The organism is Agromyces sp. NPDC127015 (assembly GCF_042725165.1).
Taxonomy (GTDB): domain Bacteria; phylum Actinomycetota; class Actinomycetes; order Actinomycetales; family Microbacteriaceae; genus Agromyces; species Agromyces chromiiresistens.
Window position 1 is genome coordinate 1 of record NZ_JBHXDI010000007.1, and the last position, 47,576, is coordinate 47,576.

Here is a 47,576-nt window from a genome sequence, read left to right on the forward strand (position 1 = left end):
GAAACAGACAACTCAACTGGCGGAGCCGAAAAGATTAATAGTACCTCGCCGTTCGGCGAAGCCCCCTCGCGTTCGGTCATCTCGTCGCTCAGTAGTCGTAGTCGTAGTCGTACGACGGGACCGTCGAGAAGAACACACCCCAGAGCACGAACGACAGCAGCGCGATCGCGATGCCGACGAAGCCGAGGATGATGCCGGTGAGCCACATGCCCTTGGCCTGCGGCTCCTTGCTCTTGCCGAGGAAACCGAGCACCACGGCGGCGCCCGGGATGAACAGCTGGAGCACGCCGCCGATGAAGGGCAGGAACACGACGGCGAAGCCGACGAGTCCCACGATGCCGGCGATCAGCGAGATGAGGCTGAGCACAGGCGTCTTCTTGGCGGGCGCGGCGCCGTACGCGGGCGCCGCATACGCGGGCGCACCGCCTGCGGGTCCGCCGTAGCCGGGCTGCGGTGCCGGGGCACCGTACGCGTTCGGCGGGGGCGGAGGCGGAGGCGTCGTCGCGCCGTAGGCGGGCGGCGCCGTCGTCTCGCCTGCACCGTACACGGGCGGTGCCGGGGGTGCCGGCGGCTCGGGAGCCGCCGGCGGTTCGGGCGCCGCGGGGGGCTCGGGTGCGCTCGGCACCTCGGGCCCCGACGCGGCGGCGTCGACCGGCACGACCGGCTCGGGCTCGCCGGGGATACCTGGCTCCGCCGGGGCGGGCAGGTCGGGCTCGGGAACGTTCGGCACCTCGGGCTCCACCGGCGCACCGGGGACCTCGGGGGTCTCGGGCACCTCGTCAGGATTCTTCGGGTCGGTCATTTCTTCCCCCATTCGGTGAGCCGAGTCAGGCGGCTCAGTAGCTGTCGATGGTCGAGCTGACGGTCGCGAGGTAGGCGAACGCGATGATCGAGACGATGATCGCGACGATGAAGAGCGCGACGCCGACGAAACCGAGGATGATGCCGGTCAGCCACATGCCCTTCGACTGCGGCTCCTTCTTCTTGGCGATGAAGCCGAGGACGATCGCGGCGACCGAGAGCAGGATGCCGAAGTAGAACCACGCGCCGATCACGCCGATGATGCCGGCGACGAGCGAGAGGATGCTGAGCACCTTCGACGGCGCAGCGGGCGCGGCGTACGCGGGCGCCGCCGGTGCGGCGGGCGCGCCGTAGGCCGGCGCGGCCGGTGCTGCGGGAGCTGCCGGAGCGGGCGGAACAGGCTGGGCGGCGGGCTGGCCTGCGGGCTGCTCGGGAAGGTTCGGGTCGGTCACTGTGGTTTCCCCTCGATGCTGTGTGTGATGCGCTCATGCCGGTTCGGCAGGCGCTCCGGGCGCGACGGATGTCGACGACCCGGGTCGTTTCGCCCCCACACTATCGCGCAAGCCCCCTCGCGCACAGGATTCTTGCGTCAGTCGACCTGGATCTCGGTCACGGGCAGCGTCGAGTCGGCTCCGAAGCCGAGTCCCGACGGCGAATGGCCGGCCATCACGAGCTGCGCGCCGAGCGCCGCGATCATCGCGCCGTTGTCGGTGCAGAGCGACAGCGGCGGGATGCGCAGCGCGATGCCCGAGGCATCCGCCCGCTCGCTCGCGACCTCGCGGAGCCTCGCGTTCGCGATGACGCCGCCGCCGAGCAGCAGCCGCGGCACGCCGAGCTCGGTGCAGGCGTCGATCGCCTTCGAGACGAGCACGTCGACGACCGCTTCGCGGAAGCTCGCCGCGACGTCGGCCATCGGCACGGCCTCGCCGGCGGCCTCGCGTTGCTCGACCCAGCGGGCGACCGCGGTCTTCAGACCGGAGAAGCTGAAGTCCCAGCGATGCGCGACGAGGTCCTTCGGTCGCGTCAGCCCGCGCGGGAAGCGAATCGCGTCGGGGTCGCCGCCCATGGCCGCCCGGTCGATCTCGGGGCCGCCCGGGTAGGGCAGTCCGAGCACGCGGGCGACCTTGTCGAACGCCTCCCCCGCGGCGTCGTCGATGGTCTCGCCGAGCAGCTCCACATCGGAGACGAGGTCGCGTACGAGGAGCAGCGACGTGTGCCCGCCGGAGACGAGGAGCGCCACCGTCGGCGTCTCGAGCGGATCTGCGGAATCGAGCAGGTCGGCGCCGACGTGCCCCACGAGGTGGTTGACGGCGTAGATCGGCAGGCCCTTCGAGATGGCGAGGGCCTTCGCCGCGCCGACCCCGACCATGAGCGCGCCGGCGAGGCCGGGACCGCTCGTCACGGCCACGGCGTCGAGGTCGTCGAGGTCGACGGATGCCTCGGCGAGCGCCGCCCTGATGGTGGGGCCGAGCGCCTCGAGGTGGGCGCGTGCGGCGACCTCCGGCACGACGCCGCCGTAGCGGGCGTGCTCCTCCATCGATGAGGCGATGACGTTCGCGAGCAGGGCGTCGCCCCGAACGATGCCGACCCCGGTCTCGTCGCACGACGTCTCGATGCCGAGGACGAGCGGTTCGCGGGTGTTCATCGGGCGCCTCCGGCAGGTCTGGCGGGTCGAGCACCTTCGGGGGCGTCGCTCGCGGGGCGCGTCACCGCCGGCGGCACGTCGAGCCGCATGAGCACGGCGTCGACGCCGTTGCGGTAGTACCGCGGGCGGACGCCGATCTGCACGAAGCCGAGCGAGTCGTAGAGGGCGCGCGCGACGGGGTTGTCGGCACGGACCTCGAGGAAGAGCTGTGCGATGCCGCGTCGGCGCGATTCCGTGATGAGCGCGTGCATGAGCCCGCGGCCGAGGCCCACGCCCCGCGCGGCCGGGTCGACCGCGATCGTCTGGATGTCGCCCTGATCGCCGCCCCGCGGTGCGAGCAGGCCGGCGTAGCCGAGCAGCGGCGGCCACGAGGCATCCACGTCGTCGTCGGAGTGGTCGCCGCCGGAGCGCTCGCCGTCGCCTGCGGCACGGTTCGCGACCTCGTCGTCGACCGCGACGAGGTAGTACCCGTGCGGGCTCTCGATCTCGCGCAGCATGGCCTCCTCGGGCCAGGCGTCGTCGGTGAACGTCGCCCGTTCGAGCTGCATGATCGCCTCGAGGTCGGTGGTCCGTGCCCGTCGCATGAAGACGCTCACCTCAGCACCCGCTTTCCGGCGGAGGGGGTCACGTCGGGGGCGCGCAGGTAGAGCGGGGCGTCGCCGGTGAGCGGCAGCCGTCGTGCCGCGAACGCGAGTTCGGCGAGCGCGCCGACGGCGGCGGCCGACACGACCGCCGCCTCGAACCGGAGGCCCCGCGGCTCGGGCAGTGCGTCGCGCGGCACGAGCCCCGGCCCGCTGCGGCGCACGGGCAGCCCGTCGGCGTCGAGGCCGTCGTATTCGGAGATCGCGTATTCGCGCCGCCTCGCGTCGGTGACGACCTGGAGCGGGCCCTCGTCGCCGGCGGTGTAGCGGCTCCAGGCGATCGCGTCGTGGCTCGGCACGGGCACGAACGGCCGGTCGATGCCGAGCGCGAAGGCGTGCGCCGCGGCGATGCCGACGCGCAGGCCCGTGAACGGTCCCGGCCCCATGCCGCCGGCGACGCCCGAGAGCCGTGCGGGTTCGACCCCCGCCTCGGCGAGCGCGTCGCGGATGAAGCCCCCGATCACCTCGGCGTGGCGCATGGTGTCGTCGGTGCCGACCTCCGCCAGCGTTCGCAGCTCGTTGGTCGCACGGTCTCGATCGACCACCGCGACACTCGTGCCGGTCGACGTGTCGATCGCAAGCAGCATGCCTCAAGCCTAATTCGGGAGACGGGCGAGGAGGGGCCCGGTGAGGGTGACGGTGCGCGGCTCGTCGCCGTCGAGGTCGGATGCCTCGGGCTCGGCGTCGACCGGCGGCTTCGCGCCGATCGGGCGCTCGATGACGACCTCGAGCCACGCGTCGCCGGCTTCCTCGACGAGTCCGGCGCCCCACTCGACGACCACGACCGATCGGTCGAAGTCGAGGTCGAGGTCCTCGACGAGCTCGGCGCTGCCGAGGCGGTAGGCGTCGACGTGCACGAGCGGCGGGCCGTCGACGAGGCTCGGGTGAGTGCGGGCGAGCACGAAGGTCGGGCTCTGCACCGGGCCGCGTACGCCGAGGCCCTCGCCGATGCCGCGCGTGAGGGTGGTCTTGCCCGCGCCGAGCGGCCCCGTGAGCACGACGAGGTCGCCGGCGCGCAGCGCGGCGCCGAGGCGACGGCCGAGCTCCTCCATGGCGTCCGCGTCGGCGATCTCGATCGTGCGGCTCACAGGTCTTCGGCCTCGGGCCAGGGCACCGTGCGCGGGCCGCCCGTGTAGCGGCGCGGCACGCGCGGGCCGATGCGGGTGACGATCTCGTAGCCGATGGTGCCGGCCGCGGCGCCCCACTCGTCCGCGGTCGGCGCGCCGGTCGCCGGGTCGCCGAAGACGACGACCTCGTCGCCCACCGCGACGGGTGCGTCGCCGGCGTCGACGATGAACTGGTCCATCGCGATGCGGCCGACCACGGGGCGGCGACGGCCGCCGATGAGCACCTCGGCGCCCTGCCCCGACGCCTGCCGGGGAATGCCGTCGGCGTAGCCGAGCGGCACGAGCGCGAGGGTGGTCTCGGCGTCGGCGTGCCAGATGTGGGCGTAGGAGGCCCCCGTGCCGGCGGCGACGCGGCGCACGGCCGCGACCTTCGCACGGAGGGTCATCGCCGGGGTGAGCCCGAGGTCGGCCGACGTCGTGCCGTCGCCGAAGGGGGTGAGCCCGTAGAGGCCGATGCCGATCCGCACGGCGTCGTAGCGGGAGGCCGGGTCGCGCAGCGCCTGCTCGCTCGACGCGATATGGCGCAGCCGGCCGGTGAGTCCCGCGGCCTCGGCCACGGCGAGCGCGCGCCCGAAGGCCGCGAGCTGGTCGGCGTCCACCTCGCGCGACGTGTTCGCGAAGTGGCTGAAGACGCCGGCCACACCGAGGCGCCCGGCCTGTTCGAGTTCGGCCGCACGGGCGACGACGACGGGCCACTCCGCCTCGGGCACCCCGTTGCGGCTGAGGCCGGTGTCGATCTTGAGGTGCACGTGCGCCGCAGCCTCGGGGGCGGCGGCGGCCACCCGCTCGAGCTGGGCGAGACTCGAGACGCCGATCTCGATGTCGGCCCGGATCGCCGAGGCGAAGTCGGCGTCGGGGTCGTGCAGCCATGCGACGATCGGCGCGTCGATGCCGGCGTCGCGGAGTTCGAAGGCCTCCTCGAGGTCGGCGACGCCCAGCCGCGTCGCTCCGCCCGCGAGCGCGGCGCGGGCCGCCTCGACGGCGCCGTGCCCGTACGCGTCGGCCTTCACGACGGCCACGATCTCGGCGGGTGCGACGCGTTCGGCGATCACGCGGACGTTGGCCGTGATCGCGTCGAGGTCGACCCGGGCCTCGCGGAACGGGTGCGACGCGCGAGACGCGTGCGCCCCGCCGGCGGCACGGGCCGAGGCATCCTGCTCGCTCATCGGCCGCTCACCGCCTCGAGCACGACGAACGCACTCGCGATGCCGGCATCGTGGCTCATCGACAGGTGCACGCGGTCGATGCCGAGTGCGGCGACGTGCGCGGCGAGCGCGCCCGAGAGCTCGAAGTCGGGGTTGCCCTCGACGTCCTGGACGATGCGCATGTCGTGCCAGCGGATGACCGCGTGACCGCCGAGTGCCTTGATGAGCGCCTCCTTCGCGGCGAAGCGGGCCGCGAGCGATCGCGGCGGCCGACTGCGTTCGCTCTCGGCGAACAGGCGCTCGACGAGCGCGGGGGTCCGGGCGATCGAGCGCTCGAAGCGCTCGATGTCGACCACGTCGATGCCGATGCCGGCGATCACTCGGCCCCCGCGCCCTGCGTCACTCGACCGTCACCGACTTGGCGAGGTTGCGCGGCTGGTCGACGTCGAGGCCCTTCGCCTGCGAGAGCTCCATGGCGAAGATCTGCAGCGGGACGACGGCGAGGAGCGGCTCGAAGAGCGGCGCGGCCAGCGGGATGCGCAGCACCTCGTCGGCGAACGGCAGCACCGCGGCGTCGCCGGCCTCGGCGATCGCGATGACGCGGGCGCCGCGGGCGCGGATCTCCTGGATGTTCGAGACGACCTTCGGGTGCAGGTTCGCGGAGCCGCGCGGGCTCGGCACGACCACGAAGACGGGCTGGCCGGGCTCGATGAGCGCGATCGGGCCGTGCTTGAGCTCGCCCGCGGCGAAGCCCTCTGCGTGGATGTACGCGAGCTCCTTGAGCTTCAGCGCGCCCTCGAGGGCGATCGGGTAGCCGACGTGGCGCCCGAGGAAGAGCACCGAACGGGTGTCGGCCATCCAGTGCGCGAGCTGCGTGACCTTCTCGGCCTCGCCGAGCACCTGCTCGAGCTTCTCGGGCACCGCCGAGAGCTCGGCGAGCTGCTCCGCGATGGCCTCGGCGTCGAGCGTTCCGCGCACGCGGGCGAGGTGGAGGCCGAACAGGTAGAGCGCCGCGATCTGGGCGACGAAGGCCTTCGTCGACGCGACCGCGACCTCGGGTCCGGCGTGCGTGTAGACGACCGCGTCGGACTCGCGCGGGATCGTCGCGCCCTGCGTGTTGCAGATCGAGATCGTGCGGGCGCCCTGCTCACGGGCGTACTTGACCGCCATGAGCGTGTCCATGGTCTCGCCCGACTGGCTGATCGAGACCACGAGCGTGTCGGCGTCGAGCACCGGCTCGCGATAGCGGAACTCGTGGCTCAACTCGATCTCGACGGGAATGCGCGCCCACTGCTCGATCGCGTACTTCGCGACCATGCCGGCGTACGACGCGGTGCCGCACGCGATGACGGTGATGCGACGGATGCCGCGGAGCTCGTCGTCGTCGAACGACTCGAGCTCGGGGATCACGACGGCACCGTCGACGATGCGGCCGCGGAGGGTGTTGGCGACCGCCTCGGGCTGCTCCGACACCTCCTTGCGCATGAACGACGACCAGCCGCCCTTCTCGGCCGCCGAGGCGTCCCAGGCGACCTCGAAGGCCTCGACCTCGACCGGCTCCCCGTCGAAGTCGGTCACGACGACCTCGTCGGCGGTGATCGCGACGATCTGGTCCTGGCCGATCGCGACGGCGCGCTTCGTGAACTCGACGAACGCGGCGACGTCGGAGCCGAGGAAGTTCTCGCCCTCGCCGAGACCGATCACGAGCGGCGAGTTGCGGCGGGCGCCCACGACGACGCCGGGCTCGGCGCGGTGCACGGCGAGCAGCGTGAACGCGCCCTCGAGACGCGAGACCGTGTTGCGGAACGCCGTGCGCAGGTCGCCGGCCGCGCGGTACTCGCGGCCGAGGAGCACGGCCGCGACCTCGGTGTCGGTCTCGGACTCGAACGCGTAGCCCTCGGCGAGCAGTTCGTCCTTCAGGTCGGCGAAGTTCTCGATGATGCCGTTGTGGATGAGCGCGAGCCGCCCTTCATCGCCGAGGTGCGGGTGCGCGTTGCGGTCGGTCGGTCCGCCGTGCGTCGCCCAGCGCGTGTGCCCGATGCCCGTGCCGCCGTGGTGCAGCGGGTTGCGCTCGAGCTCGTCGGCGAGGACCTTGAGCTTGCCGGCCCGCTTCGCGGTCTCGATGGCACCGTCGTCGTCGACGACCGCCACCCCCGCCGAGTCGTAGCCACGGTATTCGAGGCGGCGCAGGCCACCCATGAGGACGTCGAGGCTGTTGCGCTCTCCGACGTATCCGACGATTCCACACATGGGGGCGATTCTACTGGCGCGCGGCTGCATGAATTCCCGGAGGGGTGGGCGGGGAGTCCTCGCTCGGGCGCGCATTACACTGGCACGGTGCCGGATCCGCAGAGTTCGTCGTCGCATGCTGCGCAGATCTCGCCGTTCATCGAGCTCGATCGGTCCGACTGGGCGGCGCTCGCACCGTCGATGCCGTCGCCTCTGCACGAGACCGAGCTCGTGAAGCTCAGGGGCCTCGGCGAGCCGCTCGACCCGACCGAGGTGGCCGAGGTCTACCTGCCGCTCAGCCGGCTGCTGAACCTCTACGTCGGCGGCACGAAGTCGCTGCACAAGGTCACGAGCGAGTTCCTGCGCGAACGCGCCGAGCCGACGCCGTTCGTGATCGGCGTCGCCGGATCGGTCGCCGTCGGGAAGTCGACGATCGCGCGCCTCCTGCGCGAGCTCCTCGCGCGCTGGGAGCACACGCCCCGCGTCGAGCTCGTCACGACCGACGGGTTCCTCTTCCCCAACGCCGAACTCGAACGACGCGGGCTCATGGCCCGGAAGGGCTTCCCCGAGTCGTACGACCGGCGCGCGCTGCTGCGCTTCGTGAGCGAGGTGAAGGCCGGCGCCGCCGAGGTGCGGGCGCCCTTCTACTCCCACCTGGCCTACGACATCGTGCCCGACGCGCAGGTCACCGTGCGCCGCCCCGACGTGCTCATCGTCGAGGGGCTGAACGTGCTGCAGCCGCCCGGCCCCGGGCACCGGCTCGCGGTCAGCGACCTGTTCGACTTCACGATCTACGTCGATGCGCGCACGAGCGACATCGCGCGCTGGTACGAGGAGCGCTTCCTGAAGCTCCAGCGCGGGGCGTTCGCGAACCCGCGCTCGTACTTCCACCGCTTCGCGTCGCTGACCGAGGAGGAGGCGCGCCACCGAGCGCGCGAGATCTGGCATTCGATCAACGAGCCGAACCTGCTGCAGAACATCAGGCCGACGCGCTCGCGCGCCTCGCTCGTGCTGCGCAAGAGCGCCGACCACACCGTGTCGAGCGTGCTCCTGCGCAAGCTCTGAGGGCGCAGACGCGAATCGCCCGCTCCCGTGCGGGAAGCGGGCGATTCTGCGGTGCGTACGGCGCTACAGCGCGAGCTCCGACTTCACGACCTCGGCCAGGGCGGCCGCGTGCCGCTCGGCGATCGACTGCTCGGACGCCTCGACCATGACCCGCACCATCGGCTCGGTGCCCGACGGGCGCAGCAGCACGCGACCCGAGTCGCCGAGCTCGGCCTCTGCGGCCTCGACCGCCGCGGCGACGCCGTCGTTCGCGCCGAGCGCGTGGTGGTCGACCCCGCGCACGTTCACGAGCACCTGCGGGTAGACCGTCATCACCGACGCGAGCTCGGCGAGCGACTTGCCCGTGCGCGCCATCTCGGCCACCAGGTGGAGGCCGGTCAGCACGCCGTCGCCGGTCGTCGCGTACTCGCTCATGATGACGTGGCCCGACTGCTCGCCGCCGAGGGAGAGCCCGTGCGCCGCGAGCGCCTCGAGCACGTACCGGTCACCGACCTTCGTCTCGACGATGCGGATGCCGTGCTCGGCCATCGCACGCTTGAGCCCGAGGTTCGACATGACCGTGACGACGAGCGTGTCGTCGGTGAGCTTGCCGCGCTCCTTCATCGAGAGCGCGAGGATCGCCATGATGCGGTCGCCGTCGACGATCTCACCTGCGGCGTCGACGGCCAGGCAGCGGTCGGCGTCGCCGTCGTGCGCGATGCCGACGTCGGCGCCGTGCGCGAGCACGGCGGCCTGCAGCTTGTCGAGATGCGTCGAACCGACGCCGTCGTTGATGTTGATGCCGTCGGGGTCGGCGCCGATGACGATGACTTCGGCGCCGGCGTCCTTGAACGTCTCGGGAGAGACGCCCGCCGCTGCGCCGTGGGCGCAGTCGAGCACGACCTTGATGCCGTCCAGCCGGTTCGGCAGCGTGCCGAGCAGGTGCACGACGTAGCGGTCCTCTGCGTCGGCGAAGCGGCGGATGCGACCGACGCCGTCACCGACCGGCGCGAGCTTCTGCTTGCCGAGGTACGACTCGATGCGGTCCTCGACCTCGTCGGGCAGCTTCGTGCCGCCGTAGGAGAAGAACTTGATGCCGTTGTCGGGCGCCGGGTTGTGCGACGCCGAGATCATGACGCCGAAGTCGGCCTTGATCGAGTCGATGAGGAAGGCCGTCGCCGGCGTCGGGATGACCCCGGCGTCGAGCACGTCGACGCCGGAGCTCGCGAGGCCGGCCGCGACCGCTGCGGTGAGGAACTCACCGGAGACGCGGGGATCGCGCGCGACGACGGCGACGGGACGCCTGCCCGCCGCACGGTTCTCGTCGGCGTGGCGCCCCTGCGTGAGGACGGCGGCAGCCGCCTGGGAGAGGCCCAGGGCCAGGTCAGCCGTGAGTTCACGGTTGGCCAGGCCCCGGACCCCGTCGGTTCCGAAAAGCCGAGGCATGCGGAAAGGCTCGCCGAAGACTTAGCGCTTCGAGAACTGGGGAGCCTTGCGGGCCTTCTTGAGACCGGCCTTCTTGCGCTCGATGACGCGGGCGTCGCGCGTGAGGAAGCCGGCCTTCTTGAGGGTCGGACGGTTGTTCTCGCGGTCGATCTCGTTGAGCGCACGCGCGATCGCGAGGCGCAGCGCGCCGGCCTGGCCCGAGGGGCCGCCGCCGGTGATGCGGGCGATCACGTCGTACGAGCCCGCGAGCTCGAGCACGGTGAACGGGTCGGTGATGAGCTGCTGGTGGAGCTTGTTCGGGAAGTAGTCCGCGAACTCGCGGCCGTTCACCGTGATGGTGCCGGCGCCCGGGACGACGCGCACGCGGGCGATGGCCTGCTTGCGGCGGCCGACGGCCGCGCCCGAGACGTTGAGGACGGGGCGGGGGGCCGCCGGAGCAGCCGCCGGGGCGCTCTCGGTCGTGTAGCTCTCAGGAGCCTGGTCGATCTGGTCTGCGATCTTCGCCATGGTGGTTGTGAATCCTTAGTTCGAGAAGGTCGAGTGCGCCGGGCTTACTGGGCGACCTGGGTGAGGGTGTACGGCTTCGGCTGCTGAGCCGCGTGCGGGTGCTCCGGGCCGGCGTAGACCTTCAGCTTCTTGAGCTGCTGGCGGCCGAGCGAGTTCTTCGGGAGCATGCCGCGGATCGCCTTCTCGACGGCGCGGACGGGGTTCTTCTCGAGGAGCTCGGCGTAGCCGACGGCCTTGAGGCCGCCCGGGTAGCCCGAGTGGCGGTACGCCTTCTTCTGCTCGAGCTTCTGGCCCGTGAGGGCCACCTTCTCGGCGTTGACGATGATGACGAAGTCACCGGTGTCGACGTGGTTGGCGAAGATCGGCTTGTGCTTGCCGCGCAGCAGGGCTGCGGAGTGGCTCGCGAGACGACCGAGCACGATGTCGGTCGCGTCGATGACGACCCAGTCGCGCTGGATCTCGTTCGACTTCGGGGTGTAGGTGCGCGTCACGGAAGTGCTGCTTTCTGATCGAGTGAGGGGTTCGTGAATCCCACTCCGTGGGGTGTTCGGGCGCGATGCGCGCGAACGCCTCGGTGGAGGGCTCAACATCGGGTACCGCCGCAGAGTGCGGCACCAAAGGGAGAGCTTACCAGCTTCGGCCCGCGTTGCAGAATCCGCGCCTCATTCGACGAGGCCCGGGATGCCGCTCACGTGCAGTTCCCGGCGCGCCCGCGTCTGCGCGGCCCGGGCCTCGAGTTCGTGGTCGCCGGGGTAGCCGACCTCGGTGAGCACCAACCCCTTCGCCGGCATCACCTTGAAGGCGCTCGTGCGCTCGGCCGCGGCGAGCAGCCGCTCGGGGTCGTCGTCGGTGAGCTTGCCCTCCCCCACCGCGACGCACGCGCCGACGAGCGCCCGCACCATCGAATGGCAGAACGCGTCGGCCTGCAGCGTGGCGACGAGCACGCCGCCTTCCCCACGGCTCCAGCCGTAGGCCTGCAGCGTGCGGATCGTCGTCGCCTCCTCGCGCGGCTTGCAGAACGCGGCGAAGTCGTGGAGACCGAGCAGTCGCGTCGCCGCCCGGTCCATCGCGTCGACGTCGAGCGTGCGCGGATACCAGACGGTGCGGTTGCGCGTCAGCGGGTCGCGCAGCGTCGCGCCGTCGGCGATGCGGTACTCGTAGCGTCGCCAGACGGCCGAGAAGCGCGCGTCGAACCCGGCAGGCGCGGTCTCGGCATGCGTGATGACGACGTCGGCGTCGGCGGAGCCGAGGATGCCGGTCAGCCGGCGGAGCAGCACCGCCGCCGGGTCGTCGGCGACGCCGCTCGACGCCTCCCCTCGCCGGGGCCGCGTGACGGCGGAGAGCGCCCCCGCGGGCACATCGAGGTGCGCGACCTGGCCGAGCGCATGCACGCCCGCGTCGGTGCGCCCCGCGACCGTCAGCCGGGGCAGCACCCGCTCGCGGCGGAAGAGCGTCGCGAGCGCGGCCTCGAGCGTGCCCTGCACCGTGCGCAGCCGGGGTTGCGCCGCCCAGCCCTTGAAGTCGGTGCCGTCGTACGCGATGCCGAGCCGGATGCGCACCCTCTCGTCCGCGCTGCCGGTCACGGCGATCGGGGATGCCTCGGCCGAGCCGCCGGCCGGCGTCCGGCCGGCCTCGGACAGCACTCCGTTCGCCGGGGCGGGCGCCGTGCCCGCGGCATCCGCCTCGCTCGTGACCATACCGCCAGCCTAGGCGCGCGCCGCGGCGGCGACCGCGTCGACCTCGTCGGCGCGGGGGCGCGGCGCGCGCGGCCCGGGCCCTCCGACGATGAGGGCGATCACCGCGAGCGTCACCAGCGACCAGCCCAGCAGGCCGTGCACCAGCGGCACGTAGCCCATCGTCAGGAACACGCCCACGCCGGCGACCACGCAGAGCGCCCAGGTCACCACCATCACGAGGGGCGTCCGTCGTTCGACCGGCGCCGGCCAGTGCGCCTCGAGCTTCGGCACGACGAGGCAGCATCCGGCGATCACGATGGCGATCGCGAGGATCCACAACGGCCGCGTCGCCCACCACGTCGGCGACAGCACGGGCGGGAAGGGCAGGCCGATCGTGAGCTGGGCGGCCGTGACGACGGCCATCGCGAAGGTGTGCCAGAGATAGATGACCATGCCGTACACGCCGAACACGAAGACGAGCCCGAGCACGGCCCGGTGTCCGACGAACCGCCTGATCGCCGGCTGGAGCAGGGCGAACAGGCAGACCTGGCCGAGCGCGAGGGCGAGGATCGCGACGCTCGGCGGGTTGAGATTGTCGAGCATGTCGTGCGAGTAGCCGAACCCGGCGACGAGTACGCCGATGAACCCGTAGGCACCGATCGCGAGGCCCGCGAGCAGCCACGGCGACCGACGGGCGAACCAGCCGTCGCGCAGCCCGAAGCCGAGCTGCTGCGCGAACAGCCAGACGAAGACCCAGTTGAGTGCGCCGAGCGGCAGGCCCGCGCCGCGGGTCGACGCATCGACGACCGCCGCGGCACCGGCGAGGCCGAGGTACGTCGGCCATGGCGCGTGCCGGTGCAGCCACGACATCACCGGCACCAGCGCGGTGCAGATGAGGTAGACGGGGATGAACCAGAGCGGCTCGGCGAGCCGCAGGGCGAAGCCCTGCACGAACCCGGGGTCGGCGCCGGATGCGAGCATGAGCGCGAGCACGAGGCCGACGGCCGCGGTCACCGAGACGACGGGCTGCGCGAGGCGCACCGCCCGCACCCTGATGTAGTGCGCGACGGTCTCGCCGTGCCCTCGCAGGCGACGCCACTGCGTGATCGACGCGAACCCGCCGCAGATGAAGAACACCGGCATGATCATGAGCGGCCAGGTCGCCCAGGCGAGCGGCTCGAAGCCGTCGAGCGCGTTGAACGCGCGAAGCGGGTCACCGCCGATGCCCATCTGCATGGCGTGCAGGACGACGACGACGGGGAGGCACATCGCACGGGCGAAGTCGATCGAGAGGTCGCGGTCCTCGGGGATCCGCACCGGTGCGCGCACGCCGTTCCTTCCGTCTCGACGGCGGCCGCGCGTTCGGCGGCCCGGCCCTCGGCGAGCCGGTCCATCCGCTCGCGACGACGATTGTGGCACAGATGCGAACGGGCCCCTGTGCGCAATGCACAGGGGCCCGTCGTCGGTGCTGGGCGAGGCTACTTGGCCTCGGCCGCCTCGGTCTCCTCGGCGGGAGCCTCGGCCGACTCCTCCGACGCCTCGGCGCCGGCGGCCTCGTCGACCGCGGCCTCGGCCTCGGTCACGACCTCGTCGGCAGCGGTCTCGTCAGCGGCGGGCGCCTCGTCGACGACCGGCGCGGCGGCGGCCGGCTTGGCGGCGCGCTGCTTCTTCACGACCGGCTCGAGCACGAGTTCGATGACCGCCATGGGCGCGTTGTCGCCCTTGCGGTTGCCGATCTTCGTGATGCGGGTGTAGCCGCCCTCACGGTCGGCGACCTGCGGCGCGATGACCGCGAACAGCTCGTGCACGACGGCCTTGTCGCCGATCACGGCGAGCACGCGACGGCGGGCGTGCAGGTCGCCGCGCTTCGCGAAGGTGACGAGGCGCTCGGCGAGCGGGCGGAGCCGCTTGGCCTTGGTCTCGGTGGTGGTGATGCTCTTGTGCGTGAAGAGCGCAGCCGCGAGGTTCGCGAGCATCAGTCGCTCGTGCGCGGGTCCGCCTCCGAGGCGGGGGCCCTTGGTGGGCTTCGGCATGGTTCGTTATCTCCAGGTAGTGAGGGGGTCGGGCAGGCGCTGCGGCCTAGTTCTCGTCGTCGAAGCCCGTGTAGAAGTGGGCGCCGTCGAAGCCGGGAACCGAGTCCTTCAGCGACAGGCCCATCTCGGTGAGCTTGTCCTTGACCTCGTCGACCGACTTCTGACCGAAGTTGCGGATGTTCATGAGCTGCGACTCGCTGAGGGCGACGAGCTCCGACACCGTGTTGATGCCCTCGCGCTTCAGGCAGTTGTAGCTGCGCACCGACAGGTCGAGGTCCTCGATCGGGATCGAGAGCTCGCTCGAGAGCACGGCGTCGACCGGCGCGGGGCCGATCTCGATGCCCTCGGCCGCGGTGTTCAGCTCGCGCGCGAGGCCGAACAGCTCGGTGAGGGTGCGGCCGGCCGAGGCGATGGCGTCGCGCGGCGAGATCGCCGGCTTCGTCTCGACGTCGACCACGAGGCGGTCGAAGTCGGTGCGCTCGCCGGCACGGGTGGCCTCGACGCGGTAGGTGACCTTGAGCACCGGCGAGTAGATCGAGTCGACCGGGATCTGGCCGGCCTCCGAGTACTCGTTGCGGTTCTGCGAAGCCGAGACGTAGCCGCGGCCGCGCTCGATCGTGAGCTCGAGCTCGAACTTCGCCGAGTCGTTGAGCGTCGCGATGACGAGCTCGGGGTTGTGCACCTCGACGCCGGCCGGAGCCGAGATGTCGGCGGCGGTGACCTCACCGGCACCCTGCTTGCGCAGGTACGCGGTGATGGGCTCGTCGTGCTCGCTGGAGACGACCAGGTTCTTGATGTTGAGGATGATCTCGGTGACGTCCTCCTTCACCCCGGGCACCGTCGAGAACTCGTGCAGCACGCCGTCGATGCGGATGCTCGTCACGGCCGCGCCGGGGATCGAGGAGAGGAGGGTACGGCGAAGCGAGTTGCCGAGGGTGTAACCGAAGCCCGGCTCGAGGGGCTCGATCACGAAACGCGAACGGAACTCCGAGATGTTCTCTTCGGTGAGCGTCGGGCGCTGTGCGATCAGCACTGTTGATTCCTTTCGGCAGGGTGTCCGCTATATGACACCTGCGAGGTCGAGGATCTTGAGTTGTGAGAGAACGGATGCCGCGTGGTCGGCCGGAACGCGCGTTCCGGCCGACCTCGCGGCGTGGAGGAGTTAGACGCGGCGGCGCTTCGGCGGGCGGCAGCCGTTGTGCGCCTGCGGCGTCACGTCGTTGATGCTGCCGACCTCGAGGCCCGCGGCCTGGAGCGAGCGGATCGCGGTCTCACGGCCCGAGCCGGGGCCCTTGACGAACACGTCGACCTTCTTCATGCCGTGCTCCTGCGCCTGGCGCGCGGCCGACTCGGCGGCGAGCTGCGCGGCGAACGGGGTCGACTTGCGCGAGCCCTTGAAGCCGACGCCGCCGGAGGAGGCCCAGCTGATCACGGCACCGTTGGTGTCGGTGATCGAGACGATCGTGTTGTTGAACGTCGACTTGATGTGGGCCTGGCCCACGGCGATGTTCTTCTTTTCCTTCTTGCGCGGCTTGCGAGTAGCCGCCTTGGGTGCTGCCATGTGTGAAATCTCCTAGATCTGGCGACGAGCGGTTACTTGCGGCCGGGCTTCTTCTTGCCGGCGACGGTGCGCTTCGGGCCCTTGCGGGTGCGAGCGTTGGTCTTGGTGCGCTGACCGCGGACCGGGAGGCCCCGGCGGTGGCGCAGACCCTCGTACGAGCCGATCTCGACCTTGCGGCGGATGTCGGCGGCCACCTCGCGGCGGAGGTCGCCCTCGACCTTGAAGTTGCCCTCGATGTAGTCGCGGAGGGCGACGAGCTGGTCGTCGGTGAGGTCCTTCACGCGGATGTTGCCGTCGATGCCGGTCTCCGCGAGGGTCGTCAGCGCGCGAGTGCGGCCGACGCCGTAGATGTACGTCAGTGCGATCTCCACGCGCTTCTCGCGCGGGATGTCGACTCCTGCCAGACGTGCCATGTTGTGGCTTCTCCTGTTTTCGAAGTGGAGGTGTGGAGCACTGCCGGTGCCCGGGCCTCCGTCCCGAGGTGTCCCCCGCACGGAGCGGGTTCTGGCAGTGCCGATTCGGTGTTCAGTTGTGTGCTCCGGGGCGCGCACGCGGGCACGCCCCGGCGTCTCGCGACTAGCCCTGGCGCTGCTTGTGGCGCGGGTTCTCGCAGATGACCATCACGCGGCCGTGGCGGCGGATGACCTTGCACTTGTCGCAGATGCGCTTGACGCTGGGGTTGACCTTCACAGTGGTTCCTCTTGGATCGCTGTCCTCGTACCCGCGGGGTGCCGCGGGCCGTTACTTTCCGGCAGCCCTTACTTGTAGCGGTAGACGATGCGGCCGCGCGTCAGGTCGTACGGGCTCAGCTCCACGATCACGCGGTCCTCGGGGAGGATGCGGATGTAGTGCTGGCGCATCTTTCCTGAGATGTGCGCGAGGACCTTGTGCCCGTTGGTCAGTTCCACCCGGAACATCGCGTTCGGGAGTGCCTCGATGACCGAGCCTTCGATCTCGATGACGCCGTCTTTCTTGGCCATAGCCTCACTATCGCTTGGAGTTGGGGATGCTGGTCGTGCGATGATGCTGCACACGAGGCCCCGGGCGACCGCGTTCCGGCCGCAGGGCCGGTCGTCGGGCACGCCGAGGCAGGCGGGCAGAACACCAAGGGTCAACTTTAGGACATTTCCGCCGGTTTCGCCAGTCGAGGCGCACCCGACGGGCCGGGACCCGGCCAGAACGACCTCGGATGCCGCGGCAGCGGCTCAATCGCGCGTGTACGCCGCCTCGTCGGCGGCTGCGGCCCGGGCGGCCCGGGCGTCCTCCGCGACGAGTGCGGCGCGCGCGATCCGCCGCGCGTCGGAGGCGGTCACCCGCGCGAGGCCCGCCCGTACGCCGGCGAGCGCCGAGGCCGACATCGACAGGCTCGTGGCCCCGAGGCCGACGAGCACGACGGCGAGGAGCGGATCTGCGGCGGCCTCGCCGCACACGCCGATCGGTCGGCCGAGCGCGGCACCGGCCTCGCCGACCTCGCCGATGAGCCGGAGCACCGCCGGGTGCCACGGGTCCTGCAGTTCGGCGGCACCCGCGAGCTCGCGGTCGGCGGCCATCGTGTACTGGGTCAGGTCATTGGTGCCGATCGAGGCGAAGTCGACGGCGGCGAGCACGTGCCGCGCGGCGAGCGCCGCCGCCGGCACCTCGATCATCACACCCGCCGACGGCAGCCCGGCCTCGCGGACGAGGTCTGCGAAGTACCTCGCCTCCTCGGCCGTCGCGACCATCGGCGCCATCACCCTGAGGTCGACCGTGTGCCCGGCGGCCGCTGCGCCGAGGGCCGCGAGCTGGTCGCGCAGCACGGGCTCCGCCTGTCGCAGCGCGCGGATTCCGCGCACCCCGAGCGCCGGATTGGCCTCGTGCCGGATGCCGAGGAAGGCCAACGGCTTGTCGGCGCCGGCGTCGAGCACCCGCACGACGACGCGTTGCCCCTCGAACGCGGCGAAGAGCGCCTCGTACGCCGCCTGCTGCGCGACTCGCGACGGCGCACGCTCGGCGTCGAGGAAGAGGAACTCGGTACGGAAGAGGCCCACCCCCTCCGCTCCCAGCCGGAGGGCCTCCGCCGCGCCCGACGGGTCGCCGAGGTTCGCCTGCAGCAGCACGGCCGTGCCGTCGGCGAGGCGCCCGGGGCCGACGGGGGCGTCGGCCTCTTCGGCGAGCCGCGCGCGCCGTTCGGAGGCCGCCTCGAGCGCGACCGCGTCGGGCTCGCGCGTGACCCGTCCGGCATCGGCGTCGACGACGACCGTCTCGCCGTCGACGAGCCCGGCGGCGCCGGCGGCACCCACCACGGCGACGAGCCCCTTCTCCCGCGCGAGGATCGCCGTGTGCGAGGTCGGGCCGCCCTCGACGGTCACGATGGCGAGCACCCGGTCGAGATCGAGCGTGGCGGTGTCGGCGGGCGCGAGATCATGGGCGACGAGCACGAACGGATGCCCGGGGTCGGGTACGCCGGGCGCCGGAACATCGTGCAGCTCCGCGATCACGCGCTGCGCGAGGTCTTCGAGGTCGTTCGCCCGTTCCGCGAGATAGCCCCCCATGCCCGCGAGCAGGTCGCGATAGCCCGCGAACGCGTCGAAGACGGCGCGTTCGGCCGTGATCCCGGCGGCGAGGCGCTCGGTGACGCTCGCGTGCACGGCCGGGTCCTCCAGGATGAGCGCCTGCGCCTCGAGCACGTCGTGGGCGGCGCCGGTCGTATCCGCTGAGCGACGACGGAGCTCGGCGGCGACCGCCGCTGCGGCGGCCTCGGCCCGAGCGAGCTCGTCGTCCGCGCCGATCGCGCTCGGCGCCGACGACGGTTCGGGCTGCGGCGGCGCCATCCGGGCGACCGGGCCGACTGCGACCCCTCGACCGATGCCCGTCCCGATGATCTCCATCTGCAGAACCCCCGGTTCGAGTCGTCGGGGGCCGCGCGAAGCGCTCCCCCGTTCACCCTATCCCGCGGTGCGCGCGGAGGCTCCGGCGATTCGGCGATCAGGCGATCGGCGCCGGAACGATGCCGAACGGGGCCAGGCCCGCTGCGCCGCCGTCCTCCGCGGTGAGCACCCAGATCCCGCCCGCGTGCACCGCGACGCTGTGCTCCCAGTGGGCGGCATCGGCGCCGTCGGCGGTCGTCACCGTCCAGTCGTCGTCGCGCACGAACGTGTCGACGGCGCCCGCGACGAGCATCGGCTCGATCGCGACGACGAGGCCGGGCTTCACCGCGGGCCCCTTGCGATCGACCCGGTAGTTGAACACCGGCGGCTCCTCGTGCATCTGACGACCGATGCCGTGGCCGACGTAATCGGTGAGGATGCCGTAGTCGCCCTCGCCCGTGACGTACTCCTCGATCGCGGCGCCCACCTCGTTGAGGTGCGATGCCCGGGCGAGCGTCGCGATGCCATGCCACAGCGCGGCCTCGGTCACCCGCGAGAGCTCCTCGCGTGCCGCCACGATCTCGGGCCGGGCGGGATCGGGGATGACCAGGCTGAACGCCGAGTCGCCGTTCCAGCCGCCCACGTCGGCTCCGCCGTCGACCGACACCAGGTCGCCGGCGCGGAACGGGCGATCACCCGGGATGCCGTGCACGATGTCGTCGTTCACCGAGACGCACAGCGTGTGCCGGTACCCCGGCACGAGCTTGAAGTTCGATCGGCCGCCGGCCGCGACGATCGCCCGCTCGGCGGCGGCGTCGAGTTCGAGCCCCGTCGCCCCCGGCACGACGCGGCGTCGGGCCTCGGCGAGGGCGCCGGCCGTCGCCCGGCCGGCCGCGACCATCGCGCGGAGGTCGGCCGGCGACTTGTAGATCGAGCGGCGGAACACCGCGCTCAGGCCGCGGCGCCCGGGTGGCGCGGAGCAAGCCCCCGTGCCGCGAGCGCCTCGAAGATGCGCGCCGTGACGTCGGCGAGGGCGCCGACGCCGTCGATGCGGAGGACGAGCCCCCGTGCACGGTACACGTCGAGGATCGGTGCGGTCTCGCGCTCGTAGATCGCGAGACGGTTGGCGATCACCTCTTCGGTGTCGTCCGTGCGGCCCTGCTCGACGGCGCGCTGGTGGATGCGCTTGATCGACTCGTCGCGCGGCACCTCGAGTTCGATGACGGCGTCGAGCGATTCGCCGCGCGAGGCGAGGAACTCGTCGAGGTCGTCGACCTGGCCCCGATTGCGCGGGTAGCCGTCGAGGAGGAACCCGGCCGAGGCATCGGGCTGCTGGAGCCGGTCGCGCACGAGCTCACTCGTGAGCGCGTCTGGCACCAGGTCGCCCGCCTCGATGATCGCCTGGACCCGCTTGCCGAGCTCGGTGCCGCCCGCGACGTTCGCGCGGAAGATGTCGCCCGTGGCGACCTGGGGCACGCCGAAGGCGGCGGCGACGAGCACGCCCTGCGTACCCTTGCCGGAGCCCTGCGGTCCGACGATCAGGAAACGGGCCGAGGTCGCGGCGGCCCCGCTCGCGGAGGTCGGCGTCATCGGAGAAGTCCTTCGTAGTGTCGCTGCTGGAGCTGGGCGTCGATCTGCTTCACCGTCTCGAGCCCGACGCCGACGATGATCAGGATGGACGCGCCGCCGAACGGGAAGTTCTGGTTCGCGCCGACCATCGAGAACGCGATGAGCGGGATGAGGGCGATGAGGCCGAGGTAGATCGAACCCGGCGCGGTGATGCGCGTGAGCACGTAGTCGAGGTACTCGGCGGTCGGACGGCCGGCACGGATGCCCGGGATGAACCCGCCGTACTTCTTCATGTTCTCCGACACCTCGTCGGGGTTGAAGGTGATCGCGACGTAGAAGTAGGTGAACCCGACGATGAGCAGGAAGTAGAGCAGCATGTAGAGCGGGTGGTCGCCCTTGGTCAGGTAGTTCGTGATCCACACGACCCAGGCCTGGGGGTCCTCGCCCTGCTTCGCCTGGTTGAACTGCGCGATGAGCGCCGGCAGGTACAGCAGCGACGAGGCGAAGATGACGGGCACGACGCCGGCCATGTTGACCTTGATCGGGATGTAGGTGTTGTTGCCGCCGTAGGTGCGGCGGCCGACCATGCGCTTCGCGTACTGCACCGGGATGCGCCGTTGCGATTGCTCGACGAAGACGACCGCGACGACGATCGCGAGTCCGACGAGGATGACGATCGCGAAGACGTCCCAACCGCGGGCGATGCCGATGGCCCAGAGCGAGCCGGGGAACTGGGCGGCGATCGACGTGAAGATGAGGAGCGACATGCCGTTGCCGATGCCGCGCTCGGTGATGAGCTCACCCATCCACATGATGAGGCCCGTACCGGCGGTCATCGTGATCACCATCAGGAGGATCGCGTACCAGGCGTCGTTCGTGATGAGGGCGGAGCACGCCGGGTCGGCCGTCGGGAAGAGCGCGCCGGAGCGGGCGACCGTGATGAGCGTCGTCGACTGCAGGACGCCGAGGGCGATCGTGAGGTAGCGGGTGTACTGCGTGAGCTTGCCCTGGCCCGCCTGGCCCTCCTTGTAGAGGGTCTCGAAGTGGGGGATCACGACGCGGAGCAGCTGCACGATGATCGACGCGGTGATGTACGGCATGATGCCGAGCGCGAAGACCGAGAGCTGCAGCAGCGCACCGCCCGAGAACAGGTTCACGAGGTCGTAGAGGCCCGTCGCGCCTGCGGCGGCATTGGCCGCGAGGCACTGCTGCACGTTGCCGAAGTCGACGAACGGCGCGGGGATGAAGGATCCGAGCCGGAACAGGGCCACGATGCCCAGCGTGAACCCGAGCTTGCGGCGAAGATCCGGCGTGCGGAAGATCCGCCCGATGGCGTTGAACACTCGTCCTCCTGTTGCTCCGCGCTAGGCGCCGGTGCGGCACGCGGAGTTCGTTCGTATACGACTCGAGCCAGTCGAGACCCCGCTAATCCTACGCGAGGTCCCGACTGGCTCGAACCAATCGTGAGTCCGGTCTTACTTGACCGAGCCGCCGGCGGCGACGATCTTCTGCTCGGCCGAGCCGGAGACCTTGTCGACGGCCACGTTGAGCTTCACCTGCAGGTCGCCGTTGCCGAGCACCTTGACGCGCTCGTTCTTGCGGACCGCACCCTTCTCGACGAGGTCGGCGACGGTGACGTCGCCGCCCTTCGGGTAGAGCTCGGCGAGCTTGTCCAGGTTGACGACCTGGTACTCGACGCGGAAGGGGTTCTTGAAGCCGCGGAGCTTCGGCGCACGCATGTGGTACGGAAGCTGGCCGCCCTCGAAGCCGGGGCGCACCGTGTTGCGGGCCTTCGTGCCCTTGGTGCCGCGACCGGCGGTCTTGCCCTTCGAACCCTCACCGCGACCGACGCGGGTCTTGTCCTTCTTGGCGCCGGGCGCCGGGCGCAGGTGGTGCACCTTCAGGACCTGCTCGCGCTTCTCCGCGACGTCGGCCTTGGGGGCCGCCTTCTTCGCGGGAGCCTTCTTCGCAGGGGCCTTCTCGGCCGCAGCGCTGTCGGACTTCGCGGCAGCGGTCTTCGCCGGAGCCTTCTTCGCAGGAGCCTTCTCGGCCGGGGCCTTCTCGGCAGCCGCCTTGGCGGGCGCCTTCTTGGCCGGAGCCTTCTTCGGGGTCTCCTCGGCGACGTTCTTCTCGTCAGCCATTAGTCAATCTCCTCAACCTTCACGAGGTGAGCGACGGTGTTGACGTACCCGCGGTTCTGCGGGGTGTCCTCACGCACGACCGACTGGCCGATTCGCTTGAGCCCGAGGCTGCGCAGCGTGTCACGCTGGTACTGCTTCTCGCTCACCTTGGACTTGATCTGGGTCACCTTGAGCTGCTTGGCCATCAGGCACCTGCCTTCGCTGCTGCAGCGGCCTCGGCCGCCTGTGCCTCGGCACGGATGAGGCGCGCCGGGGCGACCTCGTCGTAGTCGAGACCACGACGGGCGGCGACGGCACGCGGCTCCTCGAGCTGCTTGAGCGACTCGACCGTGGCGTGCACGATGTTGATCGTGTTCGACGAGCCGAGCGACTTCGACAGCACGTCGTGGATGCCGGCGCACTCGAGCACGGCGCGCACCGGACCACCGGCGATGACACCGGTACCGGGCGAAGCCGGACGCAGGAGCACGACGCCGGCAGCGGCCTCGCCCTGCACGGGGTGCGGGATGGTGGTGCCGACGCGCGGGACGCGGAAGAAGTTCTTCTTCGCCTCCTCGACGCCCTTCGAGATCGCCGTCGGGACCTCGCGCGCCTTGCCGTAGCCGACGCCGACGAGACCGTTGCCGTCACCCACGACGACGAGTGCCGTGAAGCTGAAGCGACGGCCGCCCTTGACGACCTTCGACACGCGGTTGATGGTGACGACGCGCTCGAGGAACTGGCTCTTCTCGGCGTCGCGGCCGCCGCGGTCGCGGCCGCCCTGGTTGCGGTCGCGGCCACCACGGCGCGAGTCGCGCTCGTTGCGGGCCGGCTCCGAAGCCGCAGCCGTCTCGACGGGTGCCTCTGCAGTCACCTCGGGCTCCTTCACATTGCTGTTCTCGCTCACAGGCTCAGCCCTGCCTCTCGCGCTCCATCGGCGATCGCGGCGACGCGACCGGCGTACTTGTTGCCGCCGCGGTCGAACACGACCGCCTCGACGCCGGCCTGCTTGGCGCGCTCGGCGACCAGCTCGCCGACCTTCTTGGCCTTGGCGGTCTTGTCACCGTCGAACGCGCGGAGGTCGGCCTCCATGGTCGACGCCGACGCGAGGGTGTGGCCCTTGGCGTCGTCGACGACCTGCACGAAGACGTGGCGGGCCGAACGGGTGACGACGAGACGGGGGCGGACCTCCGTGCCGACGATCTTCTTGCGAAGGCGGGTGTGGCGACGCGAACGCGAAGCCGTCTTGCTCTTCACGGCCATGATTACTTACCAGCCTTTCCGGCCTTGCGACGCACGACCTCGCCGGCGTAGCGGATGCCCTTGCCCTTGTACGGCTCGGGCTTCTTGATCTTGCGGATGTTGGCGGCGGTCTCGCCGACGGCCTGCTTCGAGATACCCGCGACCGTGAGCTTGTTGTTGCCCTCGACGGTCAGGGTGATCCCGGCGGGCGCCTCGACGGTCACCGGGTGCGAGAAGCCGAGCGCGAACTCGACGGCGCTGCCCTTCTGCGCGACGCGGTAACCGGTGCCGACGATCTCGAGGCCCTTGGCGTAGCCCTGGGTCACGCCGATGATGTCGTTGGCGATGAGCGTGCGGGTCAGGCCGTGCAGCGAGCGCGACGCGCGCTCGTCGTCGGGACGGGTCACGACGACCTGGTTGTCCTCGACCTTGGCCACGATGGGAGCGGCGACGGTGAGCGCGAGCTCACCCTTCGGGCCCTTGACGGTCACATCCTGGCCGTCGATCGTCACGGTGACGCCGGCGGGGATGTCGATGGGAAGTCGTCCAATACGCGACATAGCTGATTACCACACGTAGGCGAGGACTTCCCCACCCACGCCCTTCTTCTCGGCCTGGCGGTCGGTGAGCAGACCGCTGGAAGTGGACAGGATCGCGACGCCGAGGCCGCCGAGCACCTTGGGCAGCTCGGTCGACTTCGCGTAGACGCGGAGGCCGGGCTTCGAGACGCGCTTGATACCGGCGATCGAGCGCTCGCGGTTCGGGCCGAACTTGAGCTTCAGCGTGAGGGTCTTGCCCACGCGAGCGTCGGCGACCTCGAAGTCGGCGATGTAGCCCTCGGTCTTGAGGATCTCGGCGATGTGGCCCTTGAGCTTCGAGTGGGGCATCGACACGGAGTCGTGGTGTGCGGAGTTCGCGTTCCGCAGACGGGTCAGCATGTCAGCGACCGGGTCGGTCATCGTCATGACGATTCGTTCCTAACGTTCACCAGGTTTCAGGACCCGTTACACGGGGACTGACCTGTGGTGGTGGCCTCAGCGGTTGCGTGAGGCCGGATGTCTCGGGCCGGCCGGCCCCCGATGCGTCGGGAGCCGGCGGCTCGAGCACAAACTCGTAGAGTCTACTACACGCAGGCTTTACGCGTTCTCGACCTGCTTGAACGGGAAGCCGAGCGCCTTGAGCAGCGCACGACCCTCGTCGTCGTTCGAGGCGGTGGTCACCACGGTGATGTCCATGCCGCGGACGCGGTCGATCTTGTCCTGGTCGATCTCGTGGAACACGCTCTGCTCCGTGAGACCGAAGGTGTAGTTGCCGTGGCCGTCGAACTGCTGGTCGCTGAGGCCGCGGAAGTCGCGGATGCGGGGCAGTGCGAGCGAGAGCAGGCGGTCGAGGAACTCCCACATGCGGTCGCCGCGGAGCGTCACGTGCGCACCGATCGGCTGCCCCTCGCGCAGCTTGAACTGCGCGATGGACTTGCGGGCCTTCGTCACCTGCGGCTTCTGGCCGGTGATCTTCGTGAGGTCGGCGATCGCGCCGTCGATGACCTTGCCATCGCGGGCGGCTTCGCCGACACCCATGTTCACGACGATCTTCACGAGGCCGGGCACCTGGTGCGGGTTCGCGTAGTCGAACTGCTCGGTGAGGGCCTTGGCGATGTCGCCGCGGTACTTGGTCTTCAGTCGCGGCTGGATTTTGCCAGCCTGCGTTGCCGTGTCGGTCATTACAGGTCCTTACCTGACTTCTTGGCGTAGCGGACGCGGACGGTCTTCGTGACGCCGTCCTTCGTCACCTGCTCGGTGCGGAAGCCGACGCGGGTCGGCTTCTTCGACTCGGGGTCGACGATCGCGACGTTCGAGACGTGGATCGGCGCCTCCTGGGTCTCGATGCCACCGGTCTTCGTGCCGCGCTGGGTCTGGCCGACGCGCACGTGCTTCGTGACGTAGTTGACGCCCTCGACGATGACGCGGTTCTCGGCGACGAGCACCTCGAGGACCTTACCCTGCTTGCCGCGGTCGCCGCCGCGAGCCTGGCTGCGGCCCGAGATGACCTGGACGAGGTCGCCCTTCTTGATGTTGGCCATGACTTAGATAACCTCCGGTGCCAGCGAGATGATCTTCATGAACTTCTTGTCGCGAAGCTCGCGACCGACCGGGCCGAAGATACGGGTGCCGCGGGGGTCACCGTCGTTCTTCAGGATGACCGCGGCGTTCTCGTCGAACTTGATGTAGGAGCCGTCGGGACGACGGGTCTCCTTGACGGTGCGGACGATGACGGCCTTGACCACATCGCCCTTCTTGACGTTGCCGCCGGGGATCGCGTCCTTGACGGTCGCGACGATGACGTCACCGAGGCCGGCGTAGCGACGCTTCGAGCCGCCGAGCACGCGAATGGTGAGCAGCTCCTTGGCGCCGGTGTTGTCGGCGACCTTGACTCGTGATTCCTGCTGAAGCACTTCGAACTCCTTCTCTGAGCAAGCCGGCGAGGCTTACTTGGCCTTCTCGACGATCTCGACGAGACGCCAGCGCTTCGTGGCGGAAAGGGGACGGGTCTCGCTGATCACGACGAGGTCGCCGATGCCGGCGGTGTTCTGCTCGTCGTGCGCCTTGACCTTCGACGTCCGGCGCATGACCTTGCCGTAGAGGGGGTGCTTCACGCGGTCCTCGACCTCGACGACGATGGTCTTGTCCATCTTGTCGCTGACGACGTAGCCGCGGCGCACCTTGCGGTACGGACGGTGCTCTGCGGTCTCAACGAGCTCAGCCTCGGCGACCTCGGCCGCAGCCTTCTTGGTCTCAGCCATGTCAGGCCTCCTTCGTCTCAGCGGCCTCGGCCGGGGCTTCTGCCTCGGCCTTGGCCTTCTTCGTCTTCTTCTCGGTCTTGGCGGGGGCCGCCTCGACCGGCGCGGGAGTGGCACGGATGCCGAGCTCGCGCTCACGGATGACCGTGTAGATGCGGGCGATGTCGCGCTTGACGGCCTTCAGTCGGCCGTGGCTCTCGAGCTGGCCGGTGGCCGACTGGAAGCGCAGGTTGAACAGCTCCTCCTTGGCCTTCTTCAGCTCGTCGACGAGTCGCTCGTCTTCAAAGGTGTCGAGCTCTGCGGGGCTGAGCTCCTTGGTGCCGACGGCCATTATGCGTCGCCCTCCTCGCGCTTGATGATGCGTGCCTTGAGGGGCAGCTTGTGGATGGCACGGGTCATCGCCTCGCGGGCGAGTTCCTCGGAGACGCCCGAGACCTCGAAGAGGACGCGACCCGGCTTGACGTTGGCGACCCACCACTCGGGCGAACCCTTACCGGAACCCATGCGGGTCTCGGCCGGCTTCTTGGTGAGCGGACGGTCGGGGTAGATGTTGATCCACACCTTGCCGCCGCGCTTGATGTGACGGGTCATCGCGATACGAGCGGACTCGATCTGACGGTTGGTCACGTAAGCGGGCGTGAGCGCCTGGATGCCGTACTCGCCGAACGACACCTTGGTGCCGCCGGTGGCCTGGCCCGAGCGGCCGGGGTGGTGCTGCTTGCGGTACTTGACTCGACGGGGAATCAACATGGTTATGCCTCAACTCCTGCGGTCGCCGGCTCGGCCTTGGGGGCGCGGTCGCGGCGGGGACGGTCGTTGCGGTCGCGGGACGGCTTCTGGGCCGCCTGCTCGCGCGCGAGTTCCTTGTTGGTGATGTCGCCCTTGTAGATCCAGACCTTCACGCCGATGCGGCCGAAGGTGGTCTTGGCCTCGTAGAAGCCGTAGTCGATGTTCGCGCGGAGCGTGTGCAGGGGCACGCGGCCCTCGCGGTAGAACTCCGAGCGGCTCATCTCGGCGCCGCCGAGACGGCCCGACACCTGGATGCGGACACCCTTGGCGCCGGCGCGCTGCGCGCCCTGCAGGCCCTTGCGCATCGCGCGGCGGAACGCCACACGAGCCGAGAGCTGCTCGGCGATGCCCTGCGCGACGAGCTGGGCGTCGGCCTCGGGGTTCTTCACCTCGAGGATGTTGAGCTGGATCTGCTTGCCGGTGAGCTTCTCGAGGTCGGCGCGGATGCGCTCGGCCTCGGCGCCGCGGCGGCCGATCACGATGCCGGGACGCGCCGTGTGGATGTCCACGCGGACGCGGTCGCGGGTGCGCTCGATCTCGATGCGCGAGACACCGGCGCGGTCGAGCGACGTCTGGAGCAGGCGACGGATCTTGACATCCTCGGCGAGGTAGTCGGAGTAGCGCTGACCGGGCTTCGTCGAATCGGAGAACCACCGCGACACGTGGTCGGTGGTGATGCCGAGACGGAAGCCGTACGGGTTGACCTTCTGACCCATTACTTCGTACCCTCCTCGGGCGTGCCGAGCACGATGGTGATGTGGCTCGTGCGCTTGTTGATGCGGAAGGCACGGCCCTGCGCGCGCGGCTGGAATCGCTTGAGGGTGGTGCCCTCATCGACGAACGCCGTCTTCACGTAGAGGTCCTGCTCGTCCAGGTAGGTGTTCGTGGCATCGGCCTTGACGCGAGCGTTCGCGATGGCCGAGGCGACGAGCTTGTACACGGGCTCGCTCGCACCCTGCGGGGCGAACTTCAGGATGGCCAGGGCCTCCTGAGCCTGCTTGCCGCGGATCAGGTTGACGACGCGGCGGGCCTTCATGGGGGTCACGCGGATGTGTCGCACGCGTGCGATCGACTCCACCATTTCTTTCCTCCTTCACACCACCGCGTCAGCGGCGGCGGCCCTTCTTGTCGTCCTTCACGTGTCCACGGAAGGTGCGGGTGGGGGCGAACTCGCCGAGCTTGTGGCCCACCATGGTCTCGGTGACGAACACCGGGATGTGCTTGCGGCCGTCGTGCACGGCGATCGTGTGACCCAGCATGGCGGGGACGATCATCGAGCGACGCGACCACGTCTTGATGACGTTCTTCGAACCGGCTTCGTTCTGCACGGCGACCTTGCGAAGCAGGTGCTCGTCGACGAAGGGGCCCTTCTTGAGACTGCGCGGCATCTTCTTCTACTCCTACTTGCGCTTCTTGCCGACGGTGCGACGACGGACGATGAGCTTGTCGCTCTCCTTGTTGGGGCGACGGGTGCGACCCTCGGGCTGACCCCACGGGCTGACCGGGTGACGACCACCGGAGGTCTTGCCCTCACCACCACCGTGCGGGTGGTCGATCGGGTTCATCGCGACACCGCGGACGGTCGGGCGGACGCCCTTCCAGCGCTTGCGGCCGGCCTTGCCCCAGTTGATGTTCGACTGCTCGGCGTTGCCGACCTCGCCGACGGTCGCGCGGCAGCGCGCGTCGACGTTGCGGATCTCGCCCGACGGCAGGCGGAGCTGCGCGTAGGGGCCGTCCTTGGCGACGAGACGCACCGAGGCGCCGGCCGAGCGGGCCAGCTTCGCGCCGCCGCCGGGGCGGAGCTCGATGGCGTGCACGACGGTACCGGTCGGGATGTTCTTGAGCGGCAGGTTGTTGCCCGGCTTGATGTCGGCGTTCACGCCGGCCTCGATCGGGTCGCCCTGCTTGAGCTTGTTCGGCGCGAGGATGTAGCGCTTCGTGCCGTCGATGTAGTGGATCAGCGCGATGCGGGCGGTGCGGTTGGGGTCGTACTCGATGTGAGCGACCTTGGCGGGCACGCCGTCCTTGTCGTTGCGACGGAAGTCGATCACGCGGTACTGGCGCTTGTGGCCACCACCGATGTGACGGGTCGTGATGCGGCCCTGGTTGTTGCGACCACCGGTCTTCGACAGCGGGCGGAGCAGCGACTTCTCGGGCGTCGAGCGCGTGATCTCCGCGAAGTCGGCGACCGACGAACCGCGACGACCCGGGGTCGTGGGCTTGTACTTACGAATAGCCATAGTTCTTCCTCTGCTCCTTAGCCGACAGCCGTGAAGATGTCGATCGAGCCGGACTTGAGGGTGACGATCGCGCGCTTGGTGTCCTTGCGCTTGCCCATGCCGAACCGGGTGCGGCGGGTCTTGCCCTGGCGGTTCAGGGTGTTGATCGACGCCACCTGGACGTTGAAGATCTTCTCGATGGCGAGCTTGATCTCGGTCTTGTTCGAGCGGGGGTCCACGATGAACGTGTACTTGCCCTCGTCGATCAGGCCGTAGCTCTTCTCCGAGACGACCGGCGCGATGATGATGTCGCGCGGGTCCTTGTTCTGTGCGGCGCTCATGCGGAGACCTCTTCCTTCTTCGCCGACTTCGCGGCCACGAAGGCCTCGAGCGCGGCGGTGCTGAAGACGATGTCGTCCGAGACGACCACGTCGTAGGCGTTCAGCTGGTCGACCGGCAGCACGTGCACGGTCTCGATGTTGCGGACCGCGCGCTCGCTGAGCTCCTCGCCACGGGCGAGGACCACGAGGAAGCGGTTGGCCGGCGCGATCTTGCCGAGGAGCGCGACCGCGTCCTTCGTCTTCGCGACGTCACCGGCGACGAATCCCTCGACCGCGTGGATACGCGAGCCGCGGGCACGGTCGCTGAGCACACCGAGGAGCGCAGCGGCGATCATCTTCTTGGGCGTGCGCTGCGAGTAGTCGCGCGGCTGCGGGCCGTGGACCGTGCCACCGCCCTTGTGCTCGGGAGCGCGGACCGAACCCTGGCGCGAACGGCCGGTGCCCTTCTGCTTGAAGGGCTTGCGGCCCGAACCCGAGACCTCGCCGCGGGTCTTGGTCTTGTGCGTGCCCTGGCGCGCAGCGGCGAGCTGGGCGACGACGACCTGGTGGATGAGCGGGACGTTCGTCTGAACGTCGAAGAGCTCGGCGGGCAGCTCGACCGTGCCGGACTTCTTGCCGGTCGCGTCGAGCACGTCGATGGTGTTGGCGGTAGCCATGGACTACGCCCCCTTCACTGCGTTGCGGACGAAAACGAGGCGGCCGCGCGCACCGGGAACCGCGCCCTTGACGAGCATGAGGCCCTTCTCGGCGTCGACGGCGTGCACGCGGAGGTTCAGCACGGTCACGCGCTCGCCACCCATGCGACCGGCCATGCGCATGCCCTTGAAGACACGGCTGGGGGTCGACGAAGCACCGATCGAGCCGGGCTTGCGGTGGTTGCGGTGGGAACCGTGCGAAGCGGAGACGCCCTTGAAGTTGTGGCGCTTCATGACACCGGCGAAGCCCTTGCCCTTCGACGTGCCGACGACGTCGACCAGCTGGCCGGCCTCGAAGGTCGCGTCGACGGTGAGCTCCTGGCCCGTCGCGTAGCTCGACGCGTCGGCGGTGCGGATCTCGGTCACGTGGCGACGGGGCGTGGTGCCGGCCGTCTTCTCGAAGTGGCCCTTGAGCGGCTGCGAGACCTTGCGCGGGTCGATGGCGCCGGCGGCGATCTGGACGGCCTCGTAGCCGTCCTTCTCAGCGGTGCGGATCTGCGTGACCACGTTGGGAGCGATCTCGATGACCGTCACCGGGACGAGCTTGTTGTTCTCGTCCCACACCTGGGTCATGCCGAGCTTGGTGCCGAGCAGACCCTTCACGTTCTTGGTAGCGGAAGACATCTGTTACCTCAGAGCTTGATCTCGATGTTGACGTCGGCCGGGAGGTCGAGACGCATGAGCGAGTCGACGGCCTTGGGCGTCGGGTCCACGATGTCGATGAGGCGCTTGTGGGTGCGCATCTCGAAGTGCTCGCGGCTGTCCTTGTACTTGTGGGGCGAACGGATGACGCACACCACGTTCTTCTCGGTCGGAAGCGGCACGGGGCCGACGACCGTGGCACCCGCGCGGGTCACCGTGTCGACGATCTTGCGCGCCGAGGTGTCGATGACCTCGTGGTCGTACGACTTCAGTCGAATGCGGATCTTCTGTCCCGCCATTGCTGACTCTCTCTCTGTCAAGGCGTCTTACCCCTTCCGAGGGCATCGGACGCCGCGTAGTCACTCCGTGTGAAGCACCACTGTTCTTCTGTCAAAGGCCGGTGATCGAGCCTGTCGAAACCACCCGCCCGGTCACCCGGGGCGGTGCTCTCGACACGCTCGACCTTCGAGCCCCAACCGGCGCGCACGCGCACGGGTCGCCCCGGGCGTGTGGTGGTCGGTTGTGTGTTCTGCTGCCTGCGGCCTAGCCTGACCCCGACTGCGCTCCGTGGGAACGGCGGGTGGCTATGCACTGCCTGACAGTGATTCGAACGCGCGCACAGGGGCCCGCGTTCGAAATGTTGAACTCAACGAGTTTGCCACATTCGGAGGGTGCGTGCAACCCGGGCGTGTCGCGCACGCTCGACTCCCAGCGAGCCCGCAGATTCGCCGGCGATCGCGCCGGTTCTCCGCCGATCGGGATGCTTCGCCGCCGGGCTCCGACATGATGGAGGGACACGCGCGAACCGAGGAGGAGCCCACATGTCGGAGACCAGGCCGCAGCCGAGTTCGAAGGAGGCGCCGGGCAGCGTCTCGGCGACCCGCGTCGGCACGCGCCGCTACGTCGGTCGCAATGCCCGCGGGGCGACGGTCGCGATCGGCGGCCTCGACGTCGAGGGCGTGCACTTCTCCCCCGGCGAGCTCTTGAAGCTCGCCCTCGCCGGCTGCGTCGGCCTCTCGGTCGACCGGCCGATGTCGCGCCGCCTCGGCGACGACGCCGAGCTCACGGTGTGGGCGCACGGGCAGTCGGAGGAGGCATCCAACAAGTACGAGCGCATCGGCGAGGAACTGCTGCTCGACCTGTCGGGCCTGGAGCCGGCCGAGCGCGACAAGCTCCTCGACATCATGGTGCGGTCGATCGAACGGGCGTGCACGGTGGGCCGCAGCGTCGAGGGAGCGATCGACGTGCACACGGTCATCGACGGCACCGAGATGCGCTGAGCCCGCGCGTCACTCCCGCTCGCAGGCGACCGCCCGCTCTGCCGCGATGCCCGGCGCGACGATGCCCGCACCGACGATGACGACGATCAGCCCGGCGAGCCCCGACAGCAGGAAGACGGGCCGGAGGCGCCGTCCTCGCCGCCCGTGCCGGAACGGATCCTCGATGAAGCGCTTCGAGAGACCCGCGACCGCGAACGACAGTGCGACGAGCAGCACCATCAGCCAGGGCGGGCTCGGCATTCCGGTTAGGTAGGGCACGAACATGAAGATCGGCCAGTGCCAGAGGTAGAGCGAGTACGAGACGTCGCCCATCCACTGCACTGGCCGGAGGCCGGCGAGCCCAGCCGGCGACCACGCCACCTCCGGCATGCCCGCCCACATGACGGCGAGGGTGCCGGCGACGGGCACGAGCACGACGGCCCCGGGGAAGACCTCGGGTGCACGGAAGGTCAGGATCGGCACCGCGATGAGCACGAGTCCTGCCCATGAGACCGCGGCGCGGAGTCCCGCCCGACCCGTGAGGGGCGACCGGCTCGCGATCGCGAGGATGCCGCCGATGCCGAATTCCCACGTCCGCGCGAAAGTCGAGAAGTAGGCGAGGTTCGCATCCTGCGCGGTGAGCGCGATCGAGTGCGCGAACGACGCGATCGTGACCGCGCCGAGCAGGGTCAGCACCACGGCCGCCGAGCCGGCCCTGTGCCGGGCGGCGAACCACAGCGCCGCGATGAGCAGGAGCGGCCAGAACAGGTAGAACTGCTCCTCGACCGAGAGCGACCAGAAGTGCTGGACCGGGGTGGACTCGAGATCGGCGCGCCGCGGGATCTGCGAGTCCACGGCGAGCTGCCAGTTCTCGTAGTAGAGCGCCGACGCGACGATCTCGCGGAACCACTGCCGCCACTCCCGTTGCGGGACGAGGAGCAGCGTCAGCGCCGACACGGCCAGGAGCGTGGCCATCGCCGCGGGGAGGATGCGTCGTGCACGGCGCAGGTAGAAGTCGCGCAGGGAGATGCGCCCGACGCGCTCGGCCTCGCGCATGAGGAGGCCGGTGATGAGGAAGCCGGAGACGACGAAGAAGACGTCGACGCCCATGTACCCGGCCGGCGCGACGGCCGGCCAGCCATGATGGAGCACGACCGCGCCCACGGCCACGGCCCGGAGAGCCTGGATCTCGGGACGTACCGCGGATCGAGCGAGGAGGGTGGGGGAACCGCCCATCGTCACCCAGCGTACGACGAAGGGGGCCGTGCCTCCAGTCCGGAGAATCCGACGCCGTCCCGACCCTCACCGCGTACGACGAAGGGGGCCGGGCCTCCGATCCGGAGAATCCGACGCCGTCCCGACCCTCGCCGCGTACGACGAAGGGGCCGGGCCTCCGGTGGAAGCCCGACCCCCTCAGGTCGCAGTCGCGAAGATTACTTGATGATCTTCGTGACGGTACCGGCGCCGACGGTGCGGCCACCCTCGCGGATGGCGAAGCCGAGGCCCTCCTCCATGGCGATCGGCTGGATGAGCTCGACCGTCATGTCGGTGGTGTCGCCGGGCATGACCATCTCGGTGCCCTCGGGCAGCGTGATGACGCCGGTGACGTCGGTGGTGCGGAAGTAGAACTGCGGACGGTAGTTCGCGTAGAACGGGTTGTGACGGCCGCCCTCGTCCTTCGAGAGGATGTAGGCAGTGCCCTCGAAGTTGGTGTGGGGGGTGACCGAACCCGGCGCCACGACGACCTGGCCGCGCTCGACGTCCTCGCGCTTGGTGCCGCGGAGCAGGAGACCGCAGTTCTCGCCGGCCCAGGCCTCGTCGAGCTGCTTGTGGAACATCTCGATACCCGTGACCGTGGTCTTCTGCGTCGGGCGGATGCCGACGATCTCGACCTCGGAGTTGATCTTCAGCGTGCCGCGCTCGGCGCGACCCGTGACGACCGTGCCACGGCCGGTGATGGTGAAGACGTCCTCGACGGGCATGAGGAACGGCTTGTCCTTGTCGCGCACCGGGTCGGGGATCGACTCGTCGACGGCCTCCATGAGGTCGAGGACCGACTGGACCCACTTCTCGTCGCCCTCGAGCGCCTTCAGGCCCGAGACGCGGACGACCGGAGCGTCGTCGCCGGGGAAGCCCTGCGACGAGAGCAGCTCGCGGACCTCGAGCTCGACGAGCTCCAGGATCTCCTCGTCGTCGACCATGTCGCTCTTGTTGAGGGCGACGAGCAGGTACGGCACGCCGACCTGCTTGGCGAGCAGGACGTGCTCGCGGGTCTGGGCCATCGGGCCGTCGGTCGCCGCGACCACGAGGATCGCGCCGTCCATCTGAGCCGCACCGGTGATCATGTTCTTGATGTAGTCGGCGTGACCCGGGGCGTCGACGTGCGCGTAGTGGCGCTTCGGCGTCTCGTACTCGACGTGCGAGATGTTGATCGTGATGCCGCGCTGACGCTCTTCGGGAGCCGAGTCGATCGACGCGAAGTCGCGCTGCACGTTGGTGGCCGACGGGTACTTGTCGGCGAGCACCTTCGAGATCGCGGCGGTGAGCGTCGTCTTGCCGTGGTCGACGTGACCGATCGTACCGATGTTGACGTGCGGCTTGGTCCGCTCGAACTTGGCCTTAGCCACTGTGGGTCCTCCTCAGGACTCGTGTAGGAACTCCGGGCGCTGGATTGCGACCGGCGTGCTACGGGGGTTGTGTTGTTATGTTACGCGAACCGGAAGGTTCGTGCGGGCGAAGGGCCGGAGCCCCCGCTAGGGAGACTCAGTCGCCCTTGTTCTTCTGGACGATCTCGTCGGCGACAGCCTTCGGGACCTCCGCGTAGCTCTCGAACTCCATCGAGTACACGGCGCGGCCCGAGGTCTTCGACCGCAGGTCGCCGATGTAACCGAACATCTCCGAGAGCGGGACGTGCGCACGCACGACCTTCACACCGGCGGCGTCCTCCATGGACTGGATCTGGCCGCGGCGCGAGTTCAGGTCGCCGATGACGTCGCCCATGTACTCCTCGGGAGTACGGACCTCGACGCTCATCAGCGGTTCGAGCAGAACGGGGTTCGCCTTCCGAGCGGCTTCCTTGAAGCCCATCGAGCCGGCGATCTTGAACGCCATCTCCGAGGAGTCGACGTCGTGGGCGGCACCGTCGATGAGGCGCGCCTTGACGCCCACCATCGGGAAGCCGGCGAGGATGCCGTACTGCATGGCGTCCTGGAAGCCCGCGTCGACCGAGGGGATGTACTCGCGGGGGATGCGACCGCCCGTGACCTCGTTCGAGAACTCGTAGATCTTGTCGCCCTCGACCTCGAGCGGCTCCAGCGCGAACTGGATCTTCGCGAACTGGCCCGAGCCACCCGTCTGCTTCTTGTGGGTGTAGTCGTGGCGCTCGACCGCGCGCTTGATGGTCTCGCGGTACGCGACCTGCGGCTTGCCGACGTTCGCCTCGACCTTGAACTCGCGCTTCATGCGGTCGACGAGGATGTCGAGGTGCAGCTCGCCCATGCCCTTGATGACGGTCTGGCCGGTCTCGGGGTTGAGCTCGGTGCGGAACGTCGGGTCCTCTTCGGCGAGCTTCTGGATCGCGGTGCCGAGCTTCTCCTGGTCGGCCTTGGTCTTCGGCTCGATGGCGACCTCGATGACGGGCTCGGGGAAGGTCATCGACTCGAGCACGACCTGGTTGTCGGGGTCGCACAGGGTGTCGCCCGTGGTCGTGTCCTTGAGGCCGATGACCGCGTAGATGTTGCCCGCGGTGACCGAGTCGACCGGGTTCTCCTTGTTGGCGTGCATCTGGAAGATCTTGCCGATGCGCTCCTTCTTGCCCTTGGTCGAGTTGACGACCTGGGCACCCGAGTCGAGGTGACCCGAGTAGACGCGCACGTAGGTGAGGCGGCCGAAGAACGGGTGCACCGCGACCTTGAACGCCAGCGCGGCGAACGGGTCGTTCGCGTCGGGGTGACGCTCGATGATCTCTTCCTCGTTGCGCGGGTTGCGGCCCTCGATGGCGGGCACGTCGAGCGGCGACGGCAGGAAGTCGATGACCGCGTCGAGCATCGGCTGCACGCCGCGGTTCTTGAACGCCGAGCCGCAGAGCACCGGGTAGATCTCGGAGTTGACGACCATCTTGCGGATGGCGCCCTTGATCTCGGCGACCGTGAGGTCCTCGCCGCCGAAGAACTTCTCGAGGAGCGCGTCGTCGGTCTCGGCGACGGTCTCGAGCAGGACCTGACGGTACTCGTCGGCCTTGTCCTTGAGGTCGGCGGGGATCTCCTGGACCTCGTACTTGGCACCCATGGTCACGTCGCCCTTGGCGTCGCCGGGCCACACGAGGGCGCGCATCTCGATCAGGTCGACGACACCGATGAAGTCGTTCTCGGCACCGATCGGGAGCTGGAGCACGAGCGGCTTGGCGCCCAGGCGGTTGACGATCGTGTCGACGGTGAAGTAGAAGTCGGCACCGAGCTTGTCCATCTTGTTGACGAAGCAGATGCGCGGCACGTTGTACTTGTCGGCCTGACGCCACACCGTCTCGGACTGGGGCTCGACGCCCTCCTTGCCGTCGAAGACGGCGACCGCGCCGTCGAGCACGCGGAGCGAGCGCTCGACCTCGACCGTGAAGTCGACGTGGCCGGGGGTGTCGATGATGTTGATCTGGTTCTTGTTCCAGAAGCAGGTCACGGCGGCAGACGTGATCGTGATGCCGCGCTCCTTCTCCTGCTCCATCCAGTCGGTCGTCGAGGCGCCGTCGTGGGTCTCGCCGAGCTTGTGGTTGACGCCCGTGTAGAACAGGATGCGCTCGGTGGTGGTGGTCTTGCCGGCATCGATGTGGGCCATGATGCCGATGTTGCGGACCTTGCTCAGGTCGGTGAGCACGTCTTGTGCCACGGGGGTTCCTCCGGGAGGTTCAGGAACGGAAGTGAGAGGGAGAGCGGATGCCACGGCGAGCGCCGAGGCATCCGCTCGGCCCGACTACCAGCGGTAGTGGGCGAACGCGCGGTTCGACTCGGCCATCTTGTGCGTGTCTTCGCGGCGCTTGACCGCGGCACCGAGGCCGTTCGAGGCGTCGAGGATCTCGTTGGTGAGACGCTCGGTCATGGTCTTCTCGCGGCGGGCCTTGGCGTAGCTGGTGAGCCAGCGGAGCGCCAGGGTGTTCGCGCGGTGGGGCTTGACCTCGACGGGGACCTGGTAGGTCGAACCGCCGACGCGGCGCGAGCGCACCTCGAGGGTCGGGCGCACGTTGTCGAGCGCCTTCTTGAGGGTCGCGACCGCGTCCTGGCCCGACTTGGCGGCGACGTTCTCGAGCGCCTCGTAGACGATGCGCTGCGCGAGGTCCTTCTTGCCGTCGATCAGGATCTTGTTGACGAGCTGGCTGACGACCGGCGAGCCGTACACCGGGTCGGCGACGACGGGGCGCTTCGGAGCGGGTCCCTTACGAGGCATTACTTCTTCTCCATCTTCGCGCCGTACTTGCTGCGGCCCTGCTTGCGGTTCTTCACGGCCTGCGTGTCGAGCGCGCCACGGACGATCTTGTAGCGCACACCGGGGAGGTCCTTCACACGACCGCCGCGGATGAGCACCATCGAGTGCTCCTGCAGGTTGTGGCCCTCACCGGGGATGTAGGCCGTGACCTCGGTGCCGTTCGAGAGCTTCACACGGGCGACCTTGCGGAGCGCCGAGTTCGGCTTCTTCGGGGTGGTCGTGTACACACGCGTGCACACGCCGCGCTGCTGGGGGTTGGCCTTCAGGGCGGGAGCCTTGGTCTTGGTGACCTTCGGCGAGCGACCCTTGCGGACCAACTGCTGAATGGTTGGCACTGCTTCTCCTTGTTGTGCTGCACGGTGACAGCTGATGATGGATTTCACATCAGACCCGCCGGCGCCGCAGAACTGCGGAACCTTGGATGGTGGGTATGCCGTGGGGGTGAGCCGCAGAAGTCCGCGGGCACCCGAATGCGCGCGCGTGAACGCGCACACCCGATCAATGGTAATGCCCCGTAACGTTGCGGTCAAACGGCGCCGGCTTCGCGGACGGGGAGAACGCGGAATGAGGCCCGCGCGACGCCGGCGACGGTCACCCGGCCCAGCCCGGCGCGTCGAGTTCGCGGTCGAGGTCGGCGAGCATGTCGGCGACCTGCGGCTCGACGAGACGTTCGACGGCGTTGCCGATGCGATAGCGGTGCTGGGCGAGTTCGACGCAGATGCGTCGACCGAGCTGCTTGGCGAACTCGTCGGCGAGCCGCACCTCCTCGCGCAGCGCCTCCTTCTCCTCCGGGGTGAAGGGGCGCGGTGCGGGTTCGTTCGCCTCGGCCGCCGCCGTCGCCTCGAGACCGCCGAGCGTGAACAGGAACGGCTGGTCGGGCACCGGCTCGGGGTCGAGCTCGAGTCCGAGGTACTCGGGGTCGAGCCCCTCCCCCGCCCGATACGGTCGCCTGGCCTTGCGCTCCTCCGCGAGGCGGATCTCGCGGTGCAGCATCGGCAGGTTGCGCGCCGTGTAGTCGTCGACGGCGTCGTCGATGATGCCCTTCATGCGCATCGAGAAGGCGTGCTGCACGGGGTGCGGCACGTCGACGTCGAGACCCGCCGCCGCGATGATCGGCGACCCGAAGCAGCGCTGGCAGAGCCGGACCCGGGCACGGTGCGTTCCCGGCCGCCACCGCGGCAGCCATTGCAGCCAGCGGTCGACCTCGTGGCTCACGCGCGCCTCGACCGAACCCTCCATCGGGTTCACGATACTGCGCGCGGCGCCGCGGCGGGCCGAGGCGGCGAACGACTGGCGCGCCGTGCAAGGCATCCCTACTGCTCGTCGTCGCGCTCCCAGGGCCAGCGCGGGCGCTCCATGCCGCCCTGCCGACCGCGCGCGACGAGCACCGCGAACGCGGCCGTGACGAACGCGCACGCCGGCACGATGAGGCCGAACCAGCCGAGCCCGAACACGAGACCGAACCGCACGCTCTCGGCAGGGGGGTCCGACGAGCCGAGCAGCCGGCCGATCGTCGCGACCGCGACGAACGCGAGCCACGAGGCGAGCGTGGCCACGAGCACGGTCACGACCGCGCGCTCGGGATGCCGCAGCAGAGCGCCCAGGCTCACGAACACCGCCACGACGGATGCCGCGACCGCCGCGGGGGCGACGAAGATGCCGACCGCCGGATCGCCGACCACTTCGAGGTCGAAGAGGAGGCTCACGAAGCCGAAGCCGCAGACGACGAGCGCGAGGTCGAGCGCCGCCGCGAAGCTCGCGACCACCCACGCGTTGCGCGTCCGGAGCTCGTCGTCGGCCATCTCTCGAGGCTACGCCCGATCGCCGGCCGCGTCGCCGGGACGGCCGGTGCGGCCTCGCGTCAGTCGACGACGCGGATCGAGTGGACGATCGAGTCGAGCGACGGCGCCGCGTGCGCGACGAGCTCCTCGGGTGCGGGGCTCACCATGACGCGAACGGTCGCGCGATCGCCCTGCAGGAGGTAGGCCAGGCCGGCAGCCGGACGCAGGCCGGGCTGGGGCGCGAACCGGCAGCGCACCGCGATGCCCGTGCCGAGGCCGGCGACCTCGATCGGGTCGACGGCGGGGCGCCCCTCGAGCTCGGCATCGCCGAGCAGCGCGCGCACGAGCGAGCCCGCGATCTGCTGCGGCTCGGTGACGCCGATGCTCACGACGAGCGCCGCCGCACCGGGGCCGGGCAGGTACAGCAGTCCGACGGCCGCGCCCGGCAGGATGCGCGACGGCGCTCCCGCGGCGAGTGCGCGCACGGCGTCGAGCCGTTCGGCCGTCGTATCGGGATGGCGACGGAGGAAGCCCGCGACCACGTCATCGGCCCACACCGCGGCCTCGTCGCCGTCGGTCGCCGCCTCGGCCGGAACGCGCAGCCATGCGGTGTTCGGCGCATCGAGTTCGAGTCTCATGCCATCCAGCATCCCATGCAGGCCCGGTGGCCGGGGACGACGCGGGCTCTGCCGGTGCATGGCGGGCCTCGCCGTGCATGGGGAGTTCTCCCCATGCCCGGCCCGGGCGCGAACCCTCGCCAGCGGCTATCGTTGACCGCATGTTCGAGGATCTGAGACGAGCGTTGGCCGAGCGCGGCCTCGGCCCGCGCGACCTGCTGCTGCCCGGCGAGACGGACGAGCCGCTGCAGGGCGGGCTCGTGCTCAGACCGGCCGCATCCGGGTTCGAACTCGTGACCGTCGACTACGGCCAGGCCGTCGTGCTGCGACGCTGGCCCACCGCCGAGGAGGCGTCGGCGGGTGCGCTCGAGTACCTCGCCCGGCCGCTGCCCGCGCCCGAGCGAGCGAACGAGACGGCCCTCGCATCGGTCGCCGCGAGCGCCACTGGGCACTACGACGAGCTCCGCGCGCGACTGGCCGACGGTACATCGTTGCTCATCGAGCTGCCGGCGGGCCTCGTGCTCGACCGCATCGGTGCCCTCGACGGCGTGCAGCTCTTCCCGAGCGGCACGTCGGTCGAGGCGCGTGCCCTGCCGCCGACCGCGCTGGTCGACGGCGCCGCGCTGCACCGCTTCATCACCGCCGGCGACGTGCTCGTGCGGGCCGCGCTCGTGCAGCCGTGGTTCGGGCAGCCGGGTGGCGGCCTGCGCTTCACGCTCGCCGACGACTACGTCGGCATCCGCGACCTCGTGGTCGCCGACCGGCTCCGCCGCGTCGAACTGATCCCCGCGCCCGCGGTCTGAACGCCGGCAGTCCTACGCCGGCGCCGGAGCGTCCGGTCCGGCCGCCGCGCCTCTGATCGCATGCTCGCAGCGGACTGCGGACTGCGGACCGCGATGACGCTGGCCTCGATGGCGGTCTCACCGACGTTCACTTCGGGCACGTCGCGCCTTCAGACACGAAATCGCCAGCGCGCGAGCCGGCACGGAACCGACGCCACCCGATGAACACGACTCGGCCCATGCGAGCTCTCCGCCTCGGATCGCGGTCAGCGTATGAGGAACAGCGGGCGCCCGCCCGGGTGCTCGAGCGACGCGATGATCTCCTCCTCGGTGCGGCGTGCGACCGAGGTGAACTTCGCCGCCTCGGATGCGGCAGTCGATCCGGGCGGGAAGATCGCCGCGTGCGGTTCGCCGTCGGACACCCAGCGGAGCGTCTGCTCGGCCTCGCCCGTCTCGAGGTCGAATCCTGCCGGAAGCGATTCAGGGGAACCCGGGAAGCGGATGGGCCGCTGCCGGAGGTGCGAGCGCACGTGCACGCTCAGCAGCATGAGCAGGTACTTCCGGACGAGACCCATCTCGCTGCTCGACACGAGCAACCGTGGGACCTCGTTCCGCGCCTGACGCGTCAGTTCGAAGCCGCCCTCGCGTGCGCGGATCTCGTACAGGATCTCCATGTCACCGATCGAGAGCACCGCGTCGGCCGACGGAAACGTGACGACGCGCCCGTCGGCGGCGTAGTCGACGATCGGATCGGACCTTTCAGCCGAGGCATCCATCGCCGAAGACTAGGCCGTCTGCAGGTGTGCGCGCACCTGCGGCTGACCGGCGAGTTGCGCGATGACCGCAAGGTGCTCGTAGAGGCCCGACAGCTGCAGGTTTCCCGCGTCGGGCCGGCCACCGAGCGCGAGCAACGGAACGAAACCGTAGCACTGCTCGAACCCGGGCGCGCCATCGCGGTCGCGGGCGGCCGGGTACGGCTGCCACTCCCAGGCGACGTCGCGCTGAGCCGGGTCCTCGACGAGGGCGACCAGCTCGTCGAAGCTCGCGCCCTCGACGAGGTCGATCACCCCCCAGCGCGGCTTGTACACGAGGTAGAGCCCGTTGACATACACCACCAGGTCGCCCAGCGCCGTCGTGAAGAGCACGGTGGATGCCTCGGGCAGACCGATGACCCCCTCGAGCATCTGCGCGGCGCGGCCCGGATCGACGAGGCGGAAGTAGCCGTCTCCGACGAGGCCGGCGCCGTCCGTGCGCCAGAGCTCGGTGACCTCGGCGGGCACCTGTCCCTCGTAGGCCCGGATCGTTTCGTCGGAAATGGGAGCGACCGGCTCGAAACTCCGGAACCTCGTCATGCGTACGCCTTCCTCAGTTGGGTCTGATCAGCTCGTCGTGTCCGATCCGGGCGAGCCGGATGCCTCCGCGGCGGTCAGCACTCGGCCACCCGGGAAGTCTACCCAGCGGGGTGCGGGAGGGAATGGGGAGCACTCCCCATGGGCTTCAGGCGTCGTGTTCCGGAAGACCGACGCGCCCGGCGAACGGTTCGACGAGCACGGCGAACTGCTCGACCGTCAGCTTCCGCCGCTTCAAGATCGCACGGGCCGTCGTCGAGATCGCCGCCCGCGCATCGGAGTGGAGTCCCACCAGATGGGCATCCAGCTCATCGGCCCGAGGGAGCAGCCCCGCACGGATGCGGTGATCGAGCTCCGAGTTCTCGCTCGCCGACGGAACCGCCGCGCGGCTCGCCTCCTTGCCGCCCTCTGCGCGCAGGTCGACCAGCCGGTCGAACGCCGCCTCGAGCTCCTCGGCAGGCAACCCAACGGCCTCATCGACGAAGCGCATCGTCTCGGCATCCAACACTGGGCCTCCAGTTCGCTCGGGCGGTGACTCGGAAAAGCCTCAGTCTATGAGAACTTCGCGACACCGCGCGGGCATGGCGGGGTGGGCGGAACGACGTCCGCTCACTCGTGCACGGATTCGACCCGGTACCCGAGCGCTCGAACCGAGTCGAGGAACGAATCGAGATCGGCGGCGCCCCGGAGCAGACTGCCGAGCTCACCCTCGTTCACCGACATGTAGAAGGTCGCCGTCGCGAACGGATGGGTCACCGGCGGTGCGCCGGGCGGCGGCGGTGGCGTCGACGTGCTCACGAGGATCCCGCCTTCGCCCCGCAGCTCGAGGGCGAGACGATCACCGGCGAACACCCGATACCGGGGCGGGTCTTCCTGGATCCGGTTCACTGCGCTCCCTTCGCTCCGTAGAGCCCATCGATCAGAGCGAACATCTTCGGATCGTTCACTCGCAGCCACTCCCGCGTGTACTTCGCGGTCACCGCCGCGGTCGGACTGTACGCGTGACCATGGTAGGCGGCCACGGAGTTCGCGAAGTACTCCTCCTTGTTCGCCGCCGAGTACCAGTCGGGATCCAGCCAGTCCTTGTGGCCGGATCCCCCGGCGGTGCCGCTGTTCACGACCGGCTGAGCGGCGACGCGGTCGGCGTGGAGCTGCGCGAGGGTGTTCACCTGATCGGGCGTCAGTGCGGAACGCTGCAGCCCGTGACCGCCCTCGTGTGCGGCGACGAAGCCGGGCCCGTAGCCCTGCGGAACGGCTGCGAGCGCCTCCTCACCGATGGCGACCCTGACCCGCCCGTTCACGACATCCTGGATTCCCCGGACGTCGGCCCACTGGCGACCGTCGAAGGTCTGCAGGCCCGCCAGGTGCGCATATTCCGCAAGCTCGGTGAGCTTCTTCCCCGCGGGGATGATGTCGATGGCCACCGGATTCGCCGCGAGCAGTGCACGGTTCTCGGGCGCGAGACCACCGAAGAGTTCCTCGGCCTGCACCCGCGCCTGGTCGATCGAAGCCTGCGAAGCGCCGTTTCCGTTCACCTCGCAGAGGTCCGCGAGGGACGGCTGGGATGCGGCATCCGCGTCGGCGTCCTCAGCGGGCGAGGCTTCAGCCGTCTCCGAACCGGTCTGCGCCGCAGTGGTCTCAGCATCGGCGGTTTCCGCCTCGGTGGTCTCAGCCACGGTGGTCTGGGGGTCGCCCGCTTCAGGGTCGGGCGTCCCGTCATCGGTTGAAGACGAGTCGGGCGTGCCCGCGTCGGTCGACGTCGACTCGGGCGTGCCCGCGTCGGTCGACGTCGACTCGGGCGTGCCCGCGTCGACCGTCGCCGCCGGCCCGGTCGCACCGGTCGGCGGGGTCGCCGACCCGTTTCGCGACAGTTCTGGCGCGGCCGGAACGTCGGACGATTCCGCCGGAGTCGGGTGCGGGGTCGGGATCGGCCGCCCCGCGGCATCCTCCGGCGACATCGGCGACCGCGGGTCCGAGTACGTTCCCGAAGCGCCGTCGACATCCGTCCGCACGAGGGTGCCGTCGGAGATCATCTGGTCGACCGTGAGCGCATTGCCGTCCGAGTCGAGGATCCGGACCTGCAGTCCGCCGCCGTCGCGCCCGAACGCCGGCGCGATCTCGGAGACCTCGATACGGGTGCCCGCCGGAAGTGAGTCGCCGAACCGGTAGATCGAGTACGGATCGCTCAAGTTGCTCGGCGGCAGCGACCGCGCCTCGAACGGGGTGCCGGGGAAGGAGAGGAAGTCTCCGTACGGGCCACCCATCCGGTCGAGCTCGTCGCCGTAGTCGCGGACGAACGCGTCGAGCGCGTCGGGGCCCGAGTATTCGACGAACGTGTCGGGGTTCGCACCGTGGTTGCCCGGGTAGACCGGACGACCCTGCGCGTTGGTGTAGCGGCTCTCCCACTCGTCACGCGTGTACGGCGTGCCGTCGTCCCCACGGCCGTACGGCGCCTCCGGGTCGGTGATGAGATGCGAGATCTCCGAGGGGACCGTTCCCGGGTGGGCGAACGGGTCGGCCAGGTGGCCGCTCTCGCCCGGGTTGCGCACGTCGCCGTAGTTCGGGTCGACGGGACTCGTCGACGCATGGTCGGGGACGCGCTCCCAGCTGGGGCCGTGATCGGCGCCGGACAGCACCGGGTCGCCCATCTCGGGGGTCCACGGTGTGCCGGTCGACGCCGACGGGCTGCCTGCACCATCGGCAGAACCGACCGCGGCCGCCCGCGTCGCACCCGCGTCCGCACCGCTCGTGGTGCCGCCGGCACCGGCACGCGACACCGAGGTCGCGTTCGCGCCGCCCGTTGCGCCCGTCGACGCACCCGGAGTCGCAGCGGTCGACGTGCTCGCAGCCGGCGCGGTCGCCGCGGCGGCGGGCGCCGGAGCCGGGCTCGCGGCGGACGAGCCCGGCGCTGCCGGGGCCGAGCCGGCCTGCGCCCCCGAACCTGCGGCTCCCGGCGCCGGAGCCGGCCCCGACGTCACCGGCTTCGCGGAGGTCAGGGTCGCCTGCGTGGCCGAGACACCGGTCTCGAGATTGTGCGCACCGAGCTGGACGTTCAGCTTGATGTGCGCGCGCAGCGCCGGATCGATCTTCCGCACAGCACCCGCGACATCCGCACGCAGGTCGTCGAGACGACGGCCCGGCCACCCGGCACCGAGCGCGCTGTTGATCGGTGAGTGACCCGCGCCATCGAAACGGTCGGCCCGGCCGCCCGCGATCTGATCGGGGCCGTGCAGCACCGCGGGCGTCGGGTAGGTCACACGTACGCCGTTGGCGGTCAACGTCTTCAACGCCGACTTCTGCAGGTCCTGCGCGACCCGGTTCTCGCGGTCGTAGAAGTTGATGTTGTGCTGCCACTCCGACACCGTCAGGTCGTTCAGCCCCTGCTGCTGCAGACCGACCTGGCGCTGGAACTCGGCCCAGTCATGGTTCGGGTTCTTCGGAAGATTCGGGTCCTTCCGGTTGAACGCGTCGACCGTGATCGCGTTCTTCAGCGAGAACGAGCCATCGTCGTTCGCGACGATCGGCGAGTTCGGCTGCGCCGCGAGGGCGGTCAGCTGGCTCCGGATCTCGGGCGTCAGATCGGGGATGTTGTAGCCGTTGTACGTCGTGCCCGGCCCCGCCGAGCCATCCGACGGGTGCGTCGGCGACACGGTCGCCTGACTCGTGAACCCGGAACCGCTCCGGTCACCGCCGTCGCCATCCGTCCCGGAGGACGTACCCTCCGAGCCTGCGGGGGTGGTGGACGCCGTGGCCTCCGGGGTCGTCGCGACCGGCGATGCCGGTGCCGGTGCTCCCGAGTGGGGCGCGGTCGCGGCCGGCGTGCTCGGGGCGGGCGGCGCCGTCGGTGCAGCAGGCGCACTCGGCGTCGTCGCGCTCGGCGCACTCGGCGTCGTCGCGTCCGGCGCACTGGGCGTCGACGCGTCGGGCTTCGCGTTCGGCTTCGACCCGTCGGGGTTGGTGACGTGCTCGGGCTGGATCGACGCGTCCCAGGTCGTCGCGCTCGGCTCGTTCGGCGGCCACGGCGAGCGGCTGCCGGTCTGCGCGTCGAGCGACCACACCGTGGTGCCGTCGAAGTACGCATTGAACCAGTGACCGTCGCCGGTGGAGCGGTCGATGCCGACCACGCAGTGCGACCCGGGACCCATGTCGCGCAGCGTGGCGTCGATCTGGGCCGGCGTCATCGGCGTCTGCGGGTTGCCGGTGCGCGCCTCCATCTGCGAGATGTCGAGCGTGCCGGTCGTGGCTTCCGCCGACGACGTCCCGTTGAGGAAGTCGTTGAGGTTCGACGAGGTGTTGCCGCAGTTCGTGGCGTACCCGTTGGCAGGGTCGGACGGGTCGTAGTGCGGGTTGATCTGCGCGAGGGCCTGATCGATCTCCGCGAGCGTACGGTCGGAGTGGTTGCCCGACGGCTGGTTCGAGTCGGCGCTCGAGCCGTCACCGGTGCCGTTGGCCGGCTGCTGCGGCGTCGAGCCGTCGCCCGCCGCGGTGCCGCCAGGAGTGCCCGGCTGGGCGCCGGCGGGTGCCGCAGGAGTGGCCGGCGTCGCACCGCCCGCTCCGGCACCGGCGGCCGACGACGTCGTGGGCGTTGCGGTGCCCGAGCCGCCGAACAGGTTCGTCGGCAGGATCGAGGGCTTGCTGAGCAGGGCGGCGGCCCCCGCCGCTGCGGCGCCCGCGCCCGCCACCGGAGCCACGTCTTCCAGCGTGAGCTCATTCGACTCGGGGGATGCCTCGGCGTCGCCGTCCTTCGACGACCCGACCTCGGCCGCGACCGAGTCGCCGTCGAGCTGCGTGGGCACATCGGTCAACTCGATGTCGACATCGACGTCGGCCGGGGCCGTCGCACCCGACGTCGGCGCCGAGGTCGACGTTCCGGATGCGGCCGCCGCAGGGGTGCCGGCTTCAGGAGCCTCCGGCGACGCGCTCTCGGGCGAAGCCGGCGCAGCGGCCTCGGGAGCCGTCGGCGCAGCGGCCTCGGGAGCCGTCGGCGCAGCGGCCTCAGGAGCCGTGGGTGAACCAGCCTCAGGAGCCGTCGGCGAACCAGCCTCAGGAGCCGTCGGCGAACCAGCCTCAGGAGCCGTCGGCGAACCAGCCTCAGGAGCCGTCGGCGAACCAGCCTCAGGAGCCGTCGGCGAACCAGCCTCAGGAGCCGTCGGCGAACCAGCCTCAGGAGCCGTCGGCGAACCAGCCTCAGGAGCCGTCGG

Annotated in this window: 60 protein-coding genes and 1 pseudogene; 4 read left to right on the forward strand and 57 right to left on the reverse strand. The window is 70.1% G+C overall.

Annotation, left to right across the window (positions count from 1 at the left end; all coding sequences use genetic code 11):
- Nucleotides 1-88: 88 nt before the first annotated feature.
- The 9 genes from ACFWGP_RS18385 to glmS form a co-directional block, all read right to left on the reverse strand.
- Nucleotides 89-802: a DUF4190 domain-containing protein gene (locus tag ACFWGP_RS18385; protein WP_275505468.1), complete on the reverse strand. Its 714-nt coding sequence runs from the start codon at nt 800-802 to the stop codon at nt 89-91.
- Nucleotides 803-836: 34 nt separating this feature from the next.
- Nucleotides 837-1,253 (reverse strand): DUF4190 domain-containing protein, encoded by a 417-nt coding sequence (locus ACFWGP_RS18390; RefSeq protein ID WP_275505467.1) that lies wholly within the window; start codon nt 1,251-1,253, stop codon nt 837-839.
- 137 nt (nt 1,254-1,390) lie between these two features.
- On the reverse strand, nt 1,391-2,446 hold the full coding sequence (gene tsaD, locus ACFWGP_RS18395) for a tRNA (adenosine(37)-N6)-threonylcarbamoyltransferase complex transferase subunit TsaD (protein WP_275505466.1): 1,056 nt from the start codon (nt 2,444-2,446) through the stop codon (nt 1,391-1,393).
- A complete protein-coding gene (locus ACFWGP_RS18400) occupies nt 2,443-3,030 on the reverse strand; it encodes a GNAT family N-acetyltransferase (RefSeq protein ID WP_275505465.1) in 588 nt (195 codons plus the stop codon). Before ACFWGP_RS18400 ends, tsaD begins: the two co-directional genes overlap by 4 nt.
- Before the next feature lie 8 nt (nt 3,031-3,038).
- The gene (tsaB, locus tag ACFWGP_RS18405; RefSeq protein ID WP_376931534.1) at nt 3,039-3,674 is read right to left on the reverse strand and encodes a tRNA (adenosine(37)-N6)-threonylcarbamoyltransferase complex dimerization subunit type 1 TsaB; all 636 of its coding nucleotides are present in this window, start codon (nt 3,672-3,674) and stop codon (nt 3,039-3,041) included.
- Nucleotides 3,675-3,683: 9 nt separating this feature from the next.
- Nucleotides 3,684-4,139: a tRNA (adenosine(37)-N6)-threonylcarbamoyltransferase complex ATPase subunit type 1 TsaE gene (tsaE, locus tag ACFWGP_RS18410; RefSeq protein WP_376931545.1), complete on the reverse strand. Its 456-nt coding sequence runs from the start codon at nt 4,137-4,139 to the stop codon at nt 3,684-3,686.
- A gap of 32 nt (nt 4,140-4,171) precedes the next feature.
- The gene (alr, locus tag ACFWGP_RS18415; protein ID WP_231430121.1) at nt 4,172-5,380 is read right to left on the reverse strand and encodes an alanine racemase; all 1,209 of its coding nucleotides are present in this window, start codon (nt 5,378-5,380) and stop codon (nt 4,172-4,174) included.
- Nucleotides 5,377-5,739 (reverse strand): holo-ACP synthase, encoded by a 363-nt coding sequence (locus tag ACFWGP_RS18420; protein WP_231430120.1) that lies wholly within the window; start codon nt 5,737-5,739, stop codon nt 5,377-5,379. The genes alr and ACFWGP_RS18420 overlap by 4 nt, the downstream gene beginning before the upstream one ends.
- A gap of 19 nt (nt 5,740-5,758) precedes the next feature.
- Nucleotides 5,759-7,609: a glutamine--fructose-6-phosphate transaminase (isomerizing) gene (gene glmS / locus ACFWGP_RS18425; protein WP_231430119.1), complete on the reverse strand. Its 1,851-nt coding sequence runs from the start codon at nt 7,607-7,609 to the stop codon at nt 5,759-5,761.
- Nucleotides 7,610-7,696: 87 nt separating this feature from the next.
- Here glmS and coaA point away from each other — a divergent pair, with 87 nt between their 5' ends.
- Complete coding sequence (gene coaA, locus ACFWGP_RS18430; RefSeq protein ID WP_231430118.1) at nt 7,697-8,653, forward strand: type I pantothenate kinase; 957 nt, start codon at nt 7,697-7,699, stop codon at nt 8,651-8,653.
- Between the two features lie 63 nt (nt 8,654-8,716).
- Here the strand turns inward: coaA and glmM are convergent, their stop codons facing one another.
- The 35 genes from glmM to rpsJ form a co-directional block, all read right to left on the reverse strand.
- Nucleotides 8,717-10,078: a phosphoglucosamine mutase gene (gene glmM / locus ACFWGP_RS18435; protein ID WP_231430117.1), complete on the reverse strand. Its 1,362-nt coding sequence runs from the start codon at nt 10,076-10,078 to the stop codon at nt 8,717-8,719.
- 21 nt (nt 10,079-10,099) lie between these two features.
- Complete coding sequence (rpsI, locus tag ACFWGP_RS18440; RefSeq protein WP_231430116.1) at nt 10,100-10,585, reverse strand: 30S ribosomal protein S9; 486 nt, start codon at nt 10,583-10,585, stop codon at nt 10,100-10,102.
- Between the two features lie 44 nt (nt 10,586-10,629).
- On the reverse strand, nt 10,630-11,076 hold the full coding sequence (gene rplM, locus ACFWGP_RS18445) for a 50S ribosomal protein L13 (protein WP_231430115.1): 447 nt from the start codon (nt 11,074-11,076) through the stop codon (nt 10,630-10,632).
- 171 nt (nt 11,077-11,247) lie between these two features.
- On the reverse strand, nt 11,248-12,144 hold the full coding sequence (gene truA / locus ACFWGP_RS18450; protein WP_376931546.1) for a tRNA pseudouridine(38-40) synthase TruA: 897 nt from the start codon (nt 12,142-12,144) through the stop codon (nt 11,248-11,250).
- Between the two features lie 147 nt (nt 12,145-12,291).
- Nucleotides 12,292-13,590, reverse strand: a complete 1,299-nt coding sequence (locus ACFWGP_RS18455) for an acyltransferase (RefSeq protein ID WP_376931535.1) — start codon at nt 13,588-13,590, stop codon at nt 12,292-12,294.
- 149 nt (nt 13,591-13,739) lie between these two features.
- Nucleotides 13,740-14,294, reverse strand: a complete 555-nt coding sequence (gene rplQ / locus ACFWGP_RS18460) for a 50S ribosomal protein L17 (protein ID WP_231430113.1) — start codon at nt 14,292-14,294, stop codon at nt 13,740-13,742.
- 46 nt (nt 14,295-14,340) lie between these two features.
- A complete protein-coding gene (locus ACFWGP_RS18465) occupies nt 14,341-15,327 on the reverse strand; it encodes a DNA-directed RNA polymerase subunit alpha (RefSeq protein ID WP_204395444.1) in 987 nt (328 codons plus the stop codon).
- Between the two features lie 129 nt (nt 15,328-15,456).
- Nucleotides 15,457-15,855, reverse strand: coding sequence for a 30S ribosomal protein S11 (gene rpsK / locus ACFWGP_RS18470; RefSeq protein WP_022889749.1), 399 nt, complete (start codon nt 15,853-15,855; stop codon nt 15,457-15,459).
- A 32-nt stretch (nt 15,856-15,887) separates the two neighbouring features.
- The gene (rpsM, locus tag ACFWGP_RS18475; protein WP_231430112.1) at nt 15,888-16,268 is read right to left on the reverse strand and encodes a 30S ribosomal protein S13; all 381 of its coding nucleotides are present in this window, start codon (nt 16,266-16,268) and stop codon (nt 15,888-15,890) included.
- A gap of 163 nt (nt 16,269-16,431) precedes the next feature.
- Nucleotides 16,432-16,545, reverse strand: coding sequence for a 50S ribosomal protein L36 (gene rpmJ / locus ACFWGP_RS18480; protein ID WP_056734976.1), 114 nt, complete (start codon nt 16,543-16,545; stop codon nt 16,432-16,434).
- A gap of 68 nt (nt 16,546-16,613) precedes the next feature.
- Nucleotides 16,614-16,835: a translation initiation factor IF-1 gene (infA, locus tag ACFWGP_RS18485; protein WP_011186713.1), complete on the reverse strand. Its 222-nt coding sequence runs from the start codon at nt 16,833-16,835 to the stop codon at nt 16,614-16,616.
- Between the two features lie 225 nt (nt 16,836-17,060).
- The gene (gene ptsP / locus ACFWGP_RS18490) at nt 17,061-18,722 is read right to left on the reverse strand and encodes a phosphoenolpyruvate--protein phosphotransferase (protein ID WP_231430111.1); all 1,662 of its coding nucleotides are present in this window, start codon (nt 18,720-18,722) and stop codon (nt 17,061-17,063) included.
- Nucleotides 18,723-18,819: 97 nt separating this feature from the next.
- Nucleotides 18,820-19,647, reverse strand: a complete 828-nt coding sequence (gene map, locus ACFWGP_RS18495) for a type I methionyl aminopeptidase (protein ID WP_376931536.1) — start codon at nt 19,645-19,647, stop codon at nt 18,820-18,822.
- Nucleotides 19,648-19,652: 5 nt separating this feature from the next.
- Nucleotides 19,653-20,291 carry an adenylate kinase gene (locus ACFWGP_RS18500; protein WP_231430110.1) on the reverse strand — a complete coding sequence of 213 codons (639 nt, stop codon included), beginning with the start codon at nt 20,289-20,291 and terminating at the stop codon, nt 19,653-19,655.
- Nucleotides 20,288-21,613 (reverse strand): preprotein translocase subunit SecY, encoded by a 1,326-nt coding sequence (secY, locus tag ACFWGP_RS18505; RefSeq protein WP_231430109.1) that lies wholly within the window; start codon nt 21,611-21,613, stop codon nt 20,288-20,290. Before secY ends, ACFWGP_RS18500 begins: the two co-directional genes overlap by 4 nt.
- Nucleotides 21,614-21,745: 132 nt before the next feature.
- A complete protein-coding gene (rplO, locus tag ACFWGP_RS18510) occupies nt 21,746-22,411 on the reverse strand; it encodes a 50S ribosomal protein L15 (protein ID WP_376931537.1) in 666 nt (221 codons plus the stop codon).
- Complete coding sequence (rpmD, locus tag ACFWGP_RS18515; RefSeq protein WP_022889741.1) at nt 22,411-22,596, reverse strand: 50S ribosomal protein L30; 186 nt, start codon at nt 22,594-22,596, stop codon at nt 22,411-22,413. The genes rplO and rpmD overlap by 1 nt, the downstream gene beginning before the upstream one ends.
- Complete coding sequence (rpsE, locus tag ACFWGP_RS18520) at nt 22,596-23,279, reverse strand: 30S ribosomal protein S5 (RefSeq protein ID WP_374201161.1); 684 nt, start codon at nt 23,277-23,279, stop codon at nt 22,596-22,598. The genes rpmD and rpsE overlap by 1 nt, the downstream gene beginning before the upstream one ends.
- A gap of 14 nt (nt 23,280-23,293) precedes the next feature.
- Nucleotides 23,294-23,653: a 50S ribosomal protein L18 gene (rplR, locus tag ACFWGP_RS18525; protein ID WP_231430107.1), complete on the reverse strand. Its 360-nt coding sequence runs from the start codon at nt 23,651-23,653 to the stop codon at nt 23,294-23,296.
- Between the two features lie 2 nt (nt 23,654-23,655).
- On the reverse strand, nt 23,656-24,192 hold the full coding sequence (gene rplF, locus ACFWGP_RS18530; RefSeq protein ID WP_231430106.1) for a 50S ribosomal protein L6: 537 nt from the start codon (nt 24,190-24,192) through the stop codon (nt 23,656-23,658).
- Nucleotides 24,193-24,198: 6 nt separating this feature from the next.
- Entirely contained in the window at nt 24,199-24,597 is a 399-nt protein-coding gene (rpsH, locus tag ACFWGP_RS18535) for a 30S ribosomal protein S8 (RefSeq protein ID WP_231430105.1), read from the reverse strand.
- A 171-nt stretch (nt 24,598-24,768) separates the two neighbouring features.
- Nucleotides 24,769-25,353 carry a 50S ribosomal protein L5 gene (gene rplE, locus ACFWGP_RS18540; RefSeq protein WP_231430104.1) on the reverse strand — a complete coding sequence of 195 codons (585 nt, stop codon included), beginning with the start codon at nt 25,351-25,353 and terminating at the stop codon, nt 24,769-24,771.
- Nucleotides 25,353-25,712, reverse strand: a complete 360-nt coding sequence (gene rplX / locus ACFWGP_RS18545) for a 50S ribosomal protein L24 (protein ID WP_231430103.1) — start codon at nt 25,710-25,712, stop codon at nt 25,353-25,355. The genes rplE and rplX overlap by 1 nt, the downstream gene beginning before the upstream one ends.
- A gap of 3 nt (nt 25,713-25,715) precedes the next feature.
- Nucleotides 25,716-26,084, reverse strand: a complete 369-nt coding sequence (gene rplN, locus ACFWGP_RS18550) for a 50S ribosomal protein L14 (protein WP_156999952.1) — start codon at nt 26,082-26,084, stop codon at nt 25,716-25,718.
- 33 nt (nt 26,085-26,117) lie between these two features.
- On the reverse strand, nt 26,118-26,432 hold the full coding sequence (gene rpsQ, locus ACFWGP_RS18555; RefSeq protein ID WP_231430102.1) for a 30S ribosomal protein S17: 315 nt from the start codon (nt 26,430-26,432) through the stop codon (nt 26,118-26,120).
- Nucleotide 26,433: 1 nt separating this feature from the next.
- Nucleotides 26,434-26,760, reverse strand: coding sequence for a 50S ribosomal protein L29 (rpmC, locus tag ACFWGP_RS18560; RefSeq protein ID WP_231430101.1), 327 nt, complete (start codon nt 26,758-26,760; stop codon nt 26,434-26,436).
- A complete protein-coding gene (gene rplP, locus ACFWGP_RS18565) occupies nt 26,760-27,179 on the reverse strand; it encodes a 50S ribosomal protein L16 (protein ID WP_022889731.1) in 420 nt (139 codons plus the stop codon). Before rplP ends, rpmC begins: the two co-directional genes overlap by 1 nt.
- 2 nt (nt 27,180-27,181) lie before the next feature.
- A complete protein-coding gene (gene rpsC, locus ACFWGP_RS18570) occupies nt 27,182-27,934 on the reverse strand; it encodes a 30S ribosomal protein S3 (protein ID WP_231430100.1) in 753 nt (250 codons plus the stop codon).
- Nucleotides 27,934-28,299, reverse strand: coding sequence for a 50S ribosomal protein L22 (gene rplV / locus ACFWGP_RS18575; RefSeq protein WP_092668524.1), 366 nt, complete (start codon nt 28,297-28,299; stop codon nt 27,934-27,936). The genes rpsC and rplV overlap by 1 nt, the downstream gene beginning before the upstream one ends.
- 25 nt (nt 28,300-28,324) lie before the next feature.
- Nucleotides 28,325-28,606 (reverse strand): 30S ribosomal protein S19, encoded by a 282-nt coding sequence (gene rpsS, locus ACFWGP_RS18580; protein ID WP_231430099.1) that lies wholly within the window; start codon nt 28,604-28,606, stop codon nt 28,325-28,327.
- 12 nt (nt 28,607-28,618) lie between these two features.
- On the reverse strand, nt 28,619-29,458 hold the full coding sequence (gene rplB, locus ACFWGP_RS18585) for a 50S ribosomal protein L2 (RefSeq protein ID WP_231430098.1): 840 nt from the start codon (nt 29,456-29,458) through the stop codon (nt 28,619-28,621).
- Nucleotides 29,459-29,475: 17 nt separating this feature from the next.
- Entirely contained in the window at nt 29,476-29,778 is a 303-nt protein-coding gene (gene rplW / locus ACFWGP_RS18590; RefSeq protein ID WP_231430097.1) for a 50S ribosomal protein L23, read from the reverse strand.
- Nucleotides 29,775-30,434 (reverse strand): 50S ribosomal protein L4, encoded by a 660-nt coding sequence (gene rplD, locus ACFWGP_RS18595; protein ID WP_231430096.1) that lies wholly within the window; start codon nt 30,432-30,434, stop codon nt 29,775-29,777. Before rplD ends, rplW begins: the two co-directional genes overlap by 4 nt.
- Nucleotides 30,435-30,437: 3 nt before the next feature.
- Nucleotides 30,438-31,097: a 50S ribosomal protein L3 gene (gene rplC / locus ACFWGP_RS18600; protein WP_231430095.1), complete on the reverse strand. Its 660-nt coding sequence runs from the start codon at nt 31,095-31,097 to the stop codon at nt 30,438-30,440.
- An 8-nt stretch (nt 31,098-31,105) separates the two neighbouring features.
- Nucleotides 31,106-31,414: a 30S ribosomal protein S10 gene (rpsJ, locus tag ACFWGP_RS18605; RefSeq protein WP_017201594.1), complete on the reverse strand. Its 309-nt coding sequence runs from the start codon at nt 31,412-31,414 to the stop codon at nt 31,106-31,108.
- Between the two features lie 522 nt (nt 31,415-31,936).
- Between rpsJ and ACFWGP_RS18610 the strand changes: the two genes are divergently transcribed.
- Entirely contained in the window at nt 31,937-32,395 is a 459-nt protein-coding gene (locus ACFWGP_RS18610; RefSeq protein WP_231430094.1) for an OsmC family protein, read from the forward strand.
- Nucleotides 32,396-32,404: 9 nt separating this feature from the next.
- Here ACFWGP_RS18610 and ACFWGP_RS18615 read toward each other — a convergent pair whose 3' ends face one another.
- The 8 genes from ACFWGP_RS18615 to ACFWGP_RS18650 all read right to left on the reverse strand — a co-directional run bounded on the left by ACFWGP_RS18615 (nt 32,405) and on the right by ACFWGP_RS18650 (nt 40,265).
- A complete protein-coding gene (locus ACFWGP_RS18615) occupies nt 32,405-33,610 on the reverse strand; it encodes an acyltransferase family protein (protein WP_376931538.1) in 1,206 nt (401 codons plus the stop codon).
- Between the two features lie 197 nt (nt 33,611-33,807).
- Nucleotides 33,808-35,001, reverse strand: a complete 1,194-nt coding sequence (gene tuf, locus ACFWGP_RS18620) for an elongation factor Tu (RefSeq protein WP_231430092.1) — start codon at nt 34,999-35,001, stop codon at nt 33,808-33,810.
- Nucleotides 35,002-35,137: 136 nt separating this feature from the next.
- Entirely contained in the window at nt 35,138-37,252 is a 2,115-nt protein-coding gene (gene fusA, locus ACFWGP_RS18625; RefSeq protein WP_275505458.1) for an elongation factor G, read from the reverse strand.
- 84 nt (nt 37,253-37,336) lie between these two features.
- A complete protein-coding gene (gene rpsG, locus ACFWGP_RS18630) occupies nt 37,337-37,807 on the reverse strand; it encodes a 30S ribosomal protein S7 (RefSeq protein ID WP_136708465.1) in 471 nt (156 codons plus the stop codon).
- On the reverse strand, nt 37,807-38,181 hold the full coding sequence (rpsL, locus tag ACFWGP_RS18635) for a 30S ribosomal protein S12 (RefSeq protein ID WP_022893888.1): 375 nt from the start codon (nt 38,179-38,181) through the stop codon (nt 37,807-37,809). The genes rpsG and rpsL overlap by 1 nt, the downstream gene beginning before the upstream one ends.
- 256 nt (nt 38,182-38,437) lie before the next feature.
- Entirely contained in the window at nt 38,438-39,157 is a 720-nt protein-coding gene (locus tag ACFWGP_RS18640; protein ID WP_376931539.1) for a spermidine/putrescine ABC transporter substrate-binding protein, read from the reverse strand.
- 2 nt (nt 39,158-39,159) lie between these two features.
- Nucleotides 39,160-39,648, reverse strand: a complete 489-nt coding sequence (locus tag ACFWGP_RS18645; RefSeq protein ID WP_376931540.1) for a DUF6121 family protein — start codon at nt 39,646-39,648, stop codon at nt 39,160-39,162.
- 59 nt (nt 39,649-39,707) lie between these two features.
- Nucleotides 39,708-40,265, reverse strand: coding sequence for a hypothetical protein (locus tag ACFWGP_RS18650; RefSeq protein ID WP_376931541.1), 558 nt, complete (start codon nt 40,263-40,265; stop codon nt 39,708-39,710).
- A 140-nt stretch (nt 40,266-40,405) separates the two neighbouring features.
- On the opposite strand from ACFWGP_RS18650, the gene ACFWGP_RS18655 reads away from it, so the two are divergent.
- Nucleotides 40,406-41,047 carry a TNT domain-containing protein gene (locus ACFWGP_RS18655; protein WP_231430088.1) on the forward strand — a complete coding sequence of 214 codons (642 nt, stop codon included), beginning with the start codon at nt 40,406-40,408 and terminating at the stop codon, nt 41,045-41,047.
- 245 nt (nt 41,048-41,292) lie between these two features.
- Here ACFWGP_RS18655 and ACFWGP_RS18660 read toward each other — a convergent pair whose 3' ends face one another.
- The 5 genes from ACFWGP_RS18660 to ACFWGP_RS18680 all read right to left on the reverse strand — a co-directional run bounded on the left by ACFWGP_RS18660 (nt 41,293) and on the right by ACFWGP_RS18680 (nt 47,171).
- Nucleotides 41,293-41,802, reverse strand: coding sequence for an Imm61 family immunity protein (locus ACFWGP_RS18660; protein ID WP_231430087.1), 510 nt, complete (start codon nt 41,800-41,802; stop codon nt 41,293-41,295).
- A 9-nt stretch (nt 41,803-41,811) separates the two neighbouring features.
- Nucleotides 41,812-42,378 carry a T6SS immunity protein Tdi1 domain-containing protein gene (locus ACFWGP_RS18665; protein ID WP_376931542.1) on the reverse strand — a complete coding sequence of 189 codons (567 nt, stop codon included), beginning with the start codon at nt 42,376-42,378 and terminating at the stop codon, nt 41,812-41,814.
- 145 nt (nt 42,379-42,523) lie between these two features.
- Complete coding sequence (locus ACFWGP_RS18670; protein ID WP_376931543.1) at nt 42,524-42,865, reverse strand: hypothetical protein; 342 nt, start codon at nt 42,863-42,865, stop codon at nt 42,524-42,526.
- A gap of 119 nt (nt 42,866-42,984) precedes the next feature.
- Nucleotides 42,985-43,263: a hypothetical protein gene (locus ACFWGP_RS18675; RefSeq protein ID WP_231430084.1), complete on the reverse strand. Its 279-nt coding sequence runs from the start codon at nt 43,261-43,263 to the stop codon at nt 42,985-42,987.
- Nucleotides 43,260-47,171 carry a glycohydrolase toxin TNT-related protein gene (locus ACFWGP_RS18680; protein ID WP_376931544.1) on the reverse strand — a complete coding sequence of 1,304 codons (3,912 nt, stop codon included), beginning with the start codon at nt 47,169-47,171 and terminating at the stop codon, nt 43,260-43,262. The genes ACFWGP_RS18675 and ACFWGP_RS18680 overlap by 4 nt, the downstream gene beginning before the upstream one ends.
- A gap of 212 nt (nt 47,172-47,383) precedes the next feature.
- Between ACFWGP_RS18680 and ACFWGP_RS18685 the strand changes: the two are divergent.
- Nucleotides 47,384-47,576: pseudogene (locus ACFWGP_RS18685) on the forward strand (hypothetical protein); the annotation flags it as partial.

What these genes read in the sequence shown, in the direction of transcription:
- ACFWGP_RS18385 (WP_275505468.1), bottom strand. Translation starts at nt 802, where the DNA reads ATGACCGACCCGAAGAATCCTGACGAGGTGCCCGAGACCCCCGAGGTC.
- tsaD (WP_275505466.1), bottom strand. Translation starts at nt 2,446, where the DNA reads ATGAACACCCGCGAACCGCTCGTCCTCGGCATCGAGACGTCGTGCGAC.
- ACFWGP_RS18400 (WP_275505465.1), bottom strand. Translation starts at nt 3,030, where the DNA reads ATGCGACGGGCACGGACCACCGACCTCGAGGCGATCATGCAGCTCGAA.
- tsaB (WP_376931534.1), bottom strand. Translation starts at nt 3,674, where the DNA reads ATGCTGCTTGCGATCGACACGTCGACCGGCACGAGTGTCGCGGTGGTC.
- tsaE (WP_376931545.1), bottom strand. Translation starts at nt 4,139, where the DNA reads ATGGAGGAGCTCGGCCGTCGCCTCGGCGCCGCGCTGCGCGCCGGCGAC.
- alr (WP_231430121.1), bottom strand. Translation starts at nt 5,380, where the DNA reads ATGAGCGAGCAGGATGCCTCGGCCCGTGCCGCCGGCGGGGCGCACGCG.
- glmS (WP_231430119.1), bottom strand. Translation starts at nt 7,609, where the DNA reads ATGTGTGGAATCGTCGGATACGTCGGAGAGCGCAACAGCCTCGACGTC.
- glmM (WP_231430117.1), bottom strand. Translation starts at nt 10,078, where the DNA reads ATGCCTCGGCTTTTCGGAACCGACGGGGTCCGGGGCCTGGCCAACCGT.
- rpsI (WP_231430116.1), bottom strand. Translation starts at nt 10,585, where the DNA reads ATGGCGAAGATCGCAGACCAGATCGACCAGGCTCCTGAGAGCTACACG.
- rplQ (WP_231430113.1), bottom strand. Translation starts at nt 14,294, where the DNA reads ATGCCGAAGCCCACCAAGGGCCCCCGCCTCGGAGGCGGACCCGCGCAC.
- rpsK (WP_022889749.1), bottom strand. Translation starts at nt 15,855, where the DNA reads ATGGCAGCACCCAAGGCGGCTACTCGCAAGCCGCGCAAGAAGGAAAAG.
- rpsM (WP_231430112.1), bottom strand. Translation starts at nt 16,268, where the DNA reads ATGGCACGTCTGGCAGGAGTCGACATCCCGCGCGAGAAGCGCGTGGAG.
- infA (WP_011186713.1), bottom strand. Translation starts at nt 16,835, where the DNA reads ATGGCCAAGAAAGACGGCGTCATCGAGATCGAAGGCTCGGTCATCGAG.
- ptsP (WP_231430111.1), bottom strand. Translation starts at nt 18,722, where the DNA reads ATGGAGATCATCGGGACGGGCATCGGTCGAGGGGTCGCAGTCGGCCCG.
- ACFWGP_RS18500 (WP_231430110.1), bottom strand. Translation starts at nt 20,291, where the DNA reads ATGACGCCGACCTCCGCGAGCGGGGCCGCCGCGACCTCGGCCCGTTTC.
- rplO (WP_376931537.1), bottom strand. Translation starts at nt 22,411, where the DNA reads ATGGCTGACGAGAAGAACGTCGCCGAGGAGACCCCGAAGAAGGCTCCG.
- rpmD (WP_022889741.1), bottom strand. Translation starts at nt 22,596, where the DNA reads ATGGCCAAGCAGCTCAAGGTGACCCAGATCAAGTCCAAGGTGAGCGAG.
- rplR (WP_231430107.1), bottom strand. Translation starts at nt 23,653, where the DNA reads ATGGCCGTGAAGAGCAAGACGGCTTCGCGTTCGCGTCGCCACACCCGC.
- rplF (WP_231430106.1), bottom strand. Translation starts at nt 24,192, where the DNA reads ATGTCGCGTATTGGACGACTTCCCATCGACATCCCCGCCGGCGTCACC.
- rpsH (WP_231430105.1), bottom strand. Translation starts at nt 24,597, where the DNA reads ATGACGATGACCGACCCGGTCGCTGACATGCTGACCCGTCTGCGGAAC.
- rplE (WP_231430104.1), bottom strand. Translation starts at nt 25,353, where the DNA reads ATGACCGACACGGCAACGCAGGCTGGCAAAATCCAGCCGCGACTGAAG.
- rplX (WP_231430103.1), bottom strand. Translation starts at nt 25,712, where the DNA reads ATGGCCAACATCAAGAAGGGCGACCTCGTCCAGGTCATCTCGGGCCGC.
- rpsQ (WP_231430102.1), bottom strand. Translation starts at nt 26,432, where the DNA reads ATGGCTGAGACCAAGAAGGCTGCGGCCGAGGTCGCCGAGGCTGAGCTC.
- rpmC (WP_231430101.1), bottom strand. Translation starts at nt 26,760, where the DNA reads ATGGCCGTCGGCACCAAGGAGCTCAGCCCCGCAGAGCTCGACACCTTT.
- rplP (WP_022889731.1), bottom strand. Translation starts at nt 27,179, where the DNA reads ATGTTGATTCCCCGTCGAGTCAAGTACCGCAAGCAGCACCACCCCGGC.
- rpsC (WP_231430100.1), bottom strand. Translation starts at nt 27,934, where the DNA reads ATGGGTCAGAAGGTCAACCCGTACGGCTTCCGTCTCGGCATCACCACC.
- rplV (WP_092668524.1), bottom strand. Translation starts at nt 28,299, where the DNA reads ATGGTGGAGTCGATCGCACGCGTGCGACACATCCGCGTGACCCCCATG.
- rpsS (WP_231430099.1), bottom strand. Translation starts at nt 28,606, where the DNA reads ATGCCGCGCAGTCTCAAGAAGGGCCCCTTCGTCGACGAGCACCTGCTT.
- rplB (WP_231430098.1), bottom strand. Translation starts at nt 29,458, where the DNA reads ATGGCTATTCGTAAGTACAAGCCCACGACCCCGGGTCGTCGCGGTTCG.
- rplW (WP_231430097.1), bottom strand. Translation starts at nt 29,778, where the DNA reads ATGAGCGCCGCACAGAACAAGGACCCGCGCGACATCATCATCGCGCCG.
- rplD (WP_231430096.1), bottom strand. Translation starts at nt 30,434, where the DNA reads ATGGCTACCGCCAACACCATCGACGTGCTCGACGCGACCGGCAAGAAG.
- rplC (WP_231430095.1), bottom strand. Translation starts at nt 31,097, where the DNA reads ATGTCTTCCGCTACCAAGAACGTGAAGGGTCTGCTCGGCACCAAGCTC.
- rpsJ (WP_017201594.1), bottom strand. Translation starts at nt 31,414, where the DNA reads ATGGCGGGACAGAAGATCCGCATTCGACTGAAGTCGTACGACCACGAG.
- ACFWGP_RS18610 (WP_231430094.1), top strand. Translation starts at nt 31,937, where the DNA reads ATGTCGGAGACCAGGCCGCAGCCGAGTTCGAAGGAGGCGCCGGGCAGC.
- ACFWGP_RS18615 (WP_376931538.1), bottom strand. Translation starts at nt 33,610, where the DNA reads ATGGGCGGTTCCCCCACCCTCCTCGCTCGATCCGCGGTACGTCCCGAG.
- rpsG (WP_136708465.1), bottom strand. Translation starts at nt 37,807, where the DNA reads ATGCCTCGTAAGGGACCCGCTCCGAAGCGCCCCGTCGTCGCCGACCCG.
- ACFWGP_RS18640 (WP_376931539.1), bottom strand. Translation starts at nt 39,157, where the DNA reads ATGCCTTGCACGGCGCGCCAGTCGTTCGCCGCCTCGGCCCGCCGCGGC.
- ACFWGP_RS18645 (WP_376931540.1), bottom strand. Translation starts at nt 39,648, where the DNA reads ATGGCCGACGACGAGCTCCGGACGCGCAACGCGTGGGTGGTCGCGAGC.
- ACFWGP_RS18650 (WP_376931541.1), bottom strand. Translation starts at nt 40,265, where the DNA reads ATGAGACTCGAACTCGATGCGCCGAACACCGCATGGCTGCGCGTTCCG.
- ACFWGP_RS18655 (WP_231430088.1), top strand. Translation starts at nt 40,406, where the DNA reads ATGTTCGAGGATCTGAGACGAGCGTTGGCCGAGCGCGGCCTCGGCCCG.
- ACFWGP_RS18660 (WP_231430087.1), bottom strand. Translation starts at nt 41,802, where the DNA reads ATGGATGCCTCGGCTGAAAGGTCCGATCCGATCGTCGACTACGCCGCC.
- ACFWGP_RS18665 (WP_376931542.1), bottom strand. Translation starts at nt 42,378, where the DNA reads ATGACGAGGTTCCGGAGTTTCGAGCCGGTCGCTCCCATTTCCGACGAA.
- ACFWGP_RS18670 (WP_376931543.1), bottom strand. Translation starts at nt 42,865, where the DNA reads ATGCGCTTCGTCGATGAGGCCGTTGGGTTGCCTGCCGAGGAGCTCGAG.